Below are 57,671 nucleotides of genomic sequence, written 5' to 3'. Positions count from 1 at the left end.
TCCGACTCGATAGTTCTGACGTGGCGAAGTCCTACGTGCTTGGCGATCTCCTGCTCGGCTCACCGGAGAGCGGTTGCAGTGCGCCCCCGAGGGATGCCAACACGGGCTACTTCGTACTTGGATTGGCTGCATTGTCCCGAGAGGGATATGTCTCAGGAGACTTCAAGCCTGTCGAGCCGACCAGCAAAATGCTAGCGGCAAAGCTCTCAACAGGGGACATGCTGATCTCTCGCTCCAACACAGCAGACCGCGTTGGATTCGTTGGAGTTTTCAATGACAACCGCGCTGACGTGTCTTTCCCGGACACGATGATGCGTCTCAGGCCAAACCCTGTACTGATTCGTCCGACGTTCCTGGAGGCCTTGCTGCAGACCACATCGGCGCGTGAATACCTGATGCGAATCGCAGCTGGCACCAGCGCGAGCATGAAGAAGATCAATCGGGCCAACTTGCTACAGATGCGCCTGAATGTGCCAAGTCTGAACGTTCAGGACTCTGCACTCAGCCAATTGCGAGAGGTAGAGAAGGCAATGGCAGCGCAAAAGTCACGTCGTGATGCCGCCCGGCAGTGGGCAAAGCTCATGACGGCCAGGGCTATTGGGGGAGAGGCATAGGTGTTCAATGAATCTAACACCGTCGAGGCTTACGTCCGCGATCTGCTCGCCGCCCCGATCAAGGCAGTCACGGCTAACACCGTCAAAGAACCTCAAGTCAGCTACGGTCCCAGCTCCAAAGGCATCGGCTGGCGCTACGTCGCCCCGGCTGAGGTGCCGCGCCAGATTCAGGACGTGCTGGTTGGCCCCTGGTTGCGTGAGGCGCTGATTCGCCTGAACCCGGAGATTGCTGCTCAGCCCGACCGCGCCAACGAGGTGCTCTACAAGCTGCGTGCCATCGTACTGTCGGTGCGCTCGGATGGCCTGATCCGCGCCAACGAGGAGATGACGGCGTGGATGCGCGGCGAGCGCTCTATGCCCTTCGGCCCCAATAACGAGCATGTGCCGGTGCGGCTGATCGACCTGGATGATCTGGCGCAGAACCAGTACATCGTCACCCAGCAGTACACCTACCGTGCAGGCCCCACCGAACGCCGCGCCGATCTGCTGCTACTGGTGAACGGTTTGCCGCTGGTACTGATAGAGGCGAAGACGCCGGTCAAGAAATGCATCAGCTGGGTCGATGGCGCGGTACAGGTGCACGACGACTATGAGAAATTCGTGCCCGAGCTGTTCGTTTGCAACGTGTTCTCGGTGGCGACCGAAGGCAAGGCTTACCACTACGGGTCCATCGGCCTGCCAGTCAAGGACTGGGGGCCGTGGCATCTGGATGGTGATGGCGACGACGGCCAGCACCACCCGCTGAAGTCGCTCAAGCTGTCCGCTGAGAGCATGCTACGGCCGCATGTGGTGCTGGATATTCTGGGCAGCTTCACCCTGTTCGCCACCAACAAGAAAAAGCAGCGCAGCAAGATAATCTGCCGCTATCAGCAGTACGAGGCAGCGAACAAGATCGTCGAACGCGTGCTGGCGGGTTACCCCAGGAAGGGCCTGATTTGGCACTTTCAGGGCTCGGGCAAGTCGCTGCTGATGGTGTTCGCCGCGCAGAAGCTGCGCATGCATGCCGGCCTGAAGAACCCGACCGTGCTGATCGTGGTGGATCGGATCGATCTCGATAGCCAGATCACCGGTACATTCACCGGAGCGGACATTCCCAACCTGGAAAAGGCGGATAGCCGCGAGAAGCTGCAGCAACTGCTGGCGCAGGATGTGCGCAAGATCATCATTACGACGATCTTCAAGTTCAGCGAGGCCACTGGCAGCCTGAACGACCGCAGCAACATCATCGCCCTGGTGGACGAGGCCCACCGCACGCAAGAAGGCGACCTGGGCCGCAAGATGCGCGAGGCCCTGCCCAACGCGTTTCTGTTCGGCCTGACCGGCACGCCGATCAACCGTGCCGACCGCAACACCTTCTACGCCTTTGGTGCCGACGAGGACGAGAAAGGTTACATGAGCCGGTACGGCTTCGAGGAGTCAATCCGCGACGGTGCCACGCTAAAGCTGCACTTTGAGCCCCGGCTGATCGATCTGCACATCGACAAGGCCGCGCTGGACGCCGCCTACAAAGACCTGACCGGCGGCCTGTCGGATCTGGACAAGGACAACCTCGCCAAGACCGCCGCCAAGATGGCCGTGCTGGTCAAGACGCCTGAGCGTATCCGCAAGGTGTGCGAGGACATCGTCGAGCATTTCCAGACTAAGGTGGAGCCCAACGGCTTCAAGGGCCAGATCGTCACTTTCGATCGCGAGTCCTGCCTGCTGTTCAAGACTGAGCTGGACAAGTTGCTGCCGCCCGAGGCCACGGACATCGTCATTTCGGTGCAGGCGTCCGACAAGAAGGAGCATCCAGAGTACGCGGCCTATGACCGTTCACGCGATGAGGAAGAACGGCTGCTCGATCGCTTCCGCGACCCGGCCGATCCGCTGAAGCTGATCATCGTCACGGCCAAACTGCTGACGGGCTTCGACGCGCCCATCCTGCAGGCCATGTACCTGGACAAGCCGCTGCGCGACCACACGCTGCTGCAGGCCATCTGCCGGGTGAACCGCACCTACTCCGAGCAGAAGACCCACGGCCTGATCGTCGACTACCTCGGCATCTTCGATGATGTGGCAGCCGCGCTGGAATTCGACGACCAGAGCGTCAAGCAGGTGGTCAGCAACATCCAAGAGCTAGCGGAAAAGCTGCCAGAAGCCATGCGGAAATGCCTGGCCTTCTTCAACGGCTGTGATCGCACCCTGCAAGGTTATGAGGGCCTGATCGCCGCGCAGCAGTGCCTGCCAAACAACGAGGTGCGAGACAACTTCGCCGCCGATTACAGCGTGCTCAACAAGCTCTGGGAGGCCCTGTCACCCGACACCGTACTGCTCCCCTTCGAGAATGATTATAAGTGGCTGTCTCAGGTGTATCAGTCTGTGCAGCCGTCCAATGGCCACGGCAAGCTGATCTGGCACTCGCTGGGCGCCAAGACCATCGAGCTGATCCACCAGAACGTGCATGTGGACGCTGTGCGGGATGATCTCGACACACTGGTGCTGGACGCTGATCTGCTGGAGGCCGTGCTGTCGAACCCCGACCCGAAGAAGGCCAAGGAGATCGAGGTCAAGCTCCAGCGCCGGCTCCGCGGGCATGGCGGCAACCCCAAGTTCAAGAAGCTGTCGGAGCGGCTTGATGCGCTGAAAGACCGGTTCGAGTCTGGCCAGATCAACAGTGTCGAATTTCTGAAGCAGTTGCTGGAGATTGCCAAGGAAACGCTGCAGGCCGAGAAGGGGGTCCCGCCCGAAGAGGACGAGGATCGCGGAAAGGCAGCGCTGACCGAGCTGTTCAACGAGATCAAGACGGCCAAGACGCCCATCATGGTCGAACGCGTGGTCGCGGACATCGACGAAATCGTGCGTCTCGTCCGGTTCCCGGGCTGGCAAGGCACGCAGGCCGGCGAGCGCGAGGTCAAGAAGGCCCTACGCAAAGCCCTCTTCAAATACAAGCTGCACGCGGATGAAGAGCTGTTTGAGAAGGCCTACAGCTACATCCGGCAGTATTACTAAAGGGGGGGTATGACCACTCAGACGATAGATAGTGCGTTTCACGCAACCTGGTTCGTCGGCGCCAGTTACGGAGGTACTGATGATCAGATGCCGCGATTTCTTGCAGAAGGAATTTGGGAGAACGGCTACGACGACAAGCTCCTCGATGTGGTGCGTTCCATGCGCCCGGGGGAGCGAATCGCCATCAAGTCGTCTTACACGCGAAAGCACGGACTGCCCTTCGATAGCCATGGCCGAGCGGTTTCGGTTATGGGCATCAAGGCCGTTGGTACGATCGCCGAAAACCTTAATGACGGGAAGCGGGTGAAGGTGGACTGGGCCAAGGTCGAGCCGGTACGGGAGTGGTACTTCTACACTCACCGGACAACGATCTGGCGTGTACTGCCTGGCGAATGGATGAGCGATGCGCTCATTGAATTTGCGTTTTACGGTAAGGCGCAGGATGTAGATCGCTTTCGCAACGAGCCGTTTTGGCGGGAGCGTTACGGCACGGCATCGCCAGAAAAGCAGCGTTTCGAGTGGACGGACTTCTACGAGGCAGTGGCTGAAAAGTTGCTGGCCCATGCAGACGACCGAACTCCGCTCATCGATGGCATCCACGAGATGGCGTCTCGCGTGCCGGGGCTGACCTATCTTCAGGATAGGTTTCCTGATGGAACCTCTGGTCCGTTGCGGGATATTTGTCCTTTCACCACGATAGGCACCTTTAACCGTTCCATGACCGATGCCAACCGCAAGGCCATCGCAGGTGAGCTTGCCAAGTTGCTGGGTGTGGCGGTACCGGTCCCACTTTCATTTGAAGGCATCCCCGTTCTCAACAACCAACGCTCCTGGTTTTTCGCGTATGCGGACAAGCGTGGTACAGGCGACATTGATGCGCTTTGGAAGGTATTCGTTGCTGCGAGGAAGATGGTCGATGACGACCAGTTGGACACTCGCGATGTCTTCATCCAGGCTTATAACGAGGCAACCCAAGTACGGGGTGTCGCATGGAACCTTTCCACAGGCCTGTACTGGGCACATCCATGGGAGTTCCTCACCCTTGATAGTCAGTCGCGCCACTACATCAACAGGCGGCTCGGCCTGAATGTCGCCATCAGTGGCCAGCAGGGTCCCTGTGATGGACGCGAGTATTTGAAGCTACTTGATGATTTTCAGGCGCGTTTTAGCGAAGACGGCTATCCAGTCCACAGCTTCCCTGACCTGTCGCTTGCGTCTTGGATTTATAAAGACCCGATTGAAGGGCCCGCGCCGGCCGGCGATACCGTTACCAATACCGGGGCAGAACAGGAGGCGGGAGGTGAAGTTCGCGAAGCCTTTCAGGTGGCAGCACCTATCGTTCCCTACTCGGTGGAGGACATCCTCAAAGACGGCTGTTTCCTGGAACGGGCCGAAATTGACTGTTTGCTCGATCGTCTGCGCGCGAAGAAAAACCTCATCCTTCAAGGGCCTCCGGGCACGGGCAAGACCTGGCTAGCCAAACGGCTAGCTTTCGCGCTTATGGCGCAGAAAGACGATAGCAAGGTCCGCGCAGTACAGTTCCATCCCAACCTGTCCTACGAGGACTTTGTTAGAGGGTGGCGCCCGACTGGCGAAGGCAAGTTGTCGCTGGCGGACGGTGTTTTCATGGAAGCCATCAAGGCCGCATCGAAGGACCCTTCGTCGAAGTTTGTCGTGGTGATCGAGGAGATCAACCGTGGAAACCCGGCGCAGATCTTCGGCGAGTTGCTGACGCTGCTCGAAGCCGGCAAGCGGACACCCAACGAAGCGCTGGAACTCTGCTATCCGGATGCGGACGGCAAACGACGGCCCGTCCATATTCCCGAGAATCTCTATGTGGTCGGCACCATGAATATCGCCGACCGATCACTTGCACTGGTCGATCTGGCATTGCGTCGCCGCTTTGCTTTCGTTGGGCTGGAGCCAAGACTGGGCCAGGCATGGCGGGAGTGGGTGGTCAAGGAGTGTGCTGTCGGCCCGAGCCTGGTCGAGGATATTGAACGCCGTATCGCTGAGCTGAACGAGCAGATTGCGGCGGATGCGCGCCTTGGCAAGCAGTTCCGGATTGGTCACAGCTATGTGACACCCGCACATCGACTGGAGGCGGGAGACACGAAGCAGTGGTTCCAGCAGGTCGTGGAGACGGAGATCGGCCCGTTGCTGGATGAATACTGGTTTGACGCGCCTGACGAAGCACGAAAAGCGATTGCACGGCTGACGCATGGCTGGTGATGACCGCGTCGTAGAACAGGTGGAAAGTGCAGCCATGAGCGCTGAGGGATTCATCGGACGCATTCCGGTCCGCAACCTCTGGTTGCTGATGCTCTACGCCTCTGACCTGTTCCGCACTCGCGGCATCGGCAAGATCGGCTTGGAAGACAGCCCGGACGATCTACCGGATCTAGTCGCAGAGATCCTTGCCCACGCGGTTGACGTGCGACAGCGTCGCCGCTTGAGTCTTGGATATCGATCTCGTGATGCAGTCATCAATCGCGTGCGTGGCCGGATCGACGTCTTGACCACCGAACGCCATCAGTTGATGGATAGAGGCCTGGTGGCGTGCCGGTTCGACGAATTCACCATCGACACTCCACGCAATCGTTTTGTCCGAGCAGCCTTGGAGTCCATCTCCAGGATCGTTCAGAGGAAGGACGTTGCCCATCGGTGCCGCGCACTTGCAAGTGGTATGAAGGCAATGGGTGTATCAGGGAACGCACCGACCCGCGCCCAAATGAGCACAGGTCGTTTTAGCCGTAACGATGCAGACGACCGGTTGATGGTGGCGGCCGCAACGCTGGCGTTTGATCTATTTCTCCCTACGGAGGCATCTGGTGCGAATGTTCTCTCTTTGCCAGACCGAGAAGTGACTTGGGTACGGCGCCTATTCGAGCGAGCGGTGGGTGGCTTCTACGAAGTCGCATTGAGTTCGCAGGGCTGGCGGGTGCTGTGCGGTGGGACGATGGGCTGGCAGATCGAGCGGAAGACAGCGGGGATCGACAAAATCTTGCCCACGATGCGAACTGATGTCGTGCTCGACCATCCATTAACCCAGCAGCGGATTGTCATCGATACCAAGTTCACCTCGATTGTGACGAGCGGTTGGTACCGTGAGGAAGCCCTGCGCAGCGGATACATCTATCAGATCTACGCTTATCTGCGCTCCCAAGTTGGGTGCGGTGATGCCCTTGCAGATCACGCTAGCGGATTGTTGTTGCATCCAGCGATTGGCCAGATAGTCGATGAAACAGTGCTGATCCAAGGGCATCAAATTCGGTTTGCCACAGTGGATCTGGCATCATCTCCGGCGGATATCCGAGCACAGTTGGTACGGTTGTGCGAGCCTAGTCTGCAATACCATTGATACTGTATAAGTCGGATGTGACACCGCAAGGGCTTTAGGATTGTCTGGCTGGCTGACGAAGAGTAAGAAAAAATGCCCGGCAACAGCCGTGCATTTTTATCCATTGGCGCACGATCATCGCCAAGTGATGTTTCGAGATCGCGAGAACATCTTGGTGCAGTTGATGAATGTGGTTTTGCCACCACATAACTCGATTATGTCCCGTTGCGCCATCCGCAGGACTGCAGCGCGTAGACGATTGCTCGGCATGTTCAACAACAAGCCGATAGGCTCTGTTGGGACTTCTTTGTAGTCGATTGAAAAGCGAGATGCCTGGAGATGTTCGATGACGGCTTCCACGTCGGCCTCCTGTTGGGGCAGGGGAGGTGGCGGCACGAACACGCGTTCGTACTGGGTGGCATGCCAGGAGACGAGCTCCCAGGCACGTTGGAGGCAGGAGATCGAGACGTAGTGGGTTTGGCTTTCCCAAACATGCAGCACCGCAGCCAGCCTAGCGGTCAGGTTGAGCATTTTGGAGACGAAGTCGGCGATGTGAGCGAGCTGTCCGAACTTGAGATTGTGAGTGATGCGGCACAGCTCGTCCCAGTAGCCCAGCGCGTCAGGTGCGAAGGCCAGTTCGATGGGGGCAATGCCACCGGCCTCCTGGTTGTCCTGGTGCAGGTCATAAAGCTCCTTGAGCGCCTCGTGGAGATTCGAAAGAGCCTCGTCATCGTTGCCCGCGGGTGCGTATCGATTGCTCATGGGCGGCGGCTGGGCGACGCAGACGAGGAAACGCGCGAAGAAGCCGAGCCTGACGGCCTGGTGCTCGGTGTACTCATTGCGCTTGCACCGGGGGCGGAATGGCTCGATCGCTGCGAACTGCGCCAGCAAGCCGAACGTGCCGCGTGGCTGACTGGCATGTAGATGCTTCTTCTTCTCTCGACGAAATTCCAGCAGCTTGCCGTCGATCAGATCAACCAGAACCGACACGTGGCGCATCAAGCTGGAGCTCAGTAGCTTGTCACCTTCGTCGGTAAGGAAATCCACTGCTTCATACTTGCCATCTAGCTGTTGCAGCAGGCTTTCCAGGTCAATGTTGCTCGCGAGGCGTGGACGGTGTTTTGGCTGCGCCGTGGCCGCGCGGCGTAGCTTAGCCAATGTTGCAAGAAGGTCCTGCGCGGGCTCCTGCTTGCGCCGGCAGCGAGCGATCTCGGCCTCCAGGAGTTTGATATGGAACTTTTTCTCGGCCGACGCCGCGCTCGCTTCGGTCCGGGCTACCTCATACCGAGTGAAGCTGTCTCGCGCGTGGTTTTCAAGCGGCGGGATCAGGTAGTCATGCATCGGGCTTTTACTTCCACCAACATCTGCAATGCACAGCGTGTTGACGCCGATGGGAATGGATGTCCAGTTGGGCGGCGACATTGTGTAGAGAGGAGCAACCGCGGAGGACAACACCGACAGCATGTGCGTTCGGACCATGGCAGGGCAGGCTTCTGGGACCTTGGCGCACACTGCCTTTGCAGCAGCTGCGGCCAGCGGTGGCAGCATGCCGAAATTGTAGTCGGGCACTGAGACGGTTGTGAGCTGGACAGGCATGTTCATGCCGCGGCTCCCTCAAGACGGCCGCTGGGCGCGGTTGCGAGCGGATCGATGGAACCATCGTTCGCGGGTGGGCCATCTTCGCTACTGGGGGGCACATCCGATTCAGTTTTGTCCAGTCGGGCACGCAGCTCTTTGAGCTTCGCGGGGTAGAACTTCTCTCGCAGACCCAAGGTATTGATCAGGTCAATCAACTCCTTGTCGCTGATGCCGTCCACCTTTGCGGTCAGGATCATCGGCTTGATAAGCGTAAGGAGCCGTTCGGTATCTTTCTTGTCTTTGAGTGTGTGGTACGCCGCAGTGAACTTCGCGGCCATTTCATTAACGGTGCCAGCTGGCATGTACTTGTCCTCGATCGGGACAGCCGGGATGGCCATCCTCGGGAACATGCTGGGCAAACACTAGGAAATTGAATAAGGAGCGGATTTCCGCAAGTGATTCAAAACCTCTCCGGAAATTCCTGTCGAGCTAGGGCTGGCCATTGTCAGCAAAGGGCCAGTGAGGCAGTCGCGGCAACGTACGGTGAGCCAAGTGCATCAAGCTGGAGTAGGGCAGGTTTTGTATGAAGGCAGTGGCTGGTGCAGTCGAGGTGAGTTTCCGCCGCTTCGCGATGCACAGCGCCGCGCAGAGAGCCCCAACCACAGCCAACTTGCTGTGGCATACTGGATGGCATACTAGGCCGGGGGAAAAAGAAAAAAGCCCCTTGCAATCTGGGGCTTAGTTCCAATATCTGGCGGAGAGAGGGGGATTCGAACCCCCGAAGCGCGGTTTAGACGCTTACACACTTTCCAGGCGTGCTCCTTCAACCACTCGGACACCTCTCCGTACCTGCACGACCGTGGCCGAACAGGGCCGCAAATTCTAGCGGTCGCCGGCCCGTACCACAAGCTGAATCTTCCAGCCGCAGTCGGTGAGACGGGCCGTGGCACAATATCGGCTCAAACAAAGCCGGTTGCCCGATGTCTTATCTCGTTCTCGCCCGCAAGTGGCGCCCGAAGCGTTTTGCCGAGCTCGTAGGCCAGGAACACGTGGTCCGCGCGCTCAGTAACGCGCTCGACAGTGGGCGCGTGCACCACGCGTTCCTGTTCACCGGCACCCGCGGCGTGGGCAAGACCACCATTGCGCGCATCTTCGCCAAATCGCTCAATTGCGAGACCGGTACCAGTGCCGATCCGTGTGGGACGTGCCCGGCCTGTCTGGACATCGATGCCGGCCGCTACATCGACCTGCTGGAGATCGATGCCGCGTCCAACACCGGCGTGGACGATGTGCGCGAGGTGATCGAGAACGCGCAGTACATGCCCTCGCGCGGCAAGTTCAAGGTCTACCTGATCGACGAAGTGCACATGCTGTCCAAGGCGGCATTCAATGCGCTGCTGAAGACGCTGGAAGAGCCGCCGGAGCATGTGAAGTTCCTGCTGGCCACCACCGACCCGCAAAAGCTGCCGGTGACGGTGTTGTCGCGCTGCCTGCAGTTCAACCTCAAGCGCCTGGATGAGGATCAGATCCAGGGCCAGATGACGCGCATTCTGGCTGCCGAACAGATCGAATCGGATCCGTCGGCGATCGTGCAGCTGTCCAAGGCGGCCGATGGCTCGCTGCGCGATGGTTTGTCGCTGCTGGATCAGGCGATCGCCTACGCCGGCGGAGCGCTGCGCGAGGATGTGGTGCGCACCATGCTGGGGACGGTCGATCGCACCCAGGTCGGCGCGATGCTGCAATCGCTGGCCGATGGCGATGGCGCGCGCCTGCTGCAAGTGGTGGCCGCGCTGGCCGAATTCTCGCCCGATTGGAGCGGCGTGCTGGAGGCCCTGGCCGAGGCGCTGCATCGCGTGCAGGTGCAGCAGCTGGTGCCGTCGGTGGCGTTCGTCGGCGACGGCATCGACCCGACCCCGTTTGCCGCGCAGCTGCGCCCGGAAGTGGTGCAGCTGTGGTACCAGATGGCGCTCAACGGGCGCCGCGATCTGTATCTGGCGCCCAGCCCGCGCGCCGGTTTCGAAATGGCAGTACTGCGGATGCTGGCCTTCCGCCCCGCAGCGGTGGTGCCGGCTGGCGGCGCCGACGACGGGCGCGGTGCCACCGCAGCCGGTGGCGCACGTTCGGCCGCTGCCGGCGGGCAGGCTGCCGCTTCGGCAGTGGCGGCGCCGGTAACGGCAGCGCCCGGCATGGCGTCTACGCCTGCCACGGTGACGGAATCGCTGCCGGTTGCCGTCGCGGAGGCGTCCTCGCCGGCATCAGGGATTCCGGCGACTCAGGCTGCGGCCGACGCCCCGGCGCCGGTTGTGGTGCTTCCTGCCCGGGCGTCTTCTTCGGCCAATCGCGCCTCTGCAGCCAGTGCGCGCAACGACGACACGCCGCCGTGGGCAGTGGACGATGCGCCGGTGCGGACGCAGGCAGTGCCCGCGTCCGACACGATGGCCGCGCTGGCGCCTGAAGCCGCCATGGCCCCGCCGTCTGCACCCGCCGAGCTCGCGCCGCCGGTTGCGCCTGACGCTGCGGTTGCAACGTCGGCTTTGGCCGCGACGTCTTCGATCGCCGTGGCGGTCGAGCCGCCTGTGCTCGTAGAGCAAGTGGTGGTGAGTCCATCGGCAACGGCGCTGGCTGTGTCAGATTCGGTGGCCGATACATCGGCCTTGCTCGATGACGGCCGCATCGCCGATGCCGAGCAATGGCTGGAGCTGGTCACGCGCAGCGGTTTGAATGGCCCGTCGCGACAGCTTGCCGCCAACGCTGCGTTTATCGGCCATCGCGATGGCGTACTGCGGCTGGCACTGGCGCCGGGCTTCGAATACCTCAATTCCGAGCGCTCCATCGCCAACCTTGCGCAGGCGCTGGCACCGGTGCTGGGAAACACCCCGCGCATCGTCATCGAAACCGGCAGCGCCGACGTCGAGACCTTGCACGAACGCGCCAACCGCCAGAAAGGCGAGCGCCAGAGCGCGGCCGAAACCGCCTTCATGAACGACCCGACGGTGCAGCAGCTGATCCAGCAGCAAGGTGCGCGGGTCGTCCCCGATTCCATCCGCCCTTACGACGAGTAACGACCCATGCGTGGAAACATCGCCCAACTGATGCAGCAGGCGCAGAAGATGCAGGAAAACCTGCAGCGCGCCCAGGAAGAACTGGCCAAGCTGGAAGTCACCGGCACCGCCGGCGGCGGCATGGTCAGCGTGACACTGACCGGCGCCAAGGAATGCCGCAAGGTGCGCATCGACCCGAGCATCCTGTCCGACCAGGAGATGGCCGAAGACCTGATCGCCGCCGCCTTCAACGACGCCTCCAACAAGATCGACGCCGAATCCAAGGACCGCATGGGCTCGGCCACCGCCGGCATGCAGCTGCCGCCCGGCATGAAGTTGCCGTTCTGATCGAAGGGATTCGGGAGCCGGGATTGGGGATTCGCTGGAAGCGAGATTTGCTTCTGCAGTTGCGAATCCCGAATCTCCAATTCCCAATCCCGGCCACCCAATGTCCACTCTGCTCGAACAACTGATCGAGGCCTTCCGGGTGTTGCCCGGGGTGGGCCAGAAGTCTGCCCAGCGCATGGCTTATCACGTGCTCGAGCGCGAGCGCGAGGGTGGGCGGCGCCTGGCCACGACGCTGGCCAATGCGGTGGAAAAGGTCGGGCATTGCGTGCAATGCCGCGATTTCACCGAGTCGGAAATCTGCACCATCTGCGCCAGCAGCAGCCGCGACCGGCAGCAGCTGTGCGTGGTCGAGTCGCCGGCCGATCGTCTGGCGATCGAGCATGCCACCGGCTACCGCGGCCTGTATTTCATCCTGCAGGGGCGCCTGTCGCCGCTGGATGGCATCGGCCCGCGCGAGCTGGGGCTGGACCGGCTCGGTGAGCGCCTGGCTGCTGGGGAAGTGACCGAAATGATCATCGCCACCAACGCCACCGTGGAAGGCGAGGCGACCGCCCATTACCTGGCGCAGCTTGCCCGCCAGCATGCGGTGCGCCCGAGCCGGCTCGCGCAGGGCATGCCGCTGGGCGGCGAACTTGAATATGTGGACCGCGGCACCCTGTCGCACGCCTTCGGCACCCGCAGTGAGGTGCTTTGAGGGCTGGGATTGGGAAGTCGGGATTGGGGATTCGCAAAAGCTGGTCGGCGCGCGCGGTAAGCTTTGGCCAATCCCGAATCCCAACTCCCCAATCCCGTCTATGACCGACACCATCTTCGGCAAAATCATTCGTCGCGAAATCCCGGCCACCATCGTTTATGAAGACGACGAGGTGCTGGGCTTCGAAGACATCGCGCCGCAGGCGCCGGTGCATGTGCTCTTCATTCCCAAGCAGCACGCCATTCCCACCCTGGACGATGTGCCGCCGGAGCAGGCGCTGCTGGTCGGCAAGCTGGCCATTGCGGCGGCAGCCTACGCGCGCGCGCAGGGACTGGCGCAGGACGGCTACCGCATCGTGATGAATTGCCGCGAGCATGCTGGCCAGACCGTGTTCCATCTCCATCTGCATCTGCTGGCCGGTGCGCCGTTGGGTCGTTTCGGCACGCCGTGATGGAGTTGCTCGCTCTGCCACCGGCGTGACCGAACCGGCGCTCTGGCGGCCCGGGCAGGTGACGCTTGCGCATGGCCAATCGCCAGCTTTGCTGTGACCTGGCGACGACGCACGGTGTCAGGCACTCATGCGTACTGCGCACTCCAATGGCGCCATGCTCTAGCTGCAACTGCCGACGCGCAAACAAAAACGCCGCTCCCTGCGAGCGGCGTTTTTGCGGGATAACGCATGGATCAGCGGCGCATTACCACCAGCCGCGGCCCCAGCCCCAACCACCGCCCCAGCGCGGGCCCCACGGGTCGCCCCACGGGCCGTACGGATAGGCTGGCACCACGTCCACGTCGCGCACGACTGGCCACAGGTAGACCACGTCGGCATTCACCTTGGGCAGCTTGTAGTCGTACTCGCCGATCTTGGTGGTTTCGTAGCCTTCGATCTTGCCGATGAAGGTGACTTCGCGGCCTGGCTCGAACACCGCCGGATCGTAGAAGCCCGAGCGGCAGGCCAGGAAGCGGCCGTCGCTGGCGTCCACGGCGTTACGGTCCGGGCGCCCACTGGCATTGAGTGGGCGCGAAATCAGCTCGAAGCAGGTCTGGCCCTGGCTAGGTGTGGTCTGGATGATCTTGCCGCCCCAGCGCACGGAGGTGCCGACCTGGGCGCTGGCGGTGGAATCGCTCGGACTGACCGTGGGGAACTGGCCCTGCAGCGGCTTGGGCGCGGTGGCACAGGCTGCGAGCCCGAGCACAGCGATAAGAGGAACAAGAAAACGGGTACTCATGAGGAAGCTCCGGTTCGCGGGCGATGCTGCAGCAAGTCTTTCAAGAGAGTGGCGCTGTCCGAATCAGCGCCAGCGTATCGCGCGGCAGCGAAACGTTGGCTGAGCGCCAACAATGCCGTATTCGGGTGTGAGCGGGCGACACGTTGCGCCCAGGCGATGGCCGGTTCATGCGGTTCGCGGGCAAGGCCGAGCTTGCGGTAGCGGCGGCTCAGCTGGTGCCAGGCGCGCAACAGCGGGTCGCGCTCACGTTCGCCGCGCGCCAGCAGCCAGCCCATCCAGGCCAACGCACTGATCGCGAACAGGCCGAAGATCGCCGCCAGCTGGGAGGTGTCCAGGCGATCGATGCCGAATGGTTGCAGCAGCCGTTGCTGGCGGTCGGCATCGAAGGACAGCACCATGTCGTTCCAGCCGCGACGGAGCCAGTCGCCGACCTGGGCCAGGCCGGCCCAGGTGCCGAGCTGGGCGAAGTTGTTGCCGCCACCGGTTTGCAGGCGATCTTCCAGGGTGTCGTAAATGCGCTCCGGCGCCACTGCGGCGGTGGGATCCACGCGCACCCAGCCACGCCTGGCCAGCCAGACCTCGGCCCAGGCATGCGCATCCATGCGCCGCACCACCCAGTAGTTGCCCAGCCCGTTGTATGAGCCGCCGGCATAGCCGGTGACCACGCGTGCCGGGATGCCGGCCGCGCGCATCAGCACCACGAACGAGGAGCTGAAGTGTTCGCAGAAACCGGCCTTCTGCTGGAACAGGAATTCGTCGACGCTGTTGCGGCCGAGCAGCGGCGTGTCCAGCGTGTAGGCGAATTCGCGGGTGATCCACTCCAGCGCGCGCTGCACCACGGCATCGTCGTTGTTGCCGGCCTCCGCACGCCACTGCCGTGCCAACGTGAGCGTACGCGGGTTGAAGCCGGGCGGCAGGGCGAGCGCGCGTTCGCGCAACTGATCGGGCAGGTTGGTATCGAAGCGGGTGGGTGGCGCCGATTGCAGCTCCCAACGCGTCAACGCGCTCAATGGGCGCTGCGCGAACAGCTCGTAATCGGGCGACAACTCGGCGTTGGCCACCGCTTGGGTGGGCAGGTCCAGCGACACCAGTTGGCGGCGATCGGTGGGCTCGTAATCCAGGCGATAGCGATAGGTTTGTGGCCCGGCCGTGACCGAGGCGGGCTGGCCGCGGCCGGTCCAGCGCGCGCGCTGCCAGGTGCGGCCGTCGAAATCCCACATCACCGGCCCGCGCCAGTAGCGTTGCTGCGGCGGAGGCGCCTTGCCGGTGAACTGCACGCGCAGCGCCGGGCTGTCGTCGGCCATCAGGTCGATCCATTCGCCCGGCGACATGTTGTCCGACAGCCCGGGACGCGACAGCGCGCGTTCGGGCACGCCCCATAGCGGTGAACTCAGGCGCGGCAGCAGCCAGAACGTGGTCAGGGCCAGCGGCACGCCGATGGCGACCAGCTTGCCGATGCCGCGCAATTGCAGGCGCAATGCCGGCGTGGCGGTGCGGTGCTCTTCGTCGGCCAGCCGCTGCATGCTCAGCAAGGCGCTCACCACCGCCAGCAGCGCCAGGCCCATGGTGGCCGGCCCCTGGTCGAGCAGAAACGCCGCAAACGGCGCGAACAACGCAAAGCCGAGCAAGCTGCGCGCATCGCGCAGGGTGCGCAGCTCGGACGCCTTGATCGCCAGCATCGATGCCAGCACCGCGCAGCCGGTGTCGCGGCCGAAGCGCATGCCGATCTGCCAGTACACCGCCGCCAGCATCGCGATCACCAGCAATAGCCGCACCGGCGCCATCAAGGTGCCGCGCCAGCTCAGCACACCGACCAGCACCGCGGCCACGGCCACGGTGGCGGCAAGCAGGCCGGGCAGTTGCAGCAGCAGCGGCGTCAATGCCAGCCAGCTGGTGGCCAGCACCCAGCCGCGGCTGGCCTGGCTGATTGAGAGGGGGGGCTCAGTCATGAGGAAGCAGGGCCAGGGCGCGCAGACACAAGTGATGGTGCGAAGGCCCTTGCGCGGGGCCCAGGGGCGGCTGGCCCGGCAGCAGCAGGCGATAGCGGCGCCCGTCGCGCTCGGCCAGGTTGACCCAGCGCGCCAGCCGCGCGATGCGGCGCTCGTACGGCAGGGTGTTGAGCGTGCGCCAGTCCAGCGTGACTTCGATGCCCAGCGGCTGCTCGTATTCGCGCACCAGCAAGGTGTCGCGACGCGCCGAATGCTTCCAGGAAATGGTGCGTGGTGCATCGCCGGCGCGGTAGGGGCGCAGCTGATGCAGTTCTTCGCCTTGTGCATGCAGGCGGGTCTGGTTGGGCGAACCGGTGCCCTCCGGCAGCAACGGCCCCTGTTCTTCGGGTTTGGGATAGGCCAGTAATGGCGTTTCCGGCCACACCCACGACCAGGCGCGCACCAGCCCCAACGGTTGGGTGCTGGACAGGCGGATGCGTTCGATGTCCTGCCAGCCGCGGCGCTCGGTCGGCACCAGCAGGTCGACGTCGGCCATGTCGTGCTCGATCAGCGAACAGAACCCGCTGCTCTCCAGATGATCCAGGCGCAAACCGCGTCGCACGCGGGTATCGCGGCGTGCCAACGACACCCGCATGCGCAGCGGTTCGCCGGCTAGCACCGGCTCGGCCGAGACCGCTTCGATACGCAGCGCCGACAGTTGCAGGTGCGCCATGATGCTGCTGGCGATGCCGGCGGTGGCCAGCAGCAGCGCGAGCAGCAGCGCCGGGTTGTTGTTGTAGTTCAGCGCGCCCAGCAGCATCGCCAGCAGCAGCGCAGTGACGAACAACCCGAAGCGGGTCGGCAGCACATAGATACGCCGGCGATCCAGCACGATCGGCAGGCCTTCCGCGCCCCGCGGGCGCGCCAGCAGGCTGAGTCGGCGGCCGATGCCGCGCACGTGCGCACGCACCTGGGTCAGTCCACCGGCACGCTGTGCAGCAGCGCCTTGGCCAGTGCCGGCCCGGACGAGGATTCGGCTTCCGGCACCAGCCGGTGCCCGGCCACCGCCACGAACAGTGCCTGCACGTCTTCCGGCAGCACATGCTCGCGCCCGAGCAGCAGCGCGTAGGCCTTGGCCGCACGCAGCAGCGCTATGCCGGCACGCGGCGACAGGCCCACGCGCACTCCGGCATGCTGGCGGCTGCGCAGCAGCAAAGCCTGCACGTAACCGATCAGCGCATCGCTGGTATGGATCTGGTTGACCACCGCACGCAACGCCACCACATCGGCGTCGCTGAGTTGCGGGGCGGCCTGGGCGATCAGCTCGCGCCGATCCACCCCGGACAGCAGCGCGCGCTCGGCATCGGCGCTGGGGTAGCCCAGGCTCAGCCGCAGCAGGAAGCGGTCCAGCTGCGAATCCGGCAGCGGGAAGGTGCCGGACAGATCGACCGGGTTCTGCGTGGCGATCACGAAGAATGGTTCCGGCAACGCATGCGTCACGCCGTCCAGTGTCACCTGTTGTTCGGCCATGGCCTCCAGCAGCGAGCTTTGCGTGCGTGGCGGCGCGCGATTGATCTCATCGGCCAGCAGCACGTTGGTGAACACCGGACCGGGATGAAACTGAAACTGGCGCGAGGCGGCGTCGTACACCGACACGCCCAGCACATCGGCCGGCAGCAGGTCGGAGGTGAACTGCACGCGCTGGAAGCCCAGCCCCAGGCTGGAGGCCATCGCATGGGCGAGGGTGGTCTTGCCCAGGCCGGGCAGGTCCTCGATCAACAGATGTCCACCGGACAGCAGCGCCACGAACGCCAGCCGCACTTCCTGCGCCTTGCCCAGCAGCAGCGAATTGACCTGGTCTTGCGCGCGCCGCAGCGATTGGCGCAGCGCATCGGTTAGCATTTCCGTGGAACGCAGCGGTGTCGACATCACAATTCCGTAGGTGAAAGAAGAGTGCACAGGGCAATGCAGGGGGACCAACGGGCACATCGCACCTTCGTGATCCTGTGGACACTGGCCACGGCCGTCAAGCTATTGATCGCGGCACGCTTGCCGCTGTTCGTGGACGAGGCGTTCTACTGGCAGGAAGGCCAGCACCTGGCGGCGGCCTATTCGGATCTGCCGGGCATGACCGCCTGGCTGGCGCGGCTGGGCGTGGAGCTGGGCGGGCATCATCTGCTGGCCTTGCGGCTGCCGTTTCTGGCCATCGCCGCACTGCTGCCGTGGCTGGTTGCGCACATCGCCACGCGCTGGTTCGGCTCCACGCTGGGCTGGCAGGCCGGCAGCCTGACCTTGCTGATGCCGCTGTCGGCCACGCTCGGCATCCTGGCCGTGCCCGACGTGCCGATGGCCCTGGCAGCGGTGCTGTGCATGGACGCCGGCGCGCGTTTGCTGCGCGAGGTCGATGCCACCAGTGCGCTGGAGCTCGCGATTGGCCTTGTCATCGGCGCGCTCAGCCACTACCGCTTTGTCGGGGTGATCGGCGTGGGCTGCATCGCGCTGCTGTGCATTCCGCAAGGGCGCGCGGTGATGCGCGACCCGCGCATCTGGATGGCGCTGACCGTGGGCGCGGTGAGCTGGCTGCCGCTGCTGTTCTGGAACACCGACCATGACGAAGCCGGCCTGCGCTTTCAGTTGGTCGACCGGCACCCGTGGCGCTTTCAGATCACCGGTCTGTGGTTTCTGCTGATCCAGGCGGTACTGGTGACGCCGTTGCTGGCCTGGGCAATGCTCAAGGTGGGCCTGGCCGGCACGCGGGCCGGCGGCGGTTCGCGTGCGCAATGGCGCTATTTCGGCCTGCTGGGCGGCATTTCGACCGTAGCGATCTTCGTGCTGGGCTTCTTCAGCGATGCCGAGCGGATCAGCTTCCATTGGCCGTTGCCGGGCTATCTGGCACTGCTGGTGGCGGTGCCGGTGATCCTGATGCGCTGGCCGCATCCACTGCGCCGCGCGGCGTGGCTGATTGCGCTGCTTGGCACGCTTGGCGCGTATGGCTACTACCTGGCGGTGTCGGTCCCGTCGATCCGCGCGCATGCCGCCGGCGAAAAATATTACCCGCGTAATTTTGCCGGCTGGAACGACCTGGCACGTGCGGTTAAACGTCAGCTGGCACTGATGCCGCCGGGCACGCGCGTGCTGGCAGAGAACTTCAAGGTCGGCGCCGAGCTCGGCTTCCAGTTGCACGAGGCCAAGATCGAAGTGCTGCGCGCCGACTTGAACGACAGGCACGGGCGCAGCGCGCAGCTGCAGCAGTGGGGGTTGCTCAGCGACGGTACGGGCACCGGGCCGCGCCTGTTGGTGCTGTCGCCCAGTGACCAGCGTTATCGCGACCTGCTCAAGCGCTATCACGCCATCTGCGACATGGTCGGGCCATTGCCGCCGCCCACGGTGGTGTCCACCGATCACGGGTATCAGCGCTTTTTGCTGTTCGCACTGCCGGCGCAACGCGCGCCCGGGCCGTGTGTCACCCCGGCGATGGCCTGGATCGACACGCCGCTACCGGGTGTTGCCGTCTCCGGCAAGGTGCAGGTGCGCGGCTGGGCCTTCAAGGACGGCGTCGGGCTATCGCATGTGGAGCTGCTGCTGGATGGTCGCCCCGTCGCACAGGCCGGCTACGGCAGCCCGATGGACGTACGCCCGTACTGGAAGATTTCCACCGACCCGCAGCACCCCAATGTCGGCTTCACCGCCACCCTCGACACGCACGCGCTGCCGCCCGGCACGCATTGGTTGGGATTGCGCCTGCACGGCCACGATGGCAGCGCGGAAGATTGGTGGGAACAACCCGTCACCGTTTCAGCACCTCAGATCATGCAATGACCAATGCCTTGCCTGTTGCACGTCCCGCACATCCGTCCGGGATTCGAATCGCCGTGCTGGTGCCGTGCCATAACGAAGCGGCGACCGTTGCCGATGTGATCGGCGACTTCGCTGCCGCTTTGCCGGGCGCAGTGATCCACGTGCTGGACAACAACTCCAGCGATGCCACCGCAGCGATCGCCGCAGCTGCGGGTGCGCAGGTGTGTCGCGTGGCATTGCAGGGCAAGGGCAATGTGGTGCGGCGCGGATTTGCCGATGTGGAGGCCGACATCTATGTGCTGGTCGATGGCGACGCCACCTACGATGCCACTGCCGCGCCGGCGTTGGTGCGCAAGCTGATCGACGAGCGCCTGGACATGGTGGTCGGTGCACGGCGCGATCAACAGCAGGCCGCCTATCGCCCCGGCCATCGGTTGGGCAACGTGCTGCTGACGCGCTGCGCGGGCTTGCTGTTCGGCCGCAGTTTCGACGACATGCTGTCCGGCTACCGGGTGTTCTCGCGGCGCTACGTCAAATCCTTCGCCGCCCACGCGCATGGCTTCGAGACCGAAACCGAGCTGGCCGTGCATGCCTTGCAGCTGCGCATGCCGGTGGCCGAAGTCGAAACCGCCTATGGTGTGCGTCCGGAAGGCTCGCAAAGCAAGTTGAACACCTGGCGCGATGGCTGGCGCATCCTCACCACGATCGCAAAGTTGTTCAAGGCCGAGCGGCCGTTGTTGTTCTTTTCGGTGGGCTTCGTGCTCAGCGCCAAGCTGTCGGTGGTGCTGGCGATTCCGTTGTTCGAGACGTACACCAGCGGCACGTTATGTCGGTGTGGCCAGCAACCTTGCCGAGTCGGATGCCTATCGCGCCCGCGTGCGCGCGCTGGTGGCCGAGCGGCCCCAGCTGTATGCGTTATGGAATGCGACCCAGGACAAGCAGAGCCCCCGCGTGGAACGGATGAATCGGTGGGCGCGGCGTCTGGGATGGAGTGCTGGACCGGAATGCCCCCAATTGCGCTGGCTGACGGCGCATGGATTGCGTGCCGAACTCGATGCATCCCGGCCCGGACTGTGTCAGTTGCGCGTTCCCGAGCACAAGGCGAGGGAAGTCGTGGCTGCCGATCACCGCCTATTGGAGCAGGCGCAACAACAGCTGCTTGCGTATGGGGTGAAGCTGGATCCGGCACGTTGTCGCAGGCTTTCCTCGCAAATCGGGCAGGGGGAGTATCCCTACCAGTTCTGCAGGCTCGATCATGAGGCCAGGCGATAGCTCAGGGCAGTTGAAACCCCGCTTGGCGCAGTAACCCCGCCAGCGCGATCAGCGGCAGCCCGACCAGGGCCGTAGGGTCCTTAGAGTGGATCGCATCGAACAGGCTGATGCCCAGGCCTTCGCATTTGAAGCTGCCGGCGCAATCCAGCGCCGGTTCGGCGTCCAGGTAGCGCTCGATCTCGGCGGCCGTCAGTGCGCGCACGTGCACCTCGGTCAAATCCAGCGCGTGCAGGGCGCGTTCCGGGCCGATCAGGCTGACGGCGGTGTGGAAGCGCACGGTCCGGCCTGACATGGCGGTGAGCTGCGCGCGTGCCTGGTCCAGGGTGCCGGGCTTGCCCAATGCCTGGCCGTCCAGGTCGGCGACCTGATCCGAGCCGATCACCCAGGCCTCGGGGAAGCGGGCCGCCACCGCGGCAGCCTTTTCGGCGGCCAGACGGCCTGCCAATACGCTCGGGGTCTCGCCCCGCTGCGCCTGCTCGTCGACCTCGGGCCGGGCAGTGTCGAACGCCAGGCGCAGGCGGCCAAGCAGCTCGCGCCGATAGGCGGACGTGGAGGCAAGAATCAGGCGTGGCATCATGGCGTGCTGCTGGGGGCGGGCAGGGGAGTCTGCCGCCCTACACGCTACACGGCAATTGCATCAATGGGGCCCAATGAATGGGCCATTTGACAGGGCCGCTGCGGGTCTTTAACATTCTGCGGCTTATGTCCGCGAACGTACCCGAAATGCTGGATGCTTGGCGGATGGTCGCAGCGCGCAGGCGCTTCGATGGCCGCATCCCGCTCTCTGCGATGACCCGTCTGCAAGGAAGCCTTGTCGATACCGAGGGTGAATGTGTCTATTCGCTCCAGTTCGACCAGGACGATCTGCTCAAGGTCGCCTATGTCGAACTCAGCATCGATGTCGAGCTTCCGCTGGCCTGCCAGCGTAGCCTGCAGCGTTTTCTGTACCCGGTGCAAATCAGACAGCGTCTTGGTTTGATCCGTGACGAAGCCGACGAAGCCGCATTGCCGGCCGAGTACGAAGCGTTGCTGGTTCCGGAAGATGGCATGCTGCGGGCCGTAGACATGGTCGAAGACGAACTGGTGCTCTCGGTACCAGTGGTGCCGATGGCGCCGGGTAGCGAAGCGATCGATGCCGAATGGGTTCCGACCCAGGAAGAGCAAGACAAGGCCAGCCCGTTCGCGGCGCTGGCAGCGTTGAAGAAACAGTAACCGCCGCTGTTAAGGGCGGTAAGACAGGTCGACGCGGGCGTAGAGCGTGCTGTTCGACTCAACAGACAAGTTATCGAACTAAAGTTGGAGCAACCCCATGGCTGTGCAGAAATCCCGTGTCACCCCGTCCCGTCGCGGCCAGCGTCGTTCGCACGATGCCCTCACCGCCAAGCAGTTGTCGACCGACCCGACCAGCGGCGAGATCCATCTGCGCCACCACATCACCGCTGACGGTTACTACCGCGGCAAGAAGGTGATCACGACCAAGTCGTCGGCCGTCCAAGAAGATTGATTCGTGGCGCCCGCCGCGCTCGACGCGGCCGGGCGACCCTCGCTTCTTCCGGAGCCGCCGGTCACCGCGGCTCTTGCAACAGGAAACAGTATGAGCAAGCGGATCTATTCCAGAATCGCGGGCACGGGTAGCTATTTGCCCGAAAAGGTGTTGACCAACGACGATATGTCCAAGATCGTCGACACCAGCGATGAATGGATCTTCTCGCGCACTGGTATCCGAGAGCGCCACATCGTCGCCGACGACCAGACCACCAGCGATCTGGCGTATTTCGCCTCGCTGAAGGCGATGGAAGCGGCCGGCGTCACCGCCGACGAGATCGACCTGATCGTCATCGGCACCACCACCCCGGACCTGATCTTCCCGTCCACGGCCTGCCTGCTGCAGGCGCGGCTGGGCAACGTCGGTTGCGGTGCGATGGACGTCAACGCCGCCTGCTCGGGCTTTGTCTACGCGCTCAGCGTGGCCGACAAGTTCGTGCGCAGTGGCGACGCCAAGACCGTGCTGGTGGTTGGCGCAGAGACGCTGACCCGTATCGTCGACTGGACCGACCGCACCACCTGCGTGCTGTTCGGCGACGGTGCCGGCGCGGTAATCCTCAAGGCCGATGAAGAAACCGGCATCCTCAGCACCCATCTGCATGCCGATGGCAGCAAGAAAGAGCTGCTGTGGGACCCGGTGGGTGTGTCGGTCGGCTTTGGCGAAGGCAAGAATGGCGGCGGCGCGTTGCTGATGAAGGGCAACGACGTGTTCAAGTACGCGGTCAAGGCGCTGGATTCGGTGGTCGATGAGACCCTGGCCGCCAACGGCTACGACAAGCACGACCTGGACTGGCTGATCCCGCATCAGGCCAACCTGCGCATCATCGAGGCCACCGCCAAGCGGCTGGACCTGCCGATGGAGCAGGTGGTGGTCACCGTGGATCGCCACGGCAACACCTCGTCGGCCTCGGTGCCGCTGGCGCTGGATGAGGCGGTGCGCTCGGGCCGCGTGCAGCGTGGCCAATTGCTGCTGCTGGAAGCCTTCGGTGGTGGATTTACCTGGGGCTCGGCGCTGCTGCGCTACTGAGGGTAGCTAACAATACTGCTGCGCTGCCGCCAGGCGGGCGCGGCCGGTGCTCGGTGGGCAAGTACAACTCGTACACTCCGGTTTCTTCGCTGCCCTCCACACCCACCTGACCTCGCTCGCTACGTTTGTTGGTGGCTACTGAGGTCCCAGGCGCTGCCGCGTTCGCCGGCGGTGCTTTCGATATCGACCCGCACTGCCGCGCACCTGCGTGGCGGATGCGATTGCATGCCCGATCCGGACCGAACCGGCGCGCGGTTTTGCGACTTCGGGCCCCGCCCCGACGGCCCCTGCATACGCGGCAGTACAGACGCCAGGGCGATTTCGCACGTATGATCCCGGCTCGATTTTTGCAGGCAGCAACGCGTGACCGAATCCACTCTCGCCTTCGTGTTTCCCGGCCAGGGCTCGCAGTCCTTGGGCATGCTGGCCGAACTGTCCGAATTGCATCCGCAGATCCGCGAAACGTTTGCCGAAGCCTCCGAAGGCGCTGGCGTCGACTTGTGGGCGCTGTCCCAGAGCGGCCCGGAAGAAATGCTCAACCGCACCGAATACACCCAGCCGGCCTTGCTCGCCGCAGGTGTGGCGGTGTGGCGTTTGTGGACTGCCCAGCGCGGGCAGCGCCCGGCGCTGCTGGCCGGTCACAGCCTGGGCGAATACACCGCCCTGGTCGCCTCTGGGGCCTTGTCGCTGCACGATGGCGCGCACCTGGTGCGGCTGCGCGGCCAGTTCATGCAGGCCGCCGCGCCGGCGGGCGTTGGCGCGATGGCGGCGGTGCTGGGCGCCGAAGACGCCGTGGTGCTGGAGGTCTGCGCCGAAGCGGCAGCCAGCCAGGTGGTGGTGCCGGCCAATTTCAATTCGCCCGGCCAGATCGTGATCGGTGGCGATGCCGCCGCAGTGGACCGCGCGCTGGCATTGCTGGCCGAGCGCGGCGTGCGCAAGGCGGTCAAGCTGGCAGTGAGCGTGCCCTCGCACACCCCGCTGATGCGCGATGCCGCCAATCAGCTGGCCGAAGCAATGGCCGGGCTGAGCTGGCAGACGCCGCAGATTCCGGTGGTGCAGAACGTCGATGCGCGTGTGCACGAGGGCAGCGCCGCAATCCGCCAGGCGCTGGCCGAGCAGCTGTATCTGCCGGTGCAATGGACCGGGTGCGTGCAGGCGCTGGCCTCCCAGGGCATCACACGGGTTGCCGAGTGCGGCCCGGGCAAGGTGCTGAGCGGGCTGATCAAGCGTATCGACAAGAGCCTGGATGCGCGCCCGCTGGCAATGCCTTCCGACTATGCCGGTGCGCTCGACGCGTGGGCGCACTGATCCAACGCCGTTGCCGGTCATGCCGGCACCCCTCGACGTTCGCAGCCCCGGTTGCGACGTCCCCCTTCGAGGAACAGCATTCATGAGCAAGCTTCTGCAGGGAGAAATCGCCCTCGTCACCGGTGCCAGCCGCGGGATCGGCGCGGCCATTGCCGACACGCTGGCTGCCCAGGGCGCCACCGTTATCGGCACTGCCACGTCGGCCTCCGGCGCTACGGCAATCGGCGAGCGCCTGGCCGCCCACGGCGGGCATGGTCGCGAACTCAACGTCACCGATGCGGCAGCGGTCGATGGCCTGATCGATGCGATCGGCAAGGAGTTCGGCGCGATTTCGATCCTGGTCAACAACGCCGGCATCACCCGCGACAATCTGTTGATGCGGATGAAGGACGACGACTGGCAGGCCATCATCGACACCAACCTGACCAGCGTGTTCCGCACCTCCAAGGCGGTGATGCGCGGCATGATGAAGGCGCGCAAGGGCCGTATCGTCAATATCGCCTCGGTGGTCGGGGTGACCGGTAATCCGGGCCAGACCAACTACGCCGCGGCCAAGGCCGGCATCATTGCGTTCTCCAAGTCGCTGGCCAAGGAAATCGGCTCGCGCGGAGTCACCGTGAATGTGGTGGCGCCCGGTTTCATCGACACCGACATGACCAAGGCGCTGCCGGACGAGGCCAAGACCGCCTTGCTGCAGCAGATCGCGCTGGGGCATCTGGGCGTCCCGGAAGACATCGCCAATGCGGTGGCATTCCTGGCTGGCCCGACCGCACGCTACATCACCGGCGAGACCCTGCACGTCAACGGCGGCATGTACATGCCGTGAGCGTGCGGCGCCGGGAGGCGCTAAGTGGTTGATCGGCCGGGACTTGTGATGCAATGCAAGGCTCGGGCGCTTCCACTACACTATCCAACGCGGCCATCGCAGCGGCGATGGCGTTTTTTTGTACCACCACTACTCCATCTGGAGCGATATCCCCAATGAGCACCATCGAAGAACGCGTCAAGAAAATCGTCGTCGAACAACTCGGCGTCAAGGAAGAGGAAGTCACCACCAGCGCATCGTTCGTCGATGACCTGGGTGCCGACTCGCTGGACACCGTCGAGCTGGTGATGGCGCTGGAAGAAGAGTTCGAGTGCGAGATCCCGGACGAAGAGGCCGAGAAGATCACCTCGGTGCAGCAGGCGATCGACTACGTCAAGTCTCACGTCAAGAGCTGATGCGTTGTCCCTGATCGTGGCGGCGCGCGTCAAGCCGCTGCCGCGTCAGACATTCCATGGGGCCGCTGATGCGGCCCTGTGTTTTTACGCGTCACCCGCAAACCGCAAGCACCGTTCGTTCCGTGGTGAGGAGATCTGCAATGAGTCGTCGTGTTGTCGTTACCGGCATGGGCATGGTGTCGCCGCTGGGCAATGATCTGGCCAGCAGCTGGGATGGAATCATCCACGGGCGCTCCGGCATTGGCCCGATCACGCAGATCGATGCCTCGCAGTTCACCACCAAGATCGCCGGTGAAATCAAGAATTTCGACCCCACGCTTTTTGTGTCCGCCAAGGACGTCAAGAAGATGGATTCGTTCATCCACTACGGTGTCGGCGCCTCGTTCATGGCGCTGGACGATTCCGGGCTGGAAATCGACGAAAGCAATGCCGAACGCATCGGTGCCATTCTCGGCTCCGGCATCGGCGGGCTGCTCGGTATCGAAGAGCAGACCATCAAATTCCACGAGGGCGGTGCGCGCAAGATTTCGCCGTTCTATGTGCCCAGCACCATCATCAATATGCTGCCGGGCCAGGTCAGCCTGATCAAAGGCCTGAAGGGCCCGACGTTCTCGGCCGTGTCCGCGTGCGCCACCTCCAACCATTCGATCGGTACCGCGATGCGGATGATCCAGTACGGCGATGCCGACGCGATGCTGGCCGGCGGCGCCGAGCGCGGCTCCTCGCCGAGTTCGGTGGGCGGCTTCTGCGCGATGAAGGCAATGTCCACCCGTAACGACGACCCCACCGCTGCATCGCGTCCCTGGGACAAGCAGCGCGATGGTTTCGTGCTGGGCGATGGCGCCGGCGTGCTGGTGCTGGAAGAGTACGAACACGCCAAGGCGCGTGGTGCGCGCATCTATGCCGAGCTGGTCGGCTTCGGCGCCAGTTCCGATGCCTTCCACATGACCGCCCCCAGCGAAGACGGCGAAGGCGCGGCGCGCAGCATGGTTGCAGCGATGCGCGATGCCAAGCTCAATCCCGAGCAGATCGGTTACCTCAACGCGCACGGCACCTCCACGCCGCTGGGCGATCTGGCCGAAACGCTGGCGATGAAGCGCGCGCTGGGCGACCACGCCTACAAGACCATGGTCAGCTCGACCAAGTCGATGACAGGTCATCTGCTTGGCGCGGCCGGCGGTGTGGAAGCGATCTTCTCGGTGATGGCGCTGCACACCGGCATCATTCCGCCGACCATCAACCTGGAAGAACCCAGCGAAGGCTGCGATCTGGATTACGTGCCGAACGTGGCGCGCGAGGTGCAGGTGGACGCGGTGATGTCCAACGGCTTCGGTTTCGGCGGCACCAACGGCACGCTGGTGTTCAAGCGCGTCTGAGTCGATGCGCCGTTTTCTTCGCAGAAAACGGTGTGCAATGTGCCTCAGCTGCCACGCGTGATGCATCCGCGTGGCAGTCGCTGCTGCCGCTTCCGAATGACAGTCGATCCATCTCATCGCGCGCGCTGCGTTTACCGTAGCGGCGCGCGTCTGCACCTTACGCCACGCCGGACCGATGACGCTTACCCGATCACTGCACGCGGACATCGACCTGCTGGCGCTGCATCGGCTGGCACCGCAGCGCTATCCTGCCCTGCTCGAATCCAGCGCCTCCGGCACCGCCCACGGGCGCTGGGATGTGCTGCTGCTGGCAGAGGGCCCCAGCCTGCGGCTGGATGCCGATGGCCGCACCCGCGATGGCGAGGGCCGGGTACGCGAATGCACGTTTCTGGACGCGCTGGATGCCGCCTGGCAGGCCGAGCGTCTGCCGCACGATGCGGCAAACCCATGGCCGTTCCGTGGCGGTTGGGCGGTGCTGCTGGATTACGAACTGGCCGCGCAGGTCGAACCGATTCTGCAGCTGCCCGGGCGCACCGATGGCTTGCCCACTGCGCTGGCGTTGCGCGCGCCGGCAGCGGTATTGCGCGACCGCGTGGAAGGGCGCTGCGTTGCGCTGGCCGAAGCGGGGCGCGAGGACTTGCTGCAGCAGATCGACGACGACATCGCTGCGTGCGCTGCACTGCCGCCGTTGCCTGCGTGGAGCGGGCCGGTTGCGGTGGAAGAAGACGCGCCCGAGCGCTTCACCGCCGCGGTGGAGCGCGTGCTCGATTACCTGCGCGCCGGCGATGTCTTCCAGGCCAATATCTCGCGCGCCTGGCATGCGGTATTCGCTGCTGTGGTCGACCCGGCCGCGCTGCACGCGCGTTTGCGTGCTGCAAATCCGGCACCGTTTGCCGGCCTGTTTGTGGCGGCCGGGCGTGCGGTAGCCAGCTCCTCGCCCGAACGGCTGGTGTCGGTGCAGGGCGATGTGGTGCAGACGCGCCCGATCGCCGGCACCCGCGCGCGCTTTGCCGGCGACGACGATGCCGCACGCATCCGCGAGCTGGTCGGCCATCCGAAGGAGCGCGCCGAGCACGTCATGCTGATCGATCTGGAGCGCAACGACCTGGGCCGCCTCTGCGCGCCCGGCACGGTGGAGGTGGACGAGCTGATGTGCGTGGAGAGCTACGCGCATGTGCACCACATCGTCAGTAACGTGCGTGGCCGCCTGCGCGCCGGGGTGACCCCGGGCGCGGTGATCGCGGCGGTGTTTCCCGGCGGCACCATCACCGGTTGCCCCAAGGTGCGCTGCATGCAGATCATCGCCGAGCTCGAACAGACCGCGCGCGGCGCCTATACCGGCGCACTCGGCTGGCTCAACCGCGATGGCGACATGGATCTGAATATCCTGATCCGTACCGCCGAAGTCGCAGGCCAGCAGGTGCGTTTCCGCACCGGCGCCGGGATCGTGGTGGATTCGGACCCGCAGCGCGAGCTGGACGAAACCCGCGCCAAGGCGCGCGGCGTGTTGCGCGCGATCGAGCAGACATGAGCGCTTCAACGGGACATCACCGGCGCGCGGTATCCTGCGCGGCGCTGGGGCAATGACGAGGTGGGTGTGGCGGTGACTGGCAAACGCGGATGTCTGGCCGTGCTGGGCACGGCATTGCTGCTCGCAGCGCTGCTGGCGATTGCCGCGGTGGTGGCGTGGCGGCATTACCTGCACTTCGCCGATACACCAGTGAGCGCGAGCGCGCCCAGTGTGGTGATTGCGCCCGGCGATTCGCTCAATGTCACGCTACGCAAGTTGCGCGATGCCGGCGTGGCGCAGGGCACGGATCTGGAATGGCAGCTGCTCGCGCGCCAGGTCGATGCGGCCGGCAAGCTCAAGGTGGGCGAATATGCGCTGGCGCCGGCCTTGTCGCCGCGCGAGTTGCTCGTGCGCATGCGCCAGGGCCGGGTGATCCAGTACCGCTTCACGATCGTGGAGGGCTGGAATTTCCGCCAATTGCGCGCGGCACTGGCTACCGCCACGCCGTTGCAGCACTCCATCGGCGCGCTGGACGATGCGGCTGTGATGGCGCGGTTGGGATTTGCCAAGCAGCATCCGGAAGGGCGCTTCCTGCCGGAAACCTATCTCTACCAGCGCAGCGACAGCGATCTGGACGTGCTCAAGCGCGCACACGCGGCCATGGACAAGACATTGGCGCAGGCCTGGGAACAGCGCGCCCCCGATCTGCCGCTCGGCTCGCCGGAACAGGCATTGATCCTGGCGTCGATCATCGAAAAAGAAACTGCCCTGGGCTCCGAGCGCCCGCTGATTGCCGGGGTGTTCCTGCGCCGCCTGCAGCGGGGTATGAAGCTGCAGACCGACCCGACCGTGATCTACGGCATCGGCAGCAGCTACGACGGCAATATCCGCCGTCGCGACCTGACCACCGACACGCCGTACAACACCTATACGCGCACAGGCCTGACGCCGACGCCGATTGCCATGCCGGGCCGTGAAGCCTTGCTGGCGGCGGTGCGCCCTGCGCCCGGGGATGCCTTGTACTTCGTCGCGGTTGGCGATGGCACCGGCGCGCACGCGTTCTCGGCCACGCTGGCCGAGCACAATGCGGCGGTGGCGCGTTACCTGCGGCGCCGCCGCCTGCCGAGCGCCCCGCAAACGGAGCCCACGCCATGACCGCCACATTTTCGCCCTGGCAGCAACGCGCCTTCGACCAGACCGTGGCCGCGCTGGATGCCGGACGGCTTGGACACGGGTTGCTGATCTGCGGCCCGGAAGGGCTGGGCAAGCGCGCGGTCGCCCTGGCGTTGGCCGAGCATGTGCTGGCCAGTTCGCCGGACCCGGCGTTGGCGCAACGTACGCGGCAGTTGATCGCCGCCGGCACCCACCCGGACCTGCAACTGATCTCGTTCATTCCCAATCGCACCGGCGACAAGCTGCGTACCGAGATCGTCATCGAGCAGGTGCGCGAGATTTCGCAAAAACTCTCGCTCACACCGCAGTACGGCATTGCCCAGGTGGTGATCGTGGACCCGGCAGATGCGATCAATCGCGCTGCCTGCAATGCCTTGCTCAAGACCCTGGAAGAGCCGTCGCCGGGCCGCTATCTGTGGTTGATCAGCGCCCAGCCGGCGCGCTTGCCGGCGACCATCCGCAGCCGCTGCCAGCGCCTGGAATTCAAACTGCCGCCGGCGCACGAAGCGCTGGCCTGGTTGCTGTCGCAAGGCGTCAACGAAGGCGTCGCGCAGGAGGCGCTGGACGCCGCCCGTGGCCATCCAGGCCTTGCCGCGCAGTGGTTGCGCGAAGACGGCCTGGCGGTGCGGCGTGCGGTGGCGCAGGATCTGGAGCAGATCGCCAGCGGCCGCGTCGGCGCGGTGGATGTCGCGCAGCGCTGGACCAACGACGGCCAGGCCGATCAACGCCTGCGCCATGCCGCCGATCTGGCACTGGCGCAGGCATCGGCCGGCTTGACCGATCCATCGCGGTTGCACAAGCTGGCGACCTGGTTCGACGCCGCCAACCGCACCCGCGACCTGCTGCGCACCACCGTCCGCGCCGACCTGGCAGTGACGGAACTGTTGCTGGCCTGGCGCGAGGGAGAGCGCCAGCCACGTTCTAGGGGAACTCGATGAGTGCAATGAATGCACGCCAAGGCATTTTGTCGCTGGCGTTGAAAGACAAGCCAGCGCTCTACAGCGCCTACATGCCGTTCGTGAAAGGTGGCGGCATCTTCGTGCCCACGCCCAAGCGCTATATGCTGGGCGACGAAGTGTTCCTGCTGCTGACCCTGCCGGACTCCAGCGAGCGCCTGCCGGTGGCCGGCAAGGTCATCTGGACCACCCCGGCCGGTGCCCAGGGCAACCGCGCCGCCGGCATTGGCGTGCAGTTTCCCGATGGCCCGGAAGGCGAGGCGGTGCGCAACAAGATCGAGACCCTGCTGGCGGGGTTGACCACATCGGATAAGCCGACGCATACGATGTGACGTAGTTGGTGCCACGGCACCATCTTGCGCGAGGCATACGGCTGAGCCGCCGTGTCAGATCGCCAGCGAGACGGGTGTGGATTCGTTGCGTAACAGGCGCAGGTAAACAACTGTTGACGACTGCTGCAGCTGCCCTATAATGTGCGGCTCGCGTCACCGGGCGGTTAGCTCAGCGGTAGAGCATTGCCTTCACACGGCAAGGGTCACAAGTTCGAACCTTGTACCGCCCACCATTGAAATCCAGTAGCAGCAAGGGTTTCAGCGCGAGAAGAAAAGAGCCGGCCACGTGCCGGCTTTTTTGTGGGTCATCTTCAGACGTTGTCGATTGGCAGATCAAGGTAAAGCGTCCTTTTCGCGCTCAATCATTTCAATCGCGTCACATAGTGCGTGACATATCCGAGCATGCTGTCGACCAAGTCGAACTAACACGCTGACGTATGAGGCGGGCATCACGGTTTCGTGCTGCACCCATCCGGCCAAGGTTGAGAGTGGCACCGAGAGTGCTCGTGCCATAGGGCGTTGCCAACGGGTTCCGTAGATGCGGGATGCAATTGCTTGTAACGCTTGAAGACGGGGGTACAACGCTGTCGGTTGCATGGTCGCCATTCCTGTTTTGAAAGCTTGGCAGTACACCAGATCGGCGCGCCCGTTCAATGGTTGGTACTCGACTTGAAGCGAACCGAAGACACTTCACCCAGCCCAGGCGCCTCTCGCTCGTGCCTGCTTGTTGCGAGCTCAGCAAGGACTTGCCATCCTGCGAGGCCCCGCGTTGAAGAGGTGTGGCGATGAAGGCGCTGCTTGGAAGTGCTCTGGTTGCGATGGTGTTGCTGAGTGGCTGTGCCCGCGATGTGGGCGAGCAGTACGTGGGCAAGTGGGTCAATGTGAAGTCGGAAAAGAACGTGCTGAGCATCGAGCACAATGGCGAGAGTTTCATCATTCGCGACACCCGGCCGGAGCTGTTCGGCAACGGGGTCAAGACCCGGAATCATCCGGCGCTGCTGACCAAGGGCATTCTGCAGGTGTCCAACGGGGTTGGCACGGTCAACTATGCGATCGACGAGGCGACCGGCAAGCTGAGCGCGGGCGACACCGAGTACACGCGGGTCAAGTGAGCGCGAAGCGCTCGGTCAGTGGGCGTGCGCTGGAGTGAGCGACGCTGCCCTGGCGACATGATGGCTTCGCCAGGCAATCGGAATATGTCGCCTCGAGTGCACAGCGCGGCGTTGCGATTGCGGACCGCGCGTCTGCGGGTTTACCCGCGCAATGCCGCGTGTTTGTCTGCAGCCTGGGCGGGGAAGCCCAAGCGTGCGCGTAGTTCGATGGGTCATGGAAGTACGCGCCTGTGTCTTACGCGCGCGATGCTGCCGCCTGCGCCTGCGCCTGCATCCAGCGCCACAGCGTCGTACGTGAAACGCCGAGTGCCTGCGCGGCAAGCGCGCGGTTGCCGTTGGCGCGATCGAGTGCGGCGCGGACTGCGGCGGCGGTGAGCTGCAGGCGGGAGGTTGCCAGGTTGGAGTGCTCAAGTGGGGCGTCGCGGTTGCGCAGATGCGTATCGAACAGTTCCGGTGCCCAGCGTTCGAGTTGTTCCAGGCTCAGGCTGTCGTGCGGTTGGGCTTTCCAGTGAATGCACAGGCGTTCGACCAGATTGCGTAGCTCGCGCACGTTGCCGGGCCAGGTGTGTTGTTGCAGCCGTTGCAACGCGGTAGGCGACAGCGGCGAGGCGATGTTGCCGAGTTGCTGGAAGTAATGCGTAAGCAGCAACGCGATGTCGTTGCGGCGATCGCGCAGCGGCGGCAGTGCGATGCGCAACGCGGCAAGGCGATAGAACAGATCGCGGCGGAAGCGGCCTTGTTCGACCAGCTGCTGCACCTCTTGCAGGCTGGCGGCGACCACGCGCACGTCGACTGCGACGGGCACGGTTGCGCCGACGCGCAGCACTTCGCGCTCTTCCAGCACGCGCAGCAGCCGTGTCTGTAGCGGCATCGGCAGCTCGCCGATTTCGTCGAGAAAGAGCGTGCCGTCCTGCGCGGCTTCGATCAGGCCGGTGTGGCCGCCGCGGCGTGCGCCGGTGAAGGCGCCATCGCTGTAGCCGAACAGTTCCGCTTCCAGCAACGACTCGCTGATGGCGCCGCAATTGATCGCCACGAAGCGGCCGCGGCGGCGACTGCCGGCATGCAGTTGCCGCGCCACCAGTTCCTTGCCGGTGCCGGTCTCGCCGCTGATCAACACGGTGCCGGCATGTGGGGCATACAGCTGCACCAATGTGCGCACCTGCAGCAGCGCGCTGTCTTCGCCGAGCAGGGCGTCGGTCCGGCGTGCGCGTCGCGTGGCAGTGCGGCCGGCAACGCGGTCGGTGCCTGGTGCGATGCCCAAGGTGATGGCCTGTTCCAGCGCATGGCGCACCGAATCGGCCGAATACAGCAGCACGCCGGGCAGCCCGGCCTGTTCGGCGAAATCGATCGCCATGCCGGTGCCGACGATGACCTGGATGCCGCTGGCGCGCAGGTCGGCAATGCAGTCGCGCGCGTCTTCGGCGGTGACGAAGCGGCGATGTTCGATGTCCAGCTCGAAGCTCTGCTGGAAGGCACGAAACGACGGCACATCGCTGGCATGGGTGACCACGCCGATACGTGGCGCGATGCGGCGCGCGCGCGCCAGTGCTTCCATCAGATCGAACCCGGTGGCCTGGATCGGCGCCAAGGGCAATGCAAGCCGGCTGCGCAGGTACGCGGCATTCGAACCGCCGGCCACCAGTGCGTCGCAGCGTTCGCGGCGCAAGCGCTGGCCGATGACCTCTACCGCTTCGGCAAAGCCGAGGTTGATCTGCTCGATGCGCGCGCGCTGGTCGAACTCGGGAATGACATCGGCCAGCAACCCGGTCAGGCGCGAGACGCTGACGGTCCAGATGACGGGCAGGGAGGTGTCTGTGGACTCGGCAGGCAGATGGCTTTGCACAGGATCGCCGCGTTACGAGATGTTTCATGCTGAAACAAGCGATGCATGATTGCAACATCTGGTGGAGCGGTGCGCTTAAGAATCAACGGCTTGCGCTTGGCACGATGTTTGCGCCTAAGCCACTGTACCCACTCAAGGAACCGCCATGCCGCCCACATCCACCTCTTCCGCCGGAGCACGTTTCCGGGCTGCGCTGGCTGCCGAATCGCCGCTGCAGGTGATTGGCGCGATCAACGCCAACCATGCGTTGCTGGCCCAACGCGCCGGCTATCAGGCGATCTACCTGTCTGGTGGTGGCGTGGCGGCCGGGTCGCTGGGCCTGCCGGACCTGGGCATCAACACGCTGGAAGATGTGCTGATCGACGTGCGCCGCATCACCGACGTGTGTGCGCTGCCGCTGCTGGTGGACGTGGACACCGGCTTCGGCCCGAGCGCGTTCAACATCGAACGCACTATCAAATCGCTGATCAAGGCCGGCGCGGCCGGTTGCCATATCGAAGACCAGGTGGGCGCCAAGCGCTGCGGCCACCGGCCGGGCAAGGAGATCGTGAGCCAGGGTGAGATGGTGGACCGGGTCAAGGCGGCGGCCGATGCCAAGACCGATGCGGCGTTCTTCCTGATTGCGCGCACCGACGCGATCCAGATGGAAGGCGTGGACGCGGCGATCGAGCGCGCCATCGCCTGCGTGGAAGCAGGTGCCGACGGCATCTTCGCCGAGGCGGCATACGACCTGGAGACCTATCAGCGCTTTGTCGACGCGGTGCAGGTGCCGGTATTGGCCAACATCACCGAATTCGGCAAGACCCCGCTGTTTACGCGCGACCAGCTGGCGCAAGCCGGTGTGGCGATCCAGTTGTTTCCGTTGTCGGCGTTCCGCGCCGCCAACAAGGCGGCCGAAGCGGTTTACACGGCGATCCGGCGCGATGGTCATCAGCAAGCGGTGCTTGACAGCATGCAGACGCGCGAAGAGCTGTACGAACGCATCGGGTACCACAGTTACGAGCAGCGCCTGGATGCGTTGTTTGCACGCAAAGGCGCATGATCGCGCTCTGCCGATCGCCTTCGTTGCCACCTCGTCAGTCACAACGCGACACGCCATAGTTTGGGAGCTCATTGCATGAACGACACCGTCAACCCTGGTTTCAAGCCGAAAAAATCCGTTGCCTTGTCCGGCACTGCCGCCGGCAACACGGCCCTGTGCACGGTGGGGCGCAGTGGCAACGATCTGCATTACCGCGGCTACGACATTCTCGATCTGGCCACCAGCAGCGAGTTCGAAGAAATTGCGTACCTGCTGGTGCATGGCAAGCTGCCCAATAGCGGCGAATTGCGCGGTTACAAGGCCAAGCTGCGCTCGCTGCGCGGTGTGCCGGCGGCGGTGAAAACCGCGCTGGAACAATTGCCGCCATCGGCGCATCCGATGGATGTGATGCGCACCGGCGTCTCGGTGCTGGGCTGCCTGCAGCCGGAAAAGGACGACCACAACCATCCTGGCGCGCGTGACATCGCCGACAAGCTGATGGCCTCGCTGGGCTCGATGCTGCTGTATTGGTACCACTACAGCCACAACGGCAAGCGCATCGAAGTGGAGACCGACGACGATTCGATTGGTGGTCACTTCCTGCATCTGCTGCATGGCTTTGCGCCGAAAGACTCGTGGGTGCGCGCGATGCACACCAGCCTGATCCTGTATGCCGAGCACGAGTTCAATGCGTCCACGTTTGCGAGCCGCGTGATCGCCGGGACCGGCAGCGATATGTACAGCGCCATTGCCGGTGGTATCGGCGCGTTGCGCGGGCCCAAACATGGGGGCGCCAACGAAGTGGCCTTCGAAGTGCAGAAGCGCTACGACACCCCGGACGAAGCAGAAGCCGATATCAAAGCGCGTGTGGAGCGCAAGGAAGTGGTGATCGGCTTCGGGCATCCGGTGTACACGGTGTCCGACCCGCGCAACAAGGTGATCAAGGACGTGGCGCGCGAACTCTCTGACGAACAGGGCAGCCGCAAGATGTACGACATCGCCGAGCGCCTGGAAAGCGTGATGTGGGACATCAAGAAGATGTTCCCGAACCTGGACTGGTTCAGTGCGGTGAGCTACCACATGATGGGCGTGCCGACGGCGATGTTCACCCCGCTGTTCGTGCTGGCACGCACGGCCGGCTGGAGCGCGCACATCATCGAGCAGCGTGTCGACGGCAAGATCATTCGCCCTTCGGCCAATTACACCGGGCCGGAAGATCAGGTGTTTGTGCCGCTGGATCAGCGCAGCTGAGGATGCCGTGTAGGCGTTGACTTGCCCGCCTTGGTCGCCTTCTTCAATGAAGGCGATTGCGCCTTGCGAGTGCGATCAGCCGCGGCAAAGTCTGCAGGCCTATGAAACGCTGACTTCGATTCCCGATTCCCGATTCCCGATTCCCGATTCCCGATTCCCGATTCCCGCTCCAAAGCCCCCGCCCGCCTCGTGATGTCGCCAGCCATGAACAGCCAGTACCGCAAGCCCTTGCCGGGCACCTCGTTGGATTACTTCGATGCGCGCGCCGCGGTCGATGCGCTGCAGCCCGGCGCGTACGCGACCTTGCCGTACACCGCACGCGTGCATGCGGAAAACCTGGTGCGGCGGGCCGAGCCACAGATGCTGGAGGCGTATCTGCGCCAGTTGATCGAGCGCAAGCGCGAGCTGGATTTTCCGTGGTTTCCGGCGCGCGTGGTCTGCCACGACATCCTTGGGCAGACGGCGTTGGTGGATCTTGCCGGCTTGCGTGATGCGATTGCCGAGCAGGGCGGCGACCCGGCGCAGGTGAATCCGGTGGTGCCGGTGCAGCTGATCGTCGATCACTCGCTGGCGGTGGAATACGCCGGCTTCGACAAGCAGGCCTTTGCCAAGAACCGCAGCGTGGAAGACCGCCGCAACGCCGATCGCTTCCATTTCATCGAGTGGACCAAGCGTGCGTTCGAGAATATGGAAGTGATTCCGCCGGGCAACGGGATCATGCATCAGATCAATCTGGAGAAGATGTCGCCGGTGATCTATACGCTGGACGGTGTGGCGTTTCCGGACACCTGCGTGGGCACCGACAGCCACACCCCGCATGTGGATGCGCTGGGCGTCATCGCGGTGGGCGTGGGTGGCCTGGAAGCGGAGAACGTGATGCTGGGGCGCGCCTCGTGGATGCGCTTGCCGGACATCATCGGGGTGGAATTGACTGGCCGGCCGGCGCCCGGCATCACCGCCACCGACATCGTGCTGGCATTGACCGAATTCCTGCGCCAGCAACGCGTGGTGGGCGCCTATCTTGAATTCTATGGTGCAGGTGCCAGTGCGCTGACCATCGGCGACCGCGCGACCATTTCCAACATGACGCCGGAATTTGGCGCGACTGCGGCGATGTTCTACATCGACCAGCAGACCATCGATTACCTGCGGCTCACCGGTCGCGACGACGCGCAGGTGGCATTGGTGGAGACCTATGCACGCCATACCGGGCTGTGGGCCGACGATCTGGCCACCGCGCAGTACGAGCGTGTGCTGCAGTTCGATCTGTCCAGCGTGGTGCGCAACATGGCCGGGCCCTCCAACCCGCACAAGCGCGTGGCGACCAGCGAGCTGGCTGCGCGCGGCATTGCCGGTACGTGGGAAGACGTGCCAGGCCAGATGCCCGATGGCGCGGTCATCATCGCGGCGATCACCTCGTGCACCAATACCTCCAACCCGCGCAATGTCATCGCCGCCGGCTTGCTGGCGCGCAATGCCAACGCGCGTGGACTGACCCGCAAACCATGGGTGAAAAGTTCGCTGGCGCCGGGCTCCAAGGCAGTGCAGCTGTACCTGGAAGAAGCCGGTTTATTGAGCGAACTGGAACAGCTGGGCTTCGGCATCGTGGCGTTCGCCTGCACCACCTGCAATGGCATGAGCGGTGCGCTGGACCCGACCATCCAGCAGGAGATCATCGACCGCGATCTGTATGCCACGGCCGTGTTGTCGGGCAACCGCAATTTCGATGGGCGCATCCATCCGTATGCCAAGCAGGCATTTCTTGCCTCGCCGCCGTTGGTGGTCGCTTATGCAATCGCCGGAACCGTGCGCTTCGATATCGAGAAGGACGTGCTGGGCATCGATGCCGATGGCGTGGCGGTCACGCTCAAGGATCTGTGGCCGAGCGATGCGGAGATCGACGCAGTGGTGGCGCGCAGCGTCAAGCCGGAGCACTTCCGCAGCGTGTACGACCCGATGTTCAAGCGCAGCGTGGGGCAGGGCATCAGCGTGAACCCGCTGTACGACTGGCGGCCGACCAGCACGTACATTCGCCGCCCACCGTATTGGGAAGGTGCATTGGCCGGCACCCGTACGTTGCGCGGCATGCGCCCGTTGGCGGTGCTGGGCGACAACATCACCACCGACCATCTGTCGCCGTCGAACGCAATCATGGCCGGCAGCGCGGCAGGCGAATATCTGGCGCAGATGGGCGTGCCGGAGGAAGACTTCAATTCCTACGCCACCCATCGCGGCGACCACCTCACCGCGCAGCGCGCTACTTTTGCCAACCCTAAATTGATCAACGAAATGGCGGTGGTCGATGGGCAGGTCAAGGCCGGCTCGCTGGCGCGCCTGGAACCGGAAGGCCAGGTGCTGCGCATGTGGGAGGCGATCGAAACCTATATGACCCGCAAGCAGCCGTTGATCATCATTGCCGGCGCCGATTACGGGCAGGGTTCCTCGCGCGACTGGGCGGCCAAGGGTGTGCGGCTGGCCGGTGTGGAAGCGATCGTGGCCGAAGGCTTCGAACGGATCCACCGCACCAACCTGATCGGCATGGGCGTGTTGCCGCTGGAGTTCAAGCCGGGCACCGATCGCAAGACCCTGGGTATCGATGGCAGCGAAACCTTCGATGTGGTGGGTGAGCGCACGCCCGGCGCCACGCTGACGCTGTCGATCCACCGGGGCGATGGCGAGCAGCTGCAGGTGCCGGTCACGTGCCGGCTGGATACTGCAGAAGAAGTATCGATTTACGAGGCCGGTGGTGTGCTGCAGCGGTTTGCGCAGGATTTTCTCGAGAGCCGGGAATCGGGAATCGAGATTCGTTGAAAGCGAGATCTGCACCGCAAGCGCACTAACGGCACTGGCTGCCGCCATCGCACCGCCGCCCTAATCCTCAATCCCGGCCTCCCATGACCTATCTTCCCCAACTCCGTATCCCCGCCACCTACATGCGTGGCGGCACCAGCAAGGGTGTGTTTTTCCGTCTGCAGGATTTGCCGACGGCCGCGCAGCAGCCGGGCGCTGCACGCGATGCGCTGTTGCTGCGGGTGATCGGCAGCCCGGATCCGTATGCCAAGCAGATCGATGGCATGGGCGGGGCGACGTCCAGCACCAGCAAGAGCGTGATCGTCTCGGCCAGTACGCGTGATGGGCACGATGTGGACTATCTGTTTGGCCAGGTGTCCATCGATAGCGCATTCGTGGATTGGAGCGGCAACTGCGGCAATCTGTCGGCGGCGGTAGGTCCGTTCGCGATTGCCAGCGGCTTGATCAATCCCGCACGCGTGCCGCGCGATGGCGTGGCCACGGTGCGGATCTGGCAGGCCAATATCGGCAAGACGATTGTGGCGCATGTGCCCATGACCGACGGGCAGGTGCAGGAAACCGGCGACTTCGAACTGGACGGCGTGACCTTTCCGGCGGCCGAAGTGCAGCTTGAGTTTCTCGACCCGGCCGATGATGCCGAAGGCGAGGGCGGGGCGATGTTTCCCACCGGCAATCTCATCGATCGATTGGAGATTCCCGGGCTGGGCACGCTGGATGCCACGCTGATCAATGCGGGCATTCCGACCATCTTCGTCAACGCGCGCGATCTGGGCTACACCGGCACCGAGTTGCAGGAGGCCATCAATGGCGACCCGCGCGCGTTGATCATGTTCGAAACGCTGCGCGCGCACGGCGCGGTGCGGATGGGCTTGATTGCGAAGATAGAAGACGCCGCTACACGTCAGCACACGCCCAAGGTCGCCTTGGTGGCGTCGCCGGCCGACTACACCGCATCCAGCGGCAAGCCGGTGCACGCGGCCGAGATCGACTTGCTGGTGCGTGCGATGTCGATGGGCAAGTTGCACCACGCGATGATGGGCACGGCAGCGGTGGCGATCGGCACTGCTGCGGCGGTGCCGGGCACCTTGGTCAACCTGGCTGCCGGCGGCGCGGCGCGCTCGGCGGTGCGCTTCGGGCATCCGTCCGGCACGTTGCGGGTGGGTGCGCAGGCGCAGCTGGTCGACGGGCAGTGGCAGGTGACCAAGGCGCTGATGAGTCGCAGTGCGCGAGTCGTGATGGAAGGCTGGGTGCGGGTGCCAGGTGCCGTTGTCGAGGTTGAGTGAGCGGCACTGGTTGGGCGCTCGATGTTTGGGTGAACGACGATAGTTTGCGATCAGGATTGCCGCCACGCTCCCGCCCAGGCGCCACATGTTGCAAGCATCGCTGACTGAGACTCTGTATGTCCCAGCGCACAAATTGCGCCGGCGTGTTGCATTAATTCGAACGCTTTCCTAAATTCTGGACACTTTTTCGTACGGGTTCTGCCATATTTGTGTAAATCGTGTTAATTCTGTTGCGCCGCGGCACGCAGGCCGGGCCGCCCCGCCACCAGAATCCGGAGTTCTCCCCATGTCCGCCAGCCGGTCGCTCAAGATCAGCGCGCTCGCCGTTGCCGTCGCTTCCCTTCTTCCGCTTTACGCCGCCGCCCAGCAGGCGCCCAGTGACGACGGTGTGGTGCGTCTGGATGCGGTCAAGGTCACGGTCGAGCGCCGCTCGGAAGACTCCAAGGACGTGCCGGTGTCCGCCTCGGTGTTGCGTCCGGAATTTCTGGATGCCATCTCCACCAGCGGCTCGGATATCCGCGTGCTGGCCGGCAAGGCGCCCAGCCTCAATATCGAATCATCCAACGGCCGTGTGTTCCCGCGCGTGTATATCCGCGGCTACGGCAACACCGACTTCAATACCTACGCCTCGCAGCCGGTGTCGTTGATCTATGACGACGTGGTCCAGGAAAACGCATTCCTGAAGGGCTTCCCGATCTTCGATCTGGAAGGCCTGGAAGTGCTGCGCGGCCCGCAGGGCACGTTGTTCGGCCGCAATACGCCGGCCGGCGTGGTCAAATTCAATTCGGTCAAACCGACGATCGGCGCCAATGACGGCTACGCCAGCCTGTCCTACGGCACCTACGGCACCATGACCCTGGAAAGTGGCCTGAGCATCGCGATGGGCGAGCACTGGGCAGCGCGTCTGTCCACCTTGGGCCAGCGCCGCGACGATTGGGTGGAAAACCGCGATGGCCGCGATCTGGAAGGCTATACCGATTCGGCCGTGCGCCTGCAGCTGCTGTACCAGGCCAGCGACGATTTCAGTGCGTTGTTCAACGCGCATGCGCGCCATCTGGACGGCACTGCGCGGCTGTTCCGCGCCAACATCATCCAGCCCGGCACCAATCAGCTGGTGGACGGTTTCGACGAAGAAAAATCCTTCATCGACGGCGCCAACAACCAGGAACTGCAGACCTACGGCGGCAGCGCCAACCTGACCTGGGACCTGGGCGACATCGCGCTGCACTCGATCACCGCGTATGAGGGCATCGGCAAGTACTACAGCCGTGGCGACATCGACGGCGGCTTCGGCGCGGTGTTCGCGCCGCCGTCCGGCCCGGGCGTGATTCCGTTCCCGGTGGAAACCGCCGGCGGCATCAAGAGCCTGGACCAGTACAGCCAGGAGCTGCGTGCCGAATCGCAGTACGAAGGCCCGCTCAACTGGCAGGCCGGCCTGTACTACTTCCACGACGATGTGGAAGGCGAAAATTACACCTACAACACCTTCAGCGGCGGCGACCTGGCCAGCTACCAGCTGACCCGCCAGCGCAACACCTCGTGGGCGGCATTCGGCTCGTTGAACTACGCGGCCACCGACCGCCTGAACCTGCGCGCCGGCATCCGCTACACCTACGACAAGAAGACCTTCGACGTGCTGGCGCTGGACCGCGTCACCCTGGTCGAGCCATCCAGCGGCGAGACCGACAACTCCAAGGTCACAGGCGATTTGGCCGCAACGTTCTCCATCAACGACGACGTCAACGTGTACGCACGTGCGGCACGCGGCTTCCGTGGCGCCAGCTTCGGCGTGCCCTCGGACACCGCGCCGCTGACCGTGGCCGAGCCGGAGACGGTGGATTCGTTCGAGGTCGGCATCAAGTCGGACCTGTTCGACAACCGCGCGCGTCTGAGCTTCGACATCTACGATTTCCGCGTCAAGAACCAGCAGCTCACCGCAGTGGGCGGCGTTTCCAACGACGTGCGTCTGCTCAATGCCGACAAGACCAAGGGGCGCGGCGCCGAGTTCGACTTCGAAGCGCTGCTCACCCAGAATCTGCGCGTCACCGCCGGCGGTGCCTACAACTGGACCCGCATCGACGACCCGGCCCTGTCGGTGGGCGTGTGCCGTACCTGCACCGTGACCGACCCGCTCAATGCGGCCGGCAACGCGTTGATCGACGGCAACGACCTGCCGCAGGCGTCCAAGTGGATGGCCAACGCCACGCTGCGTTACGGCATCCCGATGGGCAACGACGGCGAGCTGTTCTTCTACACCGACTGGTCGTACCGCAGCGAAGTGAATTTCTTCCTGTACGACTCCAAGGAATTCACCGGCCAGCCGCTGGTCGAGGGCGGCGCCAAGATCGGTTACAACTGGGGCGCGGGTGCGTACGAGTTGTCGGTGTTCTGCCGCAACTGCACCAACCAGATCCGCGTGACCGGCGCGATCGACTTCAACAACCTCACCGGCTTCATCAACGACCCGCGCATCGTAGGCGCGCAGTTCCGCGCCAACTTCTGATCGGCGTTGTGGTGTAGCACCATCGAACCGCCGGCGATCATGCCGGCGGTTTTTTTTTATGGCGGCAGGAGGAGATGCATGCGGCGGATCATTCGAAATGCGTGGTTGACTGCGGGGCTGTGCTGCGCGGCTGCCGTGGCCCAGGCGCAGGCGGCTGCGGTGACGACAGCGCAGGCCGCGCAACCGCCCACGGCCACCGGGCTGCTGGTGGTCTCCACCGACATTGGCGACGACATCGACGATGCGTTTGCGCTGGGGCTGCTGTTGCGCAGCCCGCAGTTGCAGGTGCTGGGCATCGCATCGGCATGGGGCGACACCTCGTTGCGTGCGCAACTGTTGCAGCGCTTGTTGCAGCAGGCCGGGCGCAGCGAGATTCCATTGGCGGTGGGTGCACGCACGACCAGCAGCATTGCCTTCAGCCAGGCACGCTGGGCCGCCAAGGGACAGTTGCCCGGCAAGCTGCCGGATGCGGCGGCAATGATCCTGCAGCAGGCGCGCCGGCATCCGGGCGAAGTCACCTTGCTGGTATTGGGGCCGATGACCGATGCGGCGTTGGCGCAGCAGCGCGACCCGGCCGGCTTTGCCAAGCTCAAGCGCATCGTGGCGATGGGCGGCTCGGTGCGGGTGGGTTACGGCAAGTCTGCCTATCGGCCGGCCAGCGTACCGGCGCCGGAGTACAACATCCTCTCCGATGTCTCGGCCGCGCAACGTGTGTTCGCGGCTGGTGTACCGATCGTGCTGCTGCCATTGGACGCCACCCAGATCACGCTGGAAGAACCCGAGCGCATCGCCTTGTTCGCCCATGGCGACGGCCTGACTGACGCACTGACCCAGCTCTATTACCAGTGGCGCACTACCGACCAGCCCTGGGCCAGCGCCACCCCGACCGTGTTCGACGTGGTGCCGGTCGCCTGGTTGCTGGATCCGCGCTTGTGCCCGACCACGCCGCTGCATCTGGATGTGGATGCGCAGGGGTACACGCGCGAAGGCGCGGGCACGCCGAACGTGCAGGCCTGTTTGCGCGCGGACAAACCGGCGCTGATCGACCTATACATGCGTACGGTGCTGCAGTTGCGCTAGGAGTGACTGTCAAAATGTGGTGAGCGCCGGCTTGGTGGCGAGCGCAGTGGTTTCATTGGCCGTACTTTTGGGATGCAGTCAAAAGCCTGGTTGGTCGTGCGCACGGTGTCCTCACCGCTCGCGGGACACGCCGCAAGTACATCCTTGTAGGCTCGGTGGCGGCATCCATGCCGCCACACGGTCCCGCAATCGGCGAGGACACCGCACCAGAAAATGCGTCGGTTGCTTTGTTGAACGCCTGCTTGTTGCTCTGCTTGTGATGGAACGTTTGTTGGACGCACCATCATCCGAACAATGCACGCCATGCCCTGTTTGCGCCCTGCACACCGACCATCTTGACTGGTCCTTGCACGCCCACCATCGCGGGACCTTACGCGGCATGGATGCCGCGTAAGAGCCTACAGGGACGTACTTGCGGCGTGTCCCGCGATGGTGGGCGGGCAAGGGCCCTGCAGCCAAGCCGCAACTCAGCGATCTGCCATGGACCGGCGTCAAACCACTGCGCTCACCGTCGGTCGGGCACGCAGGTGCCATCGCAGCGCTGGCCCGGTGGCGCATCATCGCCGCCCATCGGCAAGTCGCTGCGTCCTCCCATGCCACCATCGGTGACGTGAACGGCATCGCTATACTTGCGTCCTCAGTCATGGGGTAGCACGAATGGACAGCCAGGGATCACGGATGATGCGGTCGGGCACGCGGCGCATGCTGCTGTGGGTGGTGTTGCTGACCGTGGCGATCGGCGCGGTGGCGTGCAAGCGCAACGAAAGCGGGCAGCTGCCTGCCGCCAGCGGCGAGGCGATCAAGGCCGACAAGCAGGCCATCACCGGGTTTGCGTTGGCGCGTGCCTATCCCGACCAGACCGGCGACGGCCTGTCGTTGGCGCTGGAATTTTCGCGTCCGCTGGTGGGTACGCAGGATTTCGATGCGCTGGTGCGCTTCGAAGAAAAGGTCGGCACCGGCGACAGCAGCTGGTCGCTGTCCGAGGACGGCAAGACGCTGCGCTATCCGTACGTGGAAGCGGCCAAGGACTATACGGTTCTGGTCGACGCCAACCTGCTGGCCGCCGACGGCAGCCGCCTGGGCAAGCCGCTCAAGCAAAAGGTCTACACCGGCGAACTCAAGCCTGTGGCCGGGTTCGCTTCGCAGGGCAGTGTGCTGCCGGCACGCGAGAGCCGCGGCCTGCCGGTGGTGTCGGTGAACGTGCCGGAAGTGGATGTCGAGTTCCTGCGCGTGCGCGAGAAGTCGCTTCCGGCGTTCTTCCAGCAGTTCCAGCGCGGCGGCCGTCGTGGCAGCTGGGAGCTGGAGAGCGAATACAACGACAAACAACCGCTGTCCAAGCTGGCCGAGCCGGTGTACGTCAACCGTTTCATCCTGGGCGGCAAGCAGAACGAGCGTGTGCTGACCTACCTGCCCACGCAGGACATCAAGGAGCTGCAGGAGCCTGGCCTGTACTTTGCGGTGATCAAGCGCGCCGGCAGCTTCGAGAACGAACAGGAGACGTCGTTCTTCACCGTCAGCGACATCGGCCTGCACACGCGCGCCTACAGGGACAAGCTGTTCGTGCACACCGCCTCGTTGCAGAGCGGTGAGCCGATCAAGAACGTGGAAGTGCGCATCCTCGATGCCAAGGGCGAGCTGTTCCTCAAGGGCGCCACCGACGGTAACGGCAATGCGCTGCTCAACTACACGCTCGACGCCGGCCATGTGCTGACTGCGCGCAGCAAGACCGATATCTCGGTGTTGCCGTTCAACCAGCCGGCGCTGGATCTGAGCGAATTTGCGGTAGCCGGGCGCCAGGGCGCGTGGTTCGACGTGTTCGCCTGGGCCGGCCGCGATCTGTACCGCCCCGGCGAAACCATGCGGGTGTCGGCGATCCTGCGCGACAACGACGGCAAGCCCACCAAACCGCAGCCGGTGTTCCTGCGTCTGAAACAACCGGACGGCAAGACGTTTCGCGAGACCAAACTGCAGCCCTGCGAACAGGGCTATTTCGAATTCACCCAGCAGATTCCGGCCGATGCGCCAACCGGCCGCTGGCAGGTGGAATTCCGCACCGACCCGGCCAGCAAGGACGCCGTGCAGGGCATGACCGTGCGCGTGGAAGAGTTCCTGCCCGAGCGCATGAAGCTGGACCTGGACAGCACGCAAAAGACCTTGAGTGCAGGGCAGCCGTTCAAGCTGGTGGCCAACGCCGCATACCTGTACGGCGCGCCGGCCGATGGCAACCGTTTCACCGCCAAGTTGGCGGTCAGCGTGGAGCAGCATCCGCTCGAATCGTTGCCGGGCTGGTTCTTCGGCGACCCCACGCTGGAGTTGCCGCGCGACGCCAAGGACGTGATCGACACCGAGTTCGGCAGCGACGGCATCCTGCGCGAAGACATCGCATTGCCGGCCGAAGCCAAGCCGGTCAGCACGATTGCCGCGGTCGTCTCCGGCAGCGTGTATGAAACCGGCGGGCGCACCGTCACCCGCACCCTCAAGCGTGTGCTGTGGCCGGCCAAGGCTTTGGTCGGCGTGCGCCCGTTGTTCGACGACAAAGACGGCGCCGATGCGAATGGCACGGCGCGCTTCGAGGTCACACGCGTGGATGCCGACGGCAAGCCGCAGCCGGCCAAGGGCCTGAAGGTCACCCTGGTACGCGAGCTGCGCGATTACCACTGGAACTACACCGACAACCACTGGGATTACGACTTCACCCGCCGCTTCGAAAACAAGGACACGCGCACGCTCGATGTGGGCAGCGTCAATGCCAAGATCGATTTCCCGGTGGAGTGGGGCGAATACCGCCTGGATGTGTTCGACCCGGCGAGCGGGCTGACCACGCGTTACCCGTTCCGTGCGGGCTGGAGCTGGAACGACGAAAACCGCGGCCTGGATGCGCGCCCGGACAAGGTCAAGCTGGCGCTGGACAAGACCGGCTACCGCGCCGGCGATACGCTGAAAGTGACGCTGACCCCGCCGCATGCCGGCAAGGGCGTGTTGCTGGTGGAAAGCGACAAGCTGCTGTACGTGCAGGACATCGACGTCAAGCCGGGCAGCACGTTCGAGATTCCGGTGACCGAGGCGTGGGAGCGCCACGATGTGTATGTCACCGCCCTGGTCTTCCGTGGCGGCAGCGCACCCAGCAAGATCACGCCGGCACGTGCGGTGGGCGTGGCCTATGTGCCGATGGACCGCAAGGCACGGCGGGTGGCGGTGGGCTTGTCCGCACCCAAACAGATGCGTCCCGAGCAACCCTTGCCGGTGACGGTGAGCGTGCCCGAGCTGGCCGGCAAGGCTGCGCACGTGACCATTTCGGCGGTGGACGTAGGCATCCTCAATATCACCCGTTTCCCGGTGCCCGATGCCAACGCGCAGTTCTTTGCGCAACGTCGTTTGGGTACCGATGCCTATGACATCTACGGACGGGTGATCGAAAGCTTCGAAGGTGCCAGCGGCAAGCTCAAGTTCGGTGGCGACATGGCATTGGAAGCCTTGCCGCAGGCCAAGCGCCCGACCGCGCGCGTGCAGACCGTGGACCTGTTCTCCGGCTCGGTGACACTCGATGCCCGTGGCAATGCGCGGGTGCAACTGCCAGTGCCGGATTTCAACGGCACTTTGCGGGTGTCGGCATTGGTGTACTCGAACACGCGTTATGGCAACCGCGACATGGAAACCATCGTGCGCGCGCCGATCCTGGCCGAAGCCAGCATGCCGCGGGTGATGGCGCCAGGCGACCGCAGCACGGTGACGCTGGATGTGCAGAACTTCACCGGCAAGCCGGGCGAGTTCAACGTGCGCGTGGAGGGCATCGGCCCGCTCGCCATCGCCGAGGCGGCGCGCAGTGTCAAGCTGGGCGTGGACGCCAAGCAGACGTTGAGCTTCCCGCTGAGCGCCACCGAAGGCTATAGCGTGGCCAAGGTGCGCGTGCGCGTGGACGGCAACGGCTTCAAGGTCGACCGCAGCTATGAGCTGCCGGTGCGCGCCGGCTGGCCGCAGGTGTTGCGTGCGCAAACGCGCGTGCTCGACCCGTTGGCGCCGATCACCCTGGACAGCGGCTTTGCCGACGGCCTGATGTCTGGCTCGGTGACCGCGCGCATGGTGGTCAGCGCGTTGCCGCCGATTCCGTTCGCCAGCGCCCTGCAAGGCGCGTTGGAGTATCCGTACGGCTGCGCCGAACAGACCACCAGCAAGGGCTACGCAGCGCTGTTGCTCGACGATGCCACCGCCAAGGCGCTCGGCAGCAAGGGGCTGGACGCGGCGACCCGGCGTGCGCGCATGGAAGGTGCGTTTGGCCGCTTGGCGTCGATGCAGATTGCCAGCGGGCATTTTTCGATGTGGGGCGACGATGGCTACATCAATCCGGGCCTGACGCCCTACATCGCCGAGTTCCTGCTCGATGCCAAGGATGCGGGTTTTGCGGTGCCCGACAACGTGCTGCAGAAGGCGCTCAATCGCCTCAGCGAAGACCTGTTGTCCGGCGGTAACGAGTTCTACGGGCAGGACCGCCGCGATAACTTGAAGTTCGCCAATCAGGCCTGGTCGGGCTATGTGCTGGCACGCGTCAATCGCGCTCCGCTGGGCACCTTGCGCGCGCTGTACGACAACCAGCGCGACAAGGCGCTCACTGGCCTGTCGCTGGTGCATCTGGGCATCGCCTTGTCGCTGCAGGGCGACACCAAGCGGGGCGATGCGGCGATCAAGGCCGGGTTTGCCAAGGACAGCAGCGAGCGCCCGCCGTACTTCGCCGATTACGGCAGCGCCATCCGCGACGATGCCTTGATGATGGCGTTGCTGCACGAGCGCGGCTTGTCCAAGCCCGAGTACGACACCCGTGCGGTGGCACTGGGACGCGCGCTGGACGCACGTCGCGCCACCGGCTGGCTGTGGCTGAGCACGCAGGAGCAGGTGGCGTTGGCGCGGTTGGGCAAGGCCTTGATGGTCGGGCAGGGCAAGCAGGTCTCGGGCAGTTTGACCATCGGCGATGCGGTGCAGCAGATCGCGCCGGCACGTGTGTTCGGGCGCAGCTTCGACAGTGCAGCGTTGGCGCGCGGCGTGCAGTTTGCGCCGCAAGGCGAGGCACCGATGTACGCCAGCCTGGAAGTGGCCGGCATTCCGCGCAGCGCACCGGAGCCGGACACGCGCAACCTCAGCGTGGAGCGCAGCTGGTACACCACCGACGGCAAACCGTGGACACCGCGCCCATTGAAGGAAGGCGAAGCGTTGATCGTGCGCGTCATCATCACTGCCAACACCAGCATGCCGGACGCATTGCTTACCGACCTGTTGCCGGCCGGCCTGGAGATCGAGAATTTCAATCTCGGCGATGCCAAACAATGGGCCGACGTGGTGGTGGACGGCATCGGCATCAGCGAGCGTTCCAGCGCCGCCGACGTCAAGCACGAAGAGTTCCGCGACGACCGCTACGTGGCCGCGCTGGCGCTGTCCTCCGGCAGCAAGGCGCAGGTGTATTACCTGGTGCGCGCAGTCACGCCGGGCACGTACACGGTGCCGCCGTCGCTGGTGGAAGACATGTACCGGCCCGACCTACGCGGTGTAGGCCGCAGTACGCCGGCCACGATGACGGTGGTGCAGCCGTAGGTGATGCGTTGGGTCTTATCCCGTCGGGAGAATGAGGATGGTCGGCCGCTGAAGCTACCCTTCTCCCGTTGGGAGAAGGTGCCCCGTAGGGGCGGATGAGGGTACGTGCGCAGCCTGGCGTGTTTGGAACGACAGGAGTAGCTTCGCCCCGTACCCTCACCCCAACCCCTCTCCCGGTGGGTGAGGGGCTTATCGTTGCAGCGGCCGAGTTCCAGGTAGTTGCTGAGTGCTTGCTTCGCCCGCTGGGACATCACTGCGCATTGTCTTTTCGATGCGATGCGCGCGACACGCAAGAGTCATTTTTACGGGCTACGGTGGCGTGCTTTCTCATCGGCGCGGCGTGATTGCTGCGCGACTTACGGGATTCCATGCAGCGTCCCGATTCGTACCGTGTGCACCTGTCCGGTCTTGCCGTGGCCATCGCGGCCTGCTCGCCAGCTCCGCAGGCATACGCCAGCGAGGGTACGGCGGTTCCAGTCGACCCCGTAGTTCCTACCTTCTCCGATACGCTGCCCACCACTCCATCAGGTGTGCAGACCCTCGATGCCATGCAGGTCACCGGCGTGCGTCGTGTCAATGCCGCCGCGGTGGAAAGCAAACGCGCGGCGACCAACATCACCGATTTGATCAGCGCCACCGACGTACGCGCCTTGCCCGACAGCACCATCGTCGAGGCGCTGCGCCGCGTGCCCGGCTTGTCGGTGTTGCCGGCTACCGACAACGAGCATCCGCGCGATGAAGCGGCCACGCCGGTCTTGCGTGGTCTGGGGCCGTCGTACAACAACGTCACCATCGACGGGCTCACCATCGCCTCGCCCGGTACGCCGAACGGCACGCTCGGTTCGATCACCCGCGGCGTGCGTCTGGATTTGCTGCCGGCCTCGATGGTCAGCGAATTGCAGGTGGTCAAGACCTTTACGCCCGACCTGGATCCCAACGCCACCGGCGGTGCGATCAACCTGAAAACCCGTAGCGCGTTAGAAAACGGTGGCAAGCCGTTCTTCAGCGCAGAAGCCGCGCTCGGCCACGCCAACGACGTCGGCAAACCGCGCGACCAGGATGACCCCGGCTATCGCTTGAATGCCACCGGCAGCCGCACCTTCGGCAGCGAGCAGCAGTACGGATTCACCCTGTCGGCCAATTACCAGAGCCTGAGCAGTTACATCGAAACCCACATGACCACCGACACGGTGCATTACGGGTTCTACGACAACAACGGCGTGTTGCAGACCGGCGCCAATCTTGGCAATGGCTGGGCAGTGCCGCAGCAGGACAAGTATTGGTACGTGCAAAATCAGCGCGACCGCTACGGCGTCACCGGCAAGTTCGAGATGCGGCCCAGTGCCGCGCTCGAAGCGTATGCGATGGCCGGCTACTACTATTTCGAAGACAACATGGAGCGCAACGAGGTCATCATCGACCCACGCAGCCGCAACCAGGTGTTCAATCAGACTGCCATCTCTGGCAGTTATTCGGGCGGCGACATCGAGGTGGGTTACTCGAACCAGATCGTCACCACGCGCACCAAGGTCGCGCAGCTGGGCACGATCTGGCGGCCCACCGATCGGCAGCAGTTTTCTGCGCGCGGCGCGTGGTCCGATGCGACCTACGACGAGCCGATCCGTATGATCAGGTACGCCACCGGCATCACTCGCGCTGCGCCGGTGCCGGTGGAGCAGGCCGGCAGTGGCGTGACCATCAATGCCACGCCCAGTTATGCGTTCAACTACGACACCTCCGGTTTCGATCAACGCTTCGCGGTATCGCCGCAGGCGTACAACACCCTCGACAACTACAGCCTGTCGTATTGGCGCCCGGACTATAAGCGCACCGCGGCCGATCGCATCCTCACCGGCCGGCTCGATTACGGCTTCAATCAAGGGCAAAGCGATCAGGGCCTCGGCTTTGCCGCAGGCGTGTCGTACACCACCGACAAACCGTCCTATGACATCTTTCGTGTCTGGAGGCAGCAGGCAATCGCGACGTGTATGTGGATAACCCGACCAGTGCGGACTACGATTACCTGCTGCCGTCGGCGGTGATGACCTATCACCTGACCGATGCACTGGACCTGCGCGCCGGTGCAAGCCGCACGCTGGGTCGCCCGCCGTACGATGCCTATGCGGCGCGCACCTCGATCGGCTTCGTCAACACGGCAGACGCCGGCAAACCGAATGCGCAGGGCGTCACCGTCACCATCGGCAACCCGGACGTCAAACCGCGCGTGTCCAACAACCTGGACCTGTCGCTGGAATGGCGCCTGCCCGGCGACTTCGATGCCTTCGCGTCCGCTGCCGTGTTTGACAAGCGCATCCAGGACGAGATCTTTACGCTCTCGCGCACCGACAGCTTCACTTTCGATGGCACCACTTACGCGAATGCGTTGATCAGCACGCCGGCCAATGCTGCCAACGCGTGTATTTTCGGTGTGGAGCTCAACGGCGTCGTCAATACGCTGGCGCCCATCGCGCCGTGGTTGAGCGGTGTCGGTTTCAGCGCCAATGTCGCGGTGCTCGATGGCAGCCTGGATGTGCCTTACAGCGTTGGCAGCGGCAGCAGCCTGACCCAATGCGAGCGCAAACTCGATAATCTGGTTGGGTAGCCGGACTACACCGCCAATGCCACGCTGTTCTACAACACCGGCGGGCTAGAGCTGCGTGCAGCCTACAACCGGCAAGGCAAGGCATTGCGGTCCATCGTCAGCAACATCGATTGGCAGGATCTGTACTGGTCGCCGCGCTCGCAGCTGGATTTCACTGCCACCTATGCGGTCAGCAAGCAATTGAGCTTGATCGGCCAGGTCAGCAACATCACCCATAGCCGCATCACCAGCGTAACCGGCCCGGGGCAGAACCTGCTCAAGGACAGTTATTCGGTGCCCACCACCTACCGGGTGGATCTGCGGTTTACGCCGGCGTTGTAAGCGCGATCAGTGTGCGTTGGCAACGTTGTAGAGCTGTGCCATCCGGCTAGAGTGCTGCCATCCAGAAGCCCATCACTACAACCTACGCACTGCATCTACATCTGCAGCGGCGAGCACGCCACCCGGCAATGCATCTGTGTCGCACAGTTGCTTTGCAAGTCACCTGATTGGAGTTGTTCGAATGACCTCACGTTCCCTTGCCATCCTCGCCACCGTGCTGTGCGCTGCTGTGACCACCACGGCGAGCGCAGCGCCTGCGGGCGTCGCCGCGATCCAGGCACGCCTGACCAACCCGCAGGGCGGTATCGTGGTAATGGCGCACCGCGGTTGCCATGCCGCCGCACCCCAGCACGGCTTCACCGGCACCGCGCCGGAAAACTCGCTCGCGGCACTGGAGCGCTGCATCGCCATCGGTGCCGATGTGATGGAAACCGATGTGCGGCGCGCAGCCGACGGCACGCTGGTGATGCTGCACGATGCCTCCGTGGACCGCACCAGCGACGGCACCGGCAAGCTGTCCGAGCTGACGCTGGGCGACCTGCAAAAACTGCGCCTGCGCAGCGATGAAGGTGGCGCACAGGCACCGCTCACCGACCAGCGCGTGGTCACGCTCGACCAGATGCTCGCCGAGGCCAAAGGGCACATCCTGCTCAACCTGGACGTCAAGGATGCGATCTACGTGCAAGTGATCAATGCGGTCGCGCACGCCGGGATGCAGTACCAGGTAATCGTCAAGGCCGAAGCCGGCATCGCCACACCACCACTGGCGGCGATGGTGCCGTTCAACACCGTGTACTTCTTCCCGATCCTGCTCAATACACACGGCAATGCCGACCTTGCCGCCATTGCTACCGCGCAGACGCGCAATGCACATCCGATGGCGTTCGAGTTGCCCAAGATGGTCGCGGCGCAATTGCCGGCGTTGATGGCGGTGAGCAAGGCACACAAGGTGCGGCTGATGGTCAATTCGTTGTGGGAAGGCTTCATTGCCGGCTACGGTGGCGACGCCGATGCCGAGCGCGACCCGGACAAGGTGTGGGGCCGGATGTATTGCGATGGCGTGTCGATCATCCAGACCGATGCGCCAGAGGCCTTGCTGCGCTATCGCGCCACGCTCGAACAGCGTTAGATCGACAACGGGGCTTTCCGCCAGCAGCGAGACAAAACAGAAACGTGCTGCCCTGGCCAGGGTCAGCACCTGCAGAGGATCGCTGGCGCGGTGGCAATAGGCAGGCTGCGGTGATGGCGAGCGGACCGCTTCGGCCGCCGAGCAGCTGACATGAGTGAAAAAAAAGAGCGCCGCAGCGTCAAGGATCGACTGACAAAACCTCGCGGTGCGTCAGGGTCGTCAGGTGCGTGGGGTGCAGTAGATGTGCCGAAGCAAGCGAGCGGTAAAGCGCCGTCCCCGCATCGCGGCTCCGGCGCATTGGCGACTGGCATCGTCGTGCGTCCCGTGCGCCAGCTCATTGCCGGCACCGGCTTGCACTGGCTACAGTCAGGGGCCGACAGTTGCGCTCAAGGATGTCTGCATGTCGCTCATGTTCCGTGCCTGGCCGATAGTCAGGCATCTGGTGTGGTTGGTCGTGTTGGTTGTCTCTCTGCAGATCCGCGACATCGCCAAGGCCATCGGTCTGCCCATTCCCAAGATCCCGGTGCCCTACGGCGGCGGAATTGCCGACAATTTGCTCAGCGTGGTGGCTGTGCTGATCGCGGCCGCACTGCTTCATCGCAGTACGCCTGCCGACATCGCTGCGCGGCTGGGGCTGCGCTGGAGCGGGTGGCGCGGCCCGGTACTGACGCTGCTCGCCACCGTGCCGTGCTGGCTCGGCTTGTGGACGCAGGCCGCCTCGATGGGGACGGACGATTTGCGCGGCCTGTTGTGGTTGGCGCTGCTGTTCCCGCTGGCCGAGGAAATCGTGTTCCGCGGATTCGGATTCGTGTTTGCGACGCGTGCGCTCGGTTGGCGTCCGGCGATCGCCGCGCCGGTGCAGGCGGCCGTCTTCGGTGGCGTGCACTGGCTTGGCGCGGGTGGCGGCGGTGGCGAGGCACTGCTGATCTTCGCCATCACCGCGATCGGCGCGCTGCTGTTTGCGATTGTGGATGCGCAGGATGGCTACACGCTCTGGAGCGGCTGGGTGTTGCATGCCTCGCTCAATGCAGCCTGGACCGTGTTTGCAGTGTCAGACTCGGCGGCCAGCGGTTGGCTGGGCATGGCATTGCGCCTTTCTGGCCATGGGCGTGCTACGCGCGTTCGTGACGCCGCGCGGGATGGCGTCTGTGCCAGTGGCCGCTGGTGCGCGCCGCGTCCAGTAACCCGTCGGCGGCTCGCCTGGCAACCCGTCCTTGCATCGCGCCTTCTGTGACGTAGCAGTGGCCGAAAACCGGTTTGGCCTGCATCCTTTGCAGGATGGAAGAGCAATCTCAGGCGCAGGCAGGGACAGAGCGGACGCCGCAGCGCCCGGCAGCAACGAAGGAGCCAGGCCGAACAGGGCGCCGGCCCTGGTTGAAATGGCTGCGCTGGAGCGCAGCCGCATTGCTGAGCGCCTTGCTGCTGCTGGACCTGGCCTTCCCATTGCCGCTGCCAAAGTCGCGCGACACCTCCACCTTGGTGGTTGCGCGCGACGGCACGCCGTTACGTGCGTTCGCCGACCGCAATGGCGTGTGGCGCTATCCGGCCACGCCGCAGAGCGTGTCGCCGTTGTATCTGCAGGCCCTGTTGAATTACGAAGACCGCTGGTTCTGGCGCCACCCCGGCGTCAATCCGTGGGGGCTGCTGCGTGCCGGCGGGCAATGGATCGGGCAGGGCCGTATCGTGTCCGGCGGCTCCACGCTGACCATGCAGGTGGCGCGCATTCTGGATCCGCACACGCGCACGCCGTGGGGCAAAGCCAAGCAATTGTTGCGTGCGCTGCAGCTGGAAGCGCATCTGAGCAAGCGCGAGATTCTCAACCTGTACCTGGAGCGCGCGCCCTACGGCGGCACCATCGAGGGCGTGGAAGCGGCCAGCTGGGCGTATCTGGGTAAACCGGCGAAAGCGTTATCGCAGGCCGAAGCCGCGTTGCTGGCGGTGCTGCCGCAATCGCCCAGCCGCTTGCGGCCGGACCGTCACCCGGAAGCGGCACAGCGTGCGCGCGACAAGGTGCTCGATCGCATGGTGGAGCTGGGCGTGTGGTCGCGTGCGCAGGTGGACGATGCGCGCATCGAGCCGGTGGTCACGCGCTCGCTCAAGCCGCCGTTGCATGCGGCCTTGCTTGCCCAGCGCCTGCACAGCGCGCAGCCGCGTGCAGCGCGCATCGTCACCACGCTGGATGTGGAGTTGCAGCGCACGCTGGAAGAGCGCGTGGCCACGTATTTTTCGCAGCTGCCGGAGCGGACGTCTGCGGCGTTGTTGGTGGTGGACAACGCCACCATGGAAGCGCGTGCCTATGTAGGCTCGGCCAGCTTCGGCGACCGCAAACGCCTGGGTCATGTGGACATGGTGCAGGCCTGGCGTTCGCCGGGCTCCACGCTCAAGCCATTTCTGTACGGCATGGCGCTGGACGATGGCCTGATCCACTCCGAAAGCCTGCTGGTGGATGCGCCGCAGAGCTTTGGCGACTACCGGCCCGGCAACTTCGATGCGGCCTTCAACGGGCCGGTCAGTGCGGCTACTGCGTTGCGCCTGTCATTGAACGTGCCGGCGGTGGATCTGCTCGATCGCATCGGCCCGGCACGCTTTGCCGCGCGGCTGTCCAATGCCGGCATCGCACTGCATTTCCCGTCCGGCAGCACCCCCTCGCTGGCGTTGATCCTGGGCGGTACCGGCGCGCAGCTGCAGGAGTTGGTGGGCGCGTTCGCCGCGCTCAATCGCGGCGGCATCGCCGGGCGTGTGCGCTATACGCCGGACGATGCGCGCATCGATCGGCGGTTGATGTCGCCGGGTGCGGCCTGGATCGTGCGCGAGATCCTGCAAAGCAATCCGCGCCCCGGCTACGGCAGCGGTACCTTCGATACCGCCGCGCGCCCGGGCGTGGCATGGAAGACCGGCACCAGTTATGGCTACCGCGATGCCTGGGCCATTGGCGGCACGCGGCGTTACACCGTTGGCGTCTGGGTGGGGCGGCCGGACGGCACGCCGTTGCCGGGCCAATATGGGGCAGTGACCGCGTTGCCGTTGATGTTCGAAGTCATCGATGCCTTGCCACGCAGTGCCGGCGACAGTGCACCGTTGCCGATGCCGCCCACGGTGCAGCCCGTGCAGATCTGCTGGCCGTTGGGCGGCGCTGCCGAGCAAACACCGCCGCCCTTGTGCGCGCGCCGTGCCGACGCCTACGCGCTCGACGGCGCAGTGCCGCCCACCTTTGCCGAACGCGATGCACGCCTGTGGCAGAGCGGGCAGCTGCACTTCGCGGTGGACGCACACAGCGGTCAACGCCTGTCGCAGGACTGCGCCCAGCCGCACGCGCGTGCGTCGCGCGCAGTGGCGCGCTGGCCGGCGCTGGTGTCGCCGTGGCTCAGCACCGCCGAACGCGCAGCTGCGCAACTGCCGCCATTGGCTGCAGATTGCGTGCCGGACGGGCGCATGACCGGCGGCGGTGTGCTGCGCATCGACGGCCTGAGCGACCGCGCCACGCTCGCGCGCGCCAACGACACTGCACGCCCGGTGCGCTTGCAACTGCGCGCACTGGGCAGCGAAGCGCGCATCGACTGGCTGCTGGATGGCCGCTGGATCGCGCAGACCAACGGACGACAAGGATTCCAGCGCGACTTCGAAGAAGTCGGGATGCATACGCTTACCGCAATGGCCAGCGATGGTGCATGGACGCAGGTGCGTTTTCGCGTTTTGCGTTGAGCACCGCAGCAGCGTGATCGATCGCTAGGGAAGCTCTGAACAAAGCAGCATGATCTGCGACAATCGATCAACGAACCGAGCGGACGATTTCGATGCAGCTGACCTTCGGCGATGCGGAGTACAACGGCAAGCGCAAGCAGACGCGGCGCGAGGTA

At 64.4% G+C, this 57,671-nt stretch carries 39 protein-coding genes, 2 tRNA genes, 1 other RNA gene and 2 pseudogenes (1 of these 44 running past the window's edge); 35 read left to right on the top strand and 9 right to left on the bottom strand.

The window, feature by feature from the left end; all coding sequences use genetic code 11:
• The 4 genes in view from A7D16_RS08445 to mcrC are tightly spaced (at most 9 nt apart) and all read left to right on the top strand, a layout consistent with a single transcriptional unit that may run on beyond the window.
• Positions 1–614, top strand: the 3' portion of a protein-coding gene (locus A7D16_RS08445; RefSeq protein WP_064631637.1) for a restriction endonuclease subunit S. 577 nt of this gene lie to the left of the window's left edge; 614 of the gene's 1,191 nt are visible here — the last part of the coding sequence; its start codon lies off the left edge, out of view; it ends in the stop codon at positions 612–614.
• The gene (locus A7D16_RS08440; protein ID WP_064631635.1) at positions 615–3,602 is read left to right on the top strand and encodes a type I restriction endonuclease subunit R; all 2,988 of its coding nucleotides are present in this window, start codon (positions 615–617) and stop codon (positions 3,600–3,602) included.
• Positions 3,603–3,611: 9 nt separating this feature from the next.
• Positions 3,612–5,834, top strand: coding sequence for an AAA family ATPase (locus A7D16_RS08435; RefSeq protein ID WP_064631633.1), 2,223 nt, complete (start codon positions 3,612–3,614; stop codon positions 5,832–5,834).
• Entirely contained in the window at positions 5,824–6,963 is a 1,140-nt protein-coding gene (gene mcrC / locus A7D16_RS08430) for a 5-methylcytosine-specific restriction endonuclease system specificity protein McrC (protein ID WP_082925761.1), read from the top strand. Before A7D16_RS08435 ends, mcrC begins: the two co-directional genes overlap by 11 nt.
• A 114-nt stretch (positions 6,964–7,077) precedes the next feature.
• On the opposite strand, the gene A7D16_RS08425 is transcribed toward mcrC, so the two are convergent.
• The 3 genes from A7D16_RS08425 to A7D16_RS08415 form a co-directional block, all read right to left on the bottom strand.
• Positions 7,078–8,544: a YfjI family protein gene (locus A7D16_RS08425; RefSeq protein WP_064631631.1), complete on the bottom strand. Its 1,467-nt coding sequence runs from the start codon at positions 8,542–8,544 to the stop codon at positions 7,078–7,080.
• Complete coding sequence (locus tag A7D16_RS08420) at positions 8,541–8,918, bottom strand: hypothetical protein (protein WP_239686967.1); 378 nt, start codon at positions 8,916–8,918, stop codon at positions 8,541–8,543. The genes A7D16_RS08425 and A7D16_RS08420 overlap by 4 nt, the downstream gene beginning before the upstream one ends.
• 354 nt (positions 8,919–9,272) lie before the next feature.
• Positions 9,273–9,365 (bottom strand) — tRNA-Ser (locus tag A7D16_RS08415).
• A gap of 135 nt (positions 9,366–9,500) precedes the next feature.
• Between A7D16_RS08415 and dnaX the strand changes: the two genes are divergently transcribed.
• From dnaX to A7D16_RS08395, 4 genes are all read left to right on the top strand, one after another.
• Entirely contained in the window at positions 9,501–11,582 is a 2,082-nt protein-coding gene (dnaX, locus tag A7D16_RS08410) for a DNA polymerase III subunit gamma/tau (RefSeq protein ID WP_064631627.1), read from the top strand.
• Positions 11,583–11,588: 6 nt separating this feature from the next.
• Positions 11,589–11,909: a YbaB/EbfC family nucleoid-associated protein gene (locus A7D16_RS08405; protein ID WP_005913896.1), complete on the top strand. Its 321-nt coding sequence runs from the start codon at positions 11,589–11,591 to the stop codon at positions 11,907–11,909.
• Positions 11,910–12,009: 100 nt separating this feature from the next.
• A complete protein-coding gene (gene recR / locus A7D16_RS08400; protein ID WP_010365139.1) occupies positions 12,010–12,603 on the top strand; it encodes a recombination mediator RecR in 594 nt (197 codons plus the stop codon).
• Positions 12,604–12,703: 100 nt separating this feature from the next.
• A complete protein-coding gene (locus A7D16_RS08395) occupies positions 12,704–13,054 on the top strand; it encodes a histidine triad nucleotide-binding protein (protein WP_064631625.1) in 351 nt (116 codons plus the stop codon).
• A 244-nt stretch (positions 13,055–13,298) separates the two neighbouring features.
• On the opposite strand, the gene A7D16_RS08390 is transcribed toward A7D16_RS08395, so the two are convergent.
• The 4 genes from A7D16_RS08390 to A7D16_RS08375 are packed head-to-tail and all read right to left on the bottom strand — an operon-like array spanning position 13,299 to position 17,689.
• Positions 13,299–13,832 (bottom strand): Slp family lipoprotein, encoded by a 534-nt coding sequence (locus A7D16_RS08390; RefSeq protein ID WP_064631623.1) that lies wholly within the window; start codon positions 13,830–13,832, stop codon positions 13,299–13,301.
• The gene (locus tag A7D16_RS08385; RefSeq protein ID WP_064631621.1) at positions 13,829–15,781 is read right to left on the bottom strand and encodes a transglutaminase family protein; all 1,953 of its coding nucleotides are present in this window, start codon (positions 15,779–15,781) and stop codon (positions 13,829–13,831) included. Before A7D16_RS08385 ends, A7D16_RS08390 begins: the two co-directional genes overlap by 4 nt.
• The gene (locus tag A7D16_RS08380; RefSeq protein WP_064631619.1) at positions 15,774–16,730 is read right to left on the bottom strand and encodes a DUF58 domain-containing protein; all 957 of its coding nucleotides are present in this window, start codon (positions 16,728–16,730) and stop codon (positions 15,774–15,776) included. The genes A7D16_RS08385 and A7D16_RS08380 overlap by 8 nt, the downstream gene beginning before the upstream one ends.
• Before the next feature lie 5 nt (positions 16,731–16,735).
• Positions 16,736–17,689, bottom strand: coding sequence for an AAA family ATPase (locus tag A7D16_RS08375; protein WP_064631617.1), 954 nt, complete (start codon positions 17,687–17,689; stop codon positions 16,736–16,738).
• A 36-nt stretch (positions 17,690–17,725) separates the two neighbouring features.
• On the opposite strand from A7D16_RS08375, the gene A7D16_RS08370 reads away from it, so the two are divergent.
• Positions 17,726–19,579: a glycosyltransferase family 39 protein gene (locus A7D16_RS08370; RefSeq protein ID WP_064631615.1), complete on the top strand. Its 1,854-nt coding sequence runs from the start codon at positions 17,726–17,728 to the stop codon at positions 19,577–19,579.
• A pseudogene (locus A7D16_RS08365) lies at positions 19,576–20,370 on the top strand (glycosyltransferase family 2 protein); the annotation flags it as partial. The gene A7D16_RS08370 and the pseudogene A7D16_RS08365, both read left to right, overlap by 4 nt.
• Positions 20,371–20,831: 461 nt before the next feature.
• Here A7D16_RS08365 and A7D16_RS08360 read toward each other — a convergent pair.
• Entirely contained in the window at positions 20,832–21,407 is a 576-nt protein-coding gene (locus A7D16_RS08360) for a Maf family protein (protein ID WP_064631613.1), read from the bottom strand.
• 125 nt (positions 21,408–21,532) lie between these two features.
• Here A7D16_RS08360 and A7D16_RS08355 point away from each other — a divergent pair, with 125 nt between their 5' ends.
• The 14 genes from A7D16_RS08355 to A7D16_RS08290 all read left to right on the top strand — a co-directional run bounded on the left by A7D16_RS08355 (position 21,533) and on the right by A7D16_RS08290 (position 32,390).
• Positions 21,533–22,042 (top strand): YceD family protein, encoded by a 510-nt coding sequence (locus A7D16_RS08355; RefSeq protein ID WP_064631611.1) that lies wholly within the window; start codon positions 21,533–21,535, stop codon positions 22,040–22,042.
• A gap of 97 nt (positions 22,043–22,139) precedes the next feature.
• A complete protein-coding gene (rpmF, locus tag A7D16_RS08350) occupies positions 22,140–22,334 on the top strand; it encodes a 50S ribosomal protein L32 (protein WP_010368401.1) in 195 nt (64 codons plus the stop codon).
• Positions 22,335–22,424: 90 nt separating this feature from the next.
• Entirely contained in the window at positions 22,425–23,402 is a 978-nt protein-coding gene (locus A7D16_RS08345) for a beta-ketoacyl-ACP synthase III (protein ID WP_005995227.1), read from the top strand.
• A gap of 59 nt (positions 23,403–23,461) precedes the next feature.
• Positions 23,462–23,536, top strand: a non-coding RNA gene (locus A7D16_RS08340) — sX9 sRNA.
• 229 nt (positions 23,537–23,765) lie between these two features.
• A complete protein-coding gene (fabD, locus tag A7D16_RS08335; protein ID WP_064631609.1) occupies positions 23,766–24,710 on the top strand; it encodes an ACP S-malonyltransferase in 945 nt (314 codons plus the stop codon).
• 82 nt (positions 24,711–24,792) lie between these two features.
• Positions 24,793–25,536, top strand: a complete 744-nt coding sequence (gene fabG, locus A7D16_RS08330; RefSeq protein ID WP_064631607.1) for a 3-oxoacyl-ACP reductase FabG — start codon at positions 24,793–24,795, stop codon at positions 25,534–25,536.
• A gap of 155 nt (positions 25,537–25,691) precedes the next feature.
• The gene (gene acpP / locus A7D16_RS08325) at positions 25,692–25,931 is read left to right on the top strand and encodes an acyl carrier protein (RefSeq protein ID WP_010368407.1); all 240 of its coding nucleotides are present in this window, start codon (positions 25,692–25,694) and stop codon (positions 25,929–25,931) included.
• A gap of 140 nt (positions 25,932–26,071) precedes the next feature.
• Positions 26,072–27,307 (top strand): beta-ketoacyl-ACP synthase II, encoded by a 1,236-nt coding sequence (fabF, locus tag A7D16_RS08320; RefSeq protein ID WP_064631605.1) that lies wholly within the window; start codon positions 26,072–26,074, stop codon positions 27,305–27,307.
• 175 nt (positions 27,308–27,482) lie between these two features.
• Positions 27,483–28,838 (top strand): aminodeoxychorismate synthase component I, encoded by a 1,356-nt coding sequence (locus tag A7D16_RS08315; protein ID WP_064631603.1) that lies wholly within the window; start codon positions 27,483–27,485, stop codon positions 28,836–28,838.
• 60 nt (positions 28,839–28,898) lie between these two features.
• Positions 28,899–29,972 carry an endolytic transglycosylase MltG gene (gene mltG / locus A7D16_RS08310; protein WP_064631601.1) on the top strand — a complete coding sequence of 358 codons (1,074 nt, stop codon included), beginning with the start codon at positions 28,899–28,901 and terminating at the stop codon, positions 29,970–29,972.
• The gene (locus A7D16_RS08305) at positions 29,969–30,928 is read left to right on the top strand and encodes a DNA polymerase III subunit delta' (protein ID WP_064631599.1); all 960 of its coding nucleotides are present in this window, start codon (positions 29,969–29,971) and stop codon (positions 30,926–30,928) included. Before mltG ends, A7D16_RS08305 begins: the two co-directional genes overlap by 4 nt.
• Positions 30,925–31,278: a PilZ domain-containing protein gene (locus A7D16_RS08300; protein WP_003483889.1), complete on the top strand. Its 354-nt coding sequence runs from the start codon at positions 30,925–30,927 to the stop codon at positions 31,276–31,278. The genes A7D16_RS08305 and A7D16_RS08300 overlap by 4 nt, the downstream gene beginning before the upstream one ends.
• Before the next feature lie 158 nt (positions 31,279–31,436).
• Positions 31,437–31,511 (top strand) — tRNA-Val (locus tag A7D16_RS08295).
• A gap of 552 nt (positions 31,512–32,063) precedes the next feature.
• Positions 32,064–32,390: a hypothetical protein gene (locus A7D16_RS08290; RefSeq protein ID WP_064631597.1), complete on the top strand. Its 327-nt coding sequence runs from the start codon at positions 32,064–32,066 to the stop codon at positions 32,388–32,390.
• Between the two features lie 235 nt (positions 32,391–32,625).
• Here A7D16_RS08290 and prpR read toward each other — a convergent pair whose 3' ends face one another.
• Positions 32,626–34,233, bottom strand: coding sequence for a propionate catabolism operon regulatory protein PrpR (gene prpR / locus A7D16_RS08285; protein WP_064631595.1), 1,608 nt, complete (start codon positions 34,231–34,233; stop codon positions 32,626–32,628).
• Positions 34,234–34,378: 145 nt separating this feature from the next.
• Here prpR and prpB point away from each other — a divergent pair, with 145 nt between their 5' ends.
• The 11 genes and pseudogenes from prpB (at position 34,379) to pbpC (ending at position 57,516) form a co-directional block, all read left to right on the top strand.
• Positions 34,379–35,275 carry a methylisocitrate lyase gene (gene prpB, locus A7D16_RS08280; protein ID WP_064631593.1) on the top strand — a complete coding sequence of 299 codons (897 nt, stop codon included), beginning with the start codon at positions 34,379–34,381 and terminating at the stop codon, positions 35,273–35,275.
• Positions 35,276–35,350: 75 nt separating this feature from the next.
• Entirely contained in the window at positions 35,351–36,505 is a 1,155-nt protein-coding gene (gene prpC, locus A7D16_RS08275; protein ID WP_064631591.1) for a bifunctional 2-methylcitrate synthase/citrate synthase, read from the top strand.
• Between the two features lie 204 nt (positions 36,506–36,709).
• A complete protein-coding gene (acnD, locus tag A7D16_RS08270; RefSeq protein ID WP_064631661.1) occupies positions 36,710–39,316 on the top strand; it encodes a Fe/S-dependent 2-methylisocitrate dehydratase AcnD in 2,607 nt (868 codons plus the stop codon).
• 83 nt (positions 39,317–39,399) lie between these two features.
• Positions 39,400–40,599, top strand: a complete 1,200-nt coding sequence (gene prpF / locus A7D16_RS08265) for a 2-methylaconitate cis-trans isomerase PrpF (RefSeq protein WP_064631589.1) — start codon at positions 39,400–39,402, stop codon at positions 40,597–40,599.
• A gap of 286 nt (positions 40,600–40,885) precedes the next feature.
• Positions 40,886–43,102, top strand: a complete 2,217-nt coding sequence (locus A7D16_RS08260) for a TonB-dependent receptor (protein WP_064631587.1) — start codon at positions 40,886–40,888, stop codon at positions 43,100–43,102.
• Between the two features lie 78 nt (positions 43,103–43,180).
• The gene (locus A7D16_RS08255; protein WP_064631585.1) at positions 43,181–44,182 is read left to right on the top strand and encodes a nucleoside hydrolase; all 1,002 of its coding nucleotides are present in this window, start codon (positions 43,181–43,183) and stop codon (positions 44,180–44,182) included.
• 678 nt (positions 44,183–44,860) lie between these two features.
• The gene (locus A7D16_RS08250) at positions 44,861–49,762 is read left to right on the top strand and encodes an alpha-2-macroglobulin family protein (RefSeq protein ID WP_193395454.1); all 4,902 of its coding nucleotides are present in this window, start codon (positions 44,861–44,863) and stop codon (positions 49,760–49,762) included.
• A 368-nt stretch (positions 49,763–50,130) separates the two neighbouring features.
• Positions 50,131–52,685, top strand: a pseudogene (locus tag A7D16_RS08245) (TonB-dependent receptor).
• 181 nt (positions 52,686–52,866) lie between these two features.
• Complete coding sequence (locus A7D16_RS08240; RefSeq protein WP_064631581.1) at positions 52,867–53,814, top strand: glycerophosphodiester phosphodiesterase family protein; 948 nt, start codon at positions 52,867–52,869, stop codon at positions 53,812–53,814.
• Between the two features lie 454 nt (positions 53,815–54,268).
• Positions 54,269–55,048, top strand: coding sequence for a CPBP family glutamic-type intramembrane protease (locus A7D16_RS08235; RefSeq protein ID WP_239686966.1), 780 nt, complete (start codon positions 54,269–54,271; stop codon positions 55,046–55,048).
• Positions 55,049–55,092: 44 nt separating this feature from the next.
• Positions 55,093–57,516, top strand: coding sequence for a penicillin-binding protein 1C (gene pbpC / locus A7D16_RS08230; protein ID WP_064631579.1), 2,424 nt, complete (start codon positions 55,093–55,095; stop codon positions 57,514–57,516).
• Positions 57,517–57,671: the final 155 nt, after the last annotated feature.

Origin of the sequence: Xanthomonas nasturtii, from assembly GCF_001660815.1 — a bacterium.
GTDB classification, from domain to species: Bacteria; Pseudomonadota; Gammaproteobacteria; order Xanthomonadales; family Xanthomonadaceae; genus Xanthomonas; species Xanthomonas nasturtii.
This window is presented reverse-complemented; position numbering and strand designations above follow the sequence as displayed.

Bases quoted from the DNA above. Each gene is read 5' to 3' on its own strand.
- A7D16_RS08435 (WP_064631633.1), top strand. From the start codon at position 3,612: ATGACCACTCAGACGATAGATAGTGCGTTTCACGCAACCTGGTTCGTC.
- mcrC (WP_082925761.1), top strand. From the start codon at position 5,824: ATGGCTGGTGATGACCGCGTCGTAGAACAGGTGGAAAGTGCAGCCATG.
- A7D16_RS08425 (WP_064631631.1), bottom strand. From the start codon at position 8,544: ATGAACATGCCTGTCCAGCTCACAACCGTCTCAGTGCCCGACTACAAT.
- A7D16_RS08420 (WP_239686967.1), bottom strand. From the start codon at position 8,918: ATGGCCATCCCGGCTGTCCCGATCGAGGACAAGTACATGCCAGCTGGC.
- dnaX (WP_064631627.1), top strand. From the start codon at position 9,501: ATGTCTTATCTCGTTCTCGCCCGCAAGTGGCGCCCGAAGCGTTTTGCC.
- A7D16_RS08405 (WP_005913896.1), top strand. From the start codon at position 11,589: ATGCGTGGAAACATCGCCCAACTGATGCAGCAGGCGCAGAAGATGCAG.
- recR (WP_010365139.1), top strand. From the start codon at position 12,010: ATGTCCACTCTGCTCGAACAACTGATCGAGGCCTTCCGGGTGTTGCCC.
- A7D16_RS08395 (WP_064631625.1), top strand. From the start codon at position 12,704: ATGACCGACACCATCTTCGGCAAAATCATTCGTCGCGAAATCCCGGCC.
- A7D16_RS08390 (WP_064631623.1), bottom strand. From the start codon at position 13,832: ATGAGTACCCGTTTTCTTGTTCCTCTTATCGCTGTGCTCGGGCTCGCA.
- A7D16_RS08385 (WP_064631621.1), bottom strand. From the start codon at position 15,781: ATGACTGAGCCCCCCCTCTCAATCAGCCAGGCCAGCCGCGGCTGGGTG.
- A7D16_RS08375 (WP_064631617.1), bottom strand. From the start codon at position 17,689: ATGTCGACACCGCTGCGTTCCACGGAAATGCTAACCGATGCGCTGCGC.
- A7D16_RS08370 (WP_064631615.1), top strand. From the start codon at position 17,726: ATGCAGGGGGACCAACGGGCACATCGCACCTTCGTGATCCTGTGGACA.
- A7D16_RS08360 (WP_064631613.1), bottom strand. From the start codon at position 21,407: ATGATGCCACGCCTGATTCTTGCCTCCACGTCCGCCTATCGGCGCGAG.
- A7D16_RS08355 (WP_064631611.1), top strand. From the start codon at position 21,533: ATGTCCGCGAACGTACCCGAAATGCTGGATGCTTGGCGGATGGTCGCA.
- rpmF (WP_010368401.1), top strand. From the start codon at position 22,140: ATGGCTGTGCAGAAATCCCGTGTCACCCCGTCCCGTCGCGGCCAGCGT.
- A7D16_RS08345 (WP_005995227.1), top strand. From the start codon at position 22,425: ATGAGCAAGCGGATCTATTCCAGAATCGCGGGCACGGGTAGCTATTTG.
- fabG (WP_064631607.1), top strand. From the start codon at position 24,793: ATGAGCAAGCTTCTGCAGGGAGAAATCGCCCTCGTCACCGGTGCCAGC.
- acpP (WP_010368407.1), top strand. From the start codon at position 25,692: ATGAGCACCATCGAAGAACGCGTCAAGAAAATCGTCGTCGAACAACTC.
- fabF (WP_064631605.1), top strand. From the start codon at position 26,072: ATGAGTCGTCGTGTTGTCGTTACCGGCATGGGCATGGTGTCGCCGCTG.
- A7D16_RS08315 (WP_064631603.1), top strand. From the start codon at position 27,483: ATGACGCTTACCCGATCACTGCACGCGGACATCGACCTGCTGGCGCTG.
- A7D16_RS08305 (WP_064631599.1), top strand. From the start codon at position 29,969: ATGACCGCCACATTTTCGCCCTGGCAGCAACGCGCCTTCGACCAGACC.
- A7D16_RS08300 (WP_003483889.1), top strand. From the start codon at position 30,925: ATGAGTGCAATGAATGCACGCCAAGGCATTTTGTCGCTGGCGTTGAAA.
- A7D16_RS08290 (WP_064631597.1), top strand. From the start codon at position 32,064: ATGAAGGCGCTGCTTGGAAGTGCTCTGGTTGCGATGGTGTTGCTGAGT.
- prpB (WP_064631593.1), top strand. From the start codon at position 34,379: ATGCCGCCCACATCCACCTCTTCCGCCGGAGCACGTTTCCGGGCTGCG.
- prpC (WP_064631591.1), top strand. From the start codon at position 35,351: ATGAACGACACCGTCAACCCTGGTTTCAAGCCGAAAAAATCCGTTGCC.
- acnD (WP_064631661.1), top strand. From the start codon at position 36,710: ATGAACAGCCAGTACCGCAAGCCCTTGCCGGGCACCTCGTTGGATTAC.
- prpF (WP_064631589.1), top strand. From the start codon at position 39,400: ATGACCTATCTTCCCCAACTCCGTATCCCCGCCACCTACATGCGTGGC.
- A7D16_RS08260 (WP_064631587.1), top strand. From the start codon at position 40,886: ATGTCCGCCAGCCGGTCGCTCAAGATCAGCGCGCTCGCCGTTGCCGTC.
- A7D16_RS08255 (WP_064631585.1), top strand. From the start codon at position 43,181: ATGCGGCGGATCATTCGAAATGCGTGGTTGACTGCGGGGCTGTGCTGC.
- A7D16_RS08250 (WP_193395454.1), top strand. From the start codon at position 44,861: ATGATGCGGTCGGGCACGCGGCGCATGCTGCTGTGGGTGGTGTTGCTG.
- A7D16_RS08240 (WP_064631581.1), top strand. From the start codon at position 52,867: ATGACCTCACGTTCCCTTGCCATCCTCGCCACCGTGCTGTGCGCTGCT.
- pbpC (WP_064631579.1), top strand. From the start codon at position 55,093: ATGGAAGAGCAATCTCAGGCGCAGGCAGGGACAGAGCGGACGCCGCAG.